The 56043-nt window shown below is 66.1% G+C and carries 51 protein-coding genes (2 of these 51 running past the window's edge); 15 read left to right on the top strand and 36 right to left on the bottom strand.

The features are described 5' to 3' along the window. From BAY15_RS01780 to BAY15_RS01750, 7 genes are all read right to left on the bottom strand, one after another. On the bottom strand, positions 1–551 hold the 5' portion of the coding sequence (locus BAY15_RS01780; protein WP_068848431.1) for a LysE family translocator. The gene continues 88 nt to the left of window position 1, outside the view; 551 of the gene's 639 nt are visible here — the first part of the coding sequence; its start codon is at positions 549–551; the stop codon falls past the left edge of the window. Between the two features lie 2 nt (positions 552–553). Beyond that, complete coding sequence (locus tag BAY15_RS01775; RefSeq protein WP_068848429.1) at positions 554–1324, bottom strand: 2OG-Fe(II) oxygenase; 771 nt, start codon at positions 1322–1324, stop codon at positions 554–556. Positions 1325–1953: 629 nt separating this feature from the next. Next, complete coding sequence (locus BAY15_RS01770) at positions 1954–2340, bottom strand: VOC family protein (RefSeq protein ID WP_068848427.1); 387 nt, start codon at positions 2338–2340, stop codon at positions 1954–1956. A 106-nt stretch (positions 2341–2446) separates the two neighbouring features. Then, positions 2447–3298 carry a formyltetrahydrofolate deformylase gene (purU, locus tag BAY15_RS01765; RefSeq protein WP_068848425.1) on the bottom strand — a complete coding sequence of 284 codons (852 nt, stop codon included), beginning with the start codon at positions 3296–3298 and terminating at the stop codon, positions 2447–2449. Positions 3299–3351: 53 nt separating this feature from the next. Continuing rightward, the gene (locus BAY15_RS19060) at positions 3352–4215 is read right to left on the bottom strand and encodes a hypothetical protein (protein WP_157771663.1); all 864 of its coding nucleotides are present in this window, start codon (positions 4213–4215) and stop codon (positions 3352–3354) included. Positions 4216–4237: 22 nt separating this feature from the next. Next, positions 4238–4729 carry a hypothetical protein gene (locus BAY15_RS01755; RefSeq protein WP_068848421.1) on the bottom strand — a complete coding sequence of 164 codons (492 nt, stop codon included), beginning with the start codon at positions 4727–4729 and terminating at the stop codon, positions 4238–4240. Between the two features lie 134 nt (positions 4730–4863). After that, on the bottom strand, positions 4864–5133 hold the full coding sequence (locus tag BAY15_RS01750) for a DUF2798 domain-containing protein (RefSeq protein WP_068848419.1): 270 nt from the start codon (positions 5131–5133) through the stop codon (positions 4864–4866). Positions 5134–5268: 135 nt separating this feature from the next. Here BAY15_RS01750 and BAY15_RS01745 point away from each other — a divergent pair, with 135 nt between their 5' ends. Then, the gene (locus tag BAY15_RS01745) at positions 5269–6195 is read left to right on the top strand and encodes a LysR family transcriptional regulator (RefSeq protein WP_068848417.1); all 927 of its coding nucleotides are present in this window, start codon (positions 5269–5271) and stop codon (positions 6193–6195) included. A 43-nt stretch (positions 6196–6238) separates the two neighbouring features. On the opposite strand, the gene BAY15_RS01740 is transcribed toward BAY15_RS01745, so the two are convergent. The 7 genes from BAY15_RS01740 to BAY15_RS01710 form a co-directional block, all read right to left on the bottom strand. After that, positions 6239–7348, bottom strand: coding sequence for an NADH:flavin oxidoreductase/NADH oxidase (locus tag BAY15_RS01740; RefSeq protein WP_068848413.1), 1110 nt, complete (start codon positions 7346–7348; stop codon positions 6239–6241). 214 nt (positions 7349–7562) lie between these two features. Further along, entirely contained in the window at positions 7563–8384 is an 822-nt protein-coding gene (locus tag BAY15_RS01735; protein ID WP_068848410.1) for an NAD-dependent protein deacetylase, read from the bottom strand. A gap of 48 nt (positions 8385–8432) precedes the next feature. Further along, a complete protein-coding gene (locus BAY15_RS01730; protein WP_068848408.1) occupies positions 8433–8846 on the bottom strand; it encodes an acyl-CoA thioesterase in 414 nt (137 codons plus the stop codon). A gap of 104 nt (positions 8847–8950) precedes the next feature. Then, positions 8951–9970 (bottom strand): ribonucleotide-diphosphate reductase subunit beta, encoded by a 1020-nt coding sequence (locus BAY15_RS01725; protein ID WP_068848406.1) that lies wholly within the window; start codon positions 9968–9970, stop codon positions 8951–8953. A gap of 194 nt (positions 9971–10164) precedes the next feature. Further along, positions 10165–12576 carry a ribonucleoside-diphosphate reductase subunit alpha gene (locus tag BAY15_RS01720; protein ID WP_068848405.1) on the bottom strand — a complete coding sequence of 804 codons (2412 nt, stop codon included), beginning with the start codon at positions 12574–12576 and terminating at the stop codon, positions 10165–10167. Between the two features lie 575 nt (positions 12577–13151). Continuing rightward, positions 13152–14252 (bottom strand): cell division protein ZapE, encoded by a 1101-nt coding sequence (gene zapE, locus BAY15_RS01715; RefSeq protein ID WP_068848403.1) that lies wholly within the window; start codon positions 14250–14252, stop codon positions 13152–13154. Continuing rightward, entirely contained in the window at positions 14249–14923 is a 675-nt protein-coding gene (locus BAY15_RS01710) for an alpha/beta hydrolase (RefSeq protein WP_068848401.1), read from the bottom strand. The genes zapE and BAY15_RS01710 overlap by 4 nt, the downstream gene beginning before the upstream one ends. Before the next feature lie 55 nt (positions 14924–14978). Here BAY15_RS01710 and BAY15_RS01705 point away from each other — a divergent pair, with 55 nt between their 5' ends. Continuing rightward, a complete protein-coding gene (locus BAY15_RS01705) occupies positions 14979–15836 on the top strand; it encodes a hypothetical protein (RefSeq protein ID WP_068848400.1) in 858 nt (285 codons plus the stop codon). Between the two features lie 87 nt (positions 15837–15923). Here BAY15_RS01705 and BAY15_RS01700 read toward each other — a convergent pair whose 3' ends face one another. The 3 genes from BAY15_RS01700 to BAY15_RS01690 form a co-directional block, all read right to left on the bottom strand. Beyond that, positions 15924–17363, bottom strand: a complete 1440-nt coding sequence (locus BAY15_RS01700; RefSeq protein WP_068848398.1) for an ExeM/NucH family extracellular endonuclease — start codon at positions 17361–17363, stop codon at positions 15924–15926. Between the two features lie 281 nt (positions 17364–17644). Further along, positions 17645–18163, bottom strand: coding sequence for a c-type cytochrome (locus BAY15_RS01695; RefSeq protein WP_068848396.1), 519 nt, complete (start codon positions 18161–18163; stop codon positions 17645–17647). 105 nt (positions 18164–18268) lie between these two features. Then, positions 18269–18883 (bottom strand): TetR/AcrR family transcriptional regulator, encoded by a 615-nt coding sequence (locus tag BAY15_RS01690; RefSeq protein ID WP_068848394.1) that lies wholly within the window; start codon positions 18881–18883, stop codon positions 18269–18271. Positions 18884–18985: 102 nt separating this feature from the next. Between BAY15_RS01690 and BAY15_RS01685 the strand changes: the two genes are divergently transcribed. Genes BAY15_RS01685 through BAY15_RS01675 form a run of 3 tightly spaced genes read left to right on the top strand, consistent with a single transcriptional unit; the run spans position 18986 to position 23785 of the window. Beyond that, positions 18986–20149: an isovaleryl-CoA dehydrogenase gene (locus tag BAY15_RS01685; protein WP_068848392.1), complete on the top strand. Its 1164-nt coding sequence runs from the start codon at positions 18986–18988 to the stop codon at positions 20147–20149. A 10-nt stretch (positions 20150–20159) separates the two neighbouring features. Further along, the gene (locus BAY15_RS01680) at positions 20160–21770 is read left to right on the top strand and encodes a carboxyl transferase domain-containing protein (protein ID WP_068848390.1); all 1611 of its coding nucleotides are present in this window, start codon (positions 20160–20162) and stop codon (positions 21768–21770) included. Between the two features lie 32 nt (positions 21771–21802). After that, complete coding sequence (locus BAY15_RS01675; protein ID WP_068854499.1) at positions 21803–23785, top strand: acetyl-CoA carboxylase biotin carboxylase subunit; 1983 nt, start codon at positions 21803–21805, stop codon at positions 23783–23785. A gap of 43 nt (positions 23786–23828) precedes the next feature. Here the strand turns inward: BAY15_RS01675 and BAY15_RS01670 are convergent, their stop codons facing one another. After that, positions 23829–25676 carry a putative peptide modification system cyclase gene (locus tag BAY15_RS01670; RefSeq protein ID WP_068848388.1) on the bottom strand — a complete coding sequence of 616 codons (1848 nt, stop codon included), beginning with the start codon at positions 25674–25676 and terminating at the stop codon, positions 23829–23831. After that, on the bottom strand, positions 25673–26836 hold the full coding sequence (locus BAY15_RS01665; protein WP_068848386.1) for a putative peptide maturation dehydrogenase: 1164 nt from the start codon (positions 26834–26836) through the stop codon (positions 25673–25675). The genes BAY15_RS01670 and BAY15_RS01665 overlap by 4 nt, the downstream gene beginning before the upstream one ends. 140 nt (positions 26837–26976) lie before the next feature. On the opposite strand from BAY15_RS01665, the gene BAY15_RS01660 reads away from it, so the two are divergent. Then, positions 26977–27279: an NHLP-related RiPP peptide gene (locus tag BAY15_RS01660; protein WP_068848384.1), complete on the top strand. Its 303-nt coding sequence runs from the start codon at positions 26977–26979 to the stop codon at positions 27277–27279. Positions 27280–27285: 6 nt separating this feature from the next. Here BAY15_RS01660 and BAY15_RS01655 read toward each other — a convergent pair whose 3' ends face one another. The 4 genes from BAY15_RS01655 to aceB all read right to left on the bottom strand — a co-directional run bounded on the left by BAY15_RS01655 (position 27286) and on the right by aceB (position 34166). Continuing rightward, entirely contained in the window at positions 27286–29781 is a 2496-nt protein-coding gene (locus BAY15_RS01655) for a putative peptide modification system cyclase (protein WP_068848382.1), read from the bottom strand. Between the two features lie 12 nt (positions 29782–29793). Continuing rightward, the gene (locus BAY15_RS01650; RefSeq protein ID WP_068848380.1) at positions 29794–30837 is read right to left on the bottom strand and encodes a GGDEF domain-containing protein; all 1044 of its coding nucleotides are present in this window, start codon (positions 30835–30837) and stop codon (positions 29794–29796) included. Between the two features lie 333 nt (positions 30838–31170). Then, positions 31171–32454: an isocitrate lyase gene (gene aceA / locus BAY15_RS01645; protein WP_068848379.1), complete on the bottom strand. Its 1284-nt coding sequence runs from the start codon at positions 32452–32454 to the stop codon at positions 31171–31173. Positions 32455–32516: 62 nt separating this feature from the next. Further along, entirely contained in the window at positions 32517–34166 is a 1650-nt protein-coding gene (gene aceB, locus BAY15_RS01640) for a malate synthase A (protein WP_068848377.1), read from the bottom strand. Positions 34167–34272: 106 nt separating this feature from the next. Here aceB and BAY15_RS01635 point away from each other — a divergent pair, with 106 nt between their 5' ends. The 4 genes from BAY15_RS01635 (at position 34273) to BAY15_RS01620 (ending at position 39480) form a co-directional block, all read left to right on the top strand. After that, the gene (locus BAY15_RS01635; protein WP_068848374.1) at positions 34273–35241 is read left to right on the top strand and encodes a LysR family transcriptional regulator; all 969 of its coding nucleotides are present in this window, start codon (positions 34273–34275) and stop codon (positions 35239–35241) included. 142 nt (positions 35242–35383) lie between these two features. Next, entirely contained in the window at positions 35384–36826 is a 1443-nt protein-coding gene (locus BAY15_RS01630; protein ID WP_068848372.1) for a hypothetical protein, read from the top strand. Next, a complete protein-coding gene (locus tag BAY15_RS01625; RefSeq protein WP_157771662.1) occupies positions 36823–38565 on the top strand; it encodes a hypothetical protein in 1743 nt (580 codons plus the stop codon). The genes BAY15_RS01630 and BAY15_RS01625 overlap by 4 nt, the downstream gene beginning before the upstream one ends. 9 nt (positions 38566–38574) lie before the next feature. Beyond that, complete coding sequence (locus BAY15_RS01620) at positions 38575–39480, top strand: LysR substrate-binding domain-containing protein (RefSeq protein WP_068848370.1); 906 nt, start codon at positions 38575–38577, stop codon at positions 39478–39480. Here the strand turns inward: BAY15_RS01620 and BAY15_RS01615 are convergent. Together BAY15_RS01615 and lepB are read right to left on the bottom strand one after the other, a co-directional pair. Beyond that, positions 39470–40741: an MFS transporter gene (locus tag BAY15_RS01615; protein ID WP_068848369.1), complete on the bottom strand. Its 1272-nt coding sequence runs from the start codon at positions 40739–40741 to the stop codon at positions 39470–39472. The genes BAY15_RS01620 and BAY15_RS01615 overlap by 11 nt on opposite strands. A 242-nt stretch (positions 40742–40983) precedes the next feature. Then, positions 40984–41610 carry a signal peptidase I gene (lepB, locus tag BAY15_RS01610; RefSeq protein WP_068848367.1) on the bottom strand — a complete coding sequence of 209 codons (627 nt, stop codon included), beginning with the start codon at positions 41608–41610 and terminating at the stop codon, positions 40984–40986. A gap of 199 nt (positions 41611–41809) precedes the next feature. On the opposite strand from lepB, the gene BAY15_RS01605 reads away from it, so the two are divergent. Both BAY15_RS01605 and BAY15_RS01600 read left to right on the top strand, forming a co-directional pair. Then, on the top strand, positions 41810–42214 hold the full coding sequence (locus tag BAY15_RS01605; protein ID WP_068848365.1) for a hypothetical protein: 405 nt from the start codon (positions 41810–41812) through the stop codon (positions 42212–42214). Between the two features lie 3 nt (positions 42215–42217). Beyond that, positions 42218–42661: a 3-dehydroquinate dehydratase gene (locus BAY15_RS01600; RefSeq protein ID WP_068848362.1), complete on the top strand. Its 444-nt coding sequence runs from the start codon at positions 42218–42220 to the stop codon at positions 42659–42661. A 175-nt stretch (positions 42662–42836) separates the two neighbouring features. Here BAY15_RS01600 and dcp read toward each other — a convergent pair whose 3' ends face one another. The 3 genes from dcp to arfB all read right to left on the bottom strand — a co-directional run bounded on the left by dcp (position 42837) and on the right by arfB (position 46137). Next, a complete protein-coding gene (gene dcp / locus BAY15_RS01595; protein WP_068848360.1) occupies positions 42837–44993 on the bottom strand; it encodes a peptidyl-dipeptidase Dcp in 2157 nt (718 codons plus the stop codon). 105 nt (positions 44994–45098) lie between these two features. Beyond that, complete coding sequence (locus BAY15_RS01590) at positions 45099–45701, bottom strand: lysophospholipid acyltransferase family protein (protein ID WP_068848358.1); 603 nt, start codon at positions 45699–45701, stop codon at positions 45099–45101. A gap of 4 nt (positions 45702–45705) precedes the next feature. Further along, on the bottom strand, positions 45706–46137 hold the full coding sequence (gene arfB, locus BAY15_RS01585) for an alternative ribosome rescue aminoacyl-tRNA hydrolase ArfB (RefSeq protein WP_068848350.1): 432 nt from the start codon (positions 46135–46137) through the stop codon (positions 45706–45708). 189 nt (positions 46138–46326) lie between these two features. Here arfB and BAY15_RS01580 point away from each other — a divergent pair, with 189 nt between their 5' ends. Further along, positions 46327–46884 (top strand): DUF2059 domain-containing protein, encoded by a 558-nt coding sequence (locus BAY15_RS01580; RefSeq protein WP_068848348.1) that lies wholly within the window; start codon positions 46327–46329, stop codon positions 46882–46884. 43 nt (positions 46885–46927) lie between these two features. Here the strand turns inward: BAY15_RS01580 and BAY15_RS01575 are convergent, their stop codons facing one another. From BAY15_RS01575 to BAY15_RS01565, 3 genes are read right to left on the bottom strand one after another with little or no spacing between them, the layout of a single operon-like run. Next, positions 46928–47650, bottom strand: a complete 723-nt coding sequence (locus BAY15_RS01575; RefSeq protein WP_068854497.1) for a pseudouridine synthase — start codon at positions 47648–47650, stop codon at positions 46928–46930. Positions 47651–47661: 11 nt separating this feature from the next. Then, positions 47662–49320 carry a ubiquinone biosynthesis regulatory protein kinase UbiB gene (gene ubiB / locus BAY15_RS01570; protein WP_068848346.1) on the bottom strand — a complete coding sequence of 553 codons (1659 nt, stop codon included), beginning with the start codon at positions 49318–49320 and terminating at the stop codon, positions 47662–47664. After that, positions 49317–49958, bottom strand: coding sequence for a ubiquinone biosynthesis accessory factor UbiJ (locus tag BAY15_RS01565; protein WP_068848343.1), 642 nt, complete (start codon positions 49956–49958; stop codon positions 49317–49319). The genes ubiB and BAY15_RS01565 overlap by 4 nt, the downstream gene beginning before the upstream one ends. A gap of 130 nt (positions 49959–50088) precedes the next feature. On the opposite strand from BAY15_RS01565, the gene ddlA reads away from it, so the two are divergent. Continuing rightward, positions 50089–51192, top strand: coding sequence for a D-alanine--D-alanine ligase (gene ddlA / locus BAY15_RS01560; protein ID WP_068848341.1), 1104 nt, complete (start codon positions 50089–50091; stop codon positions 51190–51192). Between the two features lie 98 nt (positions 51193–51290). Here ddlA and BAY15_RS01555 read toward each other — a convergent pair whose 3' ends face one another. From BAY15_RS01555 to oleC, 3 genes are all read right to left on the bottom strand, one after another. Next, positions 51291–51446: a DUF1328 domain-containing protein gene (locus tag BAY15_RS01555; RefSeq protein ID WP_068854496.1), complete on the bottom strand. Its 156-nt coding sequence runs from the start codon at positions 51444–51446 to the stop codon at positions 51291–51293. Between the two features lie 61 nt (positions 51447–51507). Then, positions 51508–52518, bottom strand: coding sequence for a 2-alkyl-3-oxoalkanoate reductase (oleD, locus tag BAY15_RS01550; RefSeq protein ID WP_068848338.1), 1011 nt, complete (start codon positions 52516–52518; stop codon positions 51508–51510). Continuing rightward, on the bottom strand, positions 52515–54170 hold the full coding sequence (gene oleC, locus BAY15_RS01545) for an olefin beta-lactone synthetase (RefSeq protein WP_068848337.1): 1656 nt from the start codon (positions 54168–54170) through the stop codon (positions 52515–52517). Before oleC ends, oleD begins: the two co-directional genes overlap by 4 nt. A 105-nt stretch (positions 54171–54275) precedes the next feature. Between oleC and BAY15_RS01540 the strand changes: the two genes are divergently transcribed. Further along, the gene (locus BAY15_RS01540) at positions 54276–54653 is read left to right on the top strand and encodes a YkgJ family cysteine cluster protein (protein WP_068848335.1); all 378 of its coding nucleotides are present in this window, start codon (positions 54276–54278) and stop codon (positions 54651–54653) included. A 32-nt stretch (positions 54654–54685) separates the two neighbouring features. Here BAY15_RS01540 and BAY15_RS01535 read toward each other — a convergent pair whose 3' ends face one another. After that, positions 54686–55573, bottom strand: coding sequence for an alpha/beta fold hydrolase (locus BAY15_RS01535; RefSeq protein ID WP_068848334.1), 888 nt, complete (start codon positions 55571–55573; stop codon positions 54686–54688). A gap of 215 nt (positions 55574–55788) precedes the next feature. Next, positions 55789–56043, bottom strand: partial view of a 3-oxoacyl-ACP synthase III gene (locus BAY15_RS01530; protein WP_068848332.1) — the 3' end only. 762 nt of this gene lie beyond the right edge of the window; the window shows 255 of its 1017 coding nt (coding positions 763–1017); its start codon lies off the right edge, out of view — the gene reads right to left on this strand; the stop codon is at positions 55789–55791.

The following is a 56043-nucleotide window of genomic DNA, read 5'->3' as shown; positions in this document are numbered from 1 at the left end:
TGGCGTACGGCTGCCGTGGAGAGCGCTACGCTGACCAGGACGAACCATGCCGCGTTGATCAGGCACATCCACAGGCCGTAGAGCATCTGTACGGGGAGCGGTGTCTTTGCGCTGACCAGTGTTGTGAACACCGCCAGGAAGAACAGGGTCGCCTTGGGGTTGGTGGCGTTGGTCATGAAGCCGATGGCGAAGGCTTGTCTGGGGGTTTGCTGCACGGCGTCGCTCGTCGCATCGGTGGTCGGCTCGCCGCCCGTGCTGGGCTTGCTGCGGAGGAACTTGATGCCGAGGTAGAAGATGTAGGCGGCGCCGAGCCACTTGGCTGCTGTCATCAGCCAGGGGGTTGTGTGCAGGAGTGCGCCTACGCCGATGAGGGTGTAGAGGACATGGACCGAGATGCCTGCGCCTATTCCTAGCGAGGTATAGATGCCTGCTTTTCGGCCGAAGCGGACGCTTTGGCGGACAGCTACCGCGAAGTCAGGGCCTGGGGCGACTACTGCGAGAAGGTGGACAACCGCGAGGCTGAGGAACTCTCCCCAGTAGGGTGCAAACACAATCAGCTCCAGAACGAGAGGGGGCTGGCCGACCCACGATAGCCAACGAAACAAGACAGACTAAGACGCGTGGCATCCATACTAGGCGAAACAGCGTGCATACAGGTTGAGTTAAACAATAGAAGATCACCCGCCTCGGGCCTTACTTCCACTGTTGGCTTCCCAAGCAGGACTGGATCGACTCCGTAACTTCCGCCTCGCATGGCATCGAACTCTTCCACTGAGATCTCGGTGTCCCATATCTGCAACGCTCCGCCTTCGAGCGGCATCGAAAGGTAAACATTGGCCGCGAGTTGGGCGCGGAGGCTTTGTGCCTCGAAGCTATCCGGGGCATCCTTAGAGAAGATGTCGTGATGCGCCAGCATTGGAACTCCTGGTTCGACCACTCTCGAAAGCCCAACGTACATCTTTCTGCCGTAAAGCGTCTCGATCTTTGCGCCCGCAGGCCATATCTCGTCTAACGTACACCGCAGCAGGTCAATGGGAGAGAGGTAAGGTGTGCAACGACCTCTGAGCTCCCTGATGTTCTTGGCGGCATCGTCGAAGTACTCATGGATGCGCACCGGATCGTTTTCCGTCTCATAGAACGCGAGCCCTACCTTTCCTATGCTGGAAGCGTTTATGTACTTGTCGAACCCCTTGGTAAGAATTCCGTACTTGAGGGTTTCGGCCAGCTCCTCTGTAATGAACTTTTTCCAGCGAACAGCAAGCAACTCCCCACGTGCCAGCTTCTCGATACAGGATGCGTCCAAGGCGTCAATTTCTTCGATCACTATTCTCTTCCATGCAGTTCGTGGGCAGTAGCGAAGATCGAGCACTGGCGCTAAGCGCTTCGCTTGGCATCGCGCGTACGCACCTAAGCTAGATCCTCATTTCGAGATCACATCGTCATGGACGTGATTGCTCTTCGGTCGGCACTGCTTCACACTTTTACCGAACTGTTCGGCGGTCACCTTGTAGTGGGATGCGCGTCGCGCAAGATCAGTGCGTCCGCGCCCACTTTCCGCGATCTTGGCGCCAGTATTGAGAGCTCAGAGGGCACCGGCAGCAAGACGAGCTGTCGCCTTCGGGCTCCGTCCTAGCAGCCAGTAGATGGTCCAGGGCTAGGCTCAGGTATTTGGCACAATAGGGTGCCAGCACTTGTGACTTCGTGGCGGCGCGCTGGCGCTCTAGTCTCTCGTGCGGTGCCGCCTGGGGGCCGGCACTACCGGGCGGCTGCCGGCATTTTTGGAGGATGGCCAAACTGCGGGCATCGAGAAGGCCGGCCAACGGCCGGCGCTACCGCGTCTCTTGCGACTGTGGGGGTCGCTATCAGAAGACTGCGGCGCGGTGTCCGTCGAGCATGCCTGCGTACGGCGCGGCCCAGTACCTGGGACCTGTAGTCTGGCTCAGAACCGCTCGGCTAGTTTGCAGAAAGGTACTCTGAGACTTCTATCAGGTTGAGTTCGGGGTCCCGGACATAGACAGATCGGATCTTGCCCAGTGCACCGGTGCGCTCGACGGGGCCCTGTTCGATCTTCACGGAGTTGCTGCCTAGCTTCTGGATGACCTGATCCAACGGTACTGCGGCAATGAAGCAGAGGTCCAGGGCGCCCGGCACAGGTAGGTGAGCCTTGGGTTCAACCTCATGTCCCTTGATGTGCAGATTGATCTTCTGGTTGCCAAACCGGAATGCCTTTCTGCCCGCCCCGAACGTTTCCAGGGTCATCCCCAAGACGTTGACGTAGAAGTGGGTAGTGGCCTCCTCTGCAGATGTGGTCAGCACGAGGTGATCCAGGTGGTCGATCATGGGGGCGGTCGCAGTTGGGCGGTGGCTTTATCGTAGCCGTATGCACATTGCACGTTGTGGCGCCTTGCAGCCTAAAGGCGCCCAGCAGGAGGAGCCGCCCCATCGGTTACCTGAATACAACGGTGCGGTGCCCGTTGAGGATGATGCGGTGCTCTACGTGCCTGCGTACGGCACGCGCCAGTACCTGCGATTCGGTGTCGCTGCCGAGGCGGACCAGGTCGCGGGGGGTCATGGCGTGGTCTACCCGCGCGACGTCCTGTTCGATGATCGGGCCTTCGTCGAGATCGGAGGTGACGTAGTGGGCCGTTGCGCCGATGATCTTTACACCGCGTGCGTGGGCCTGGTGGTACGGCTGCGCGCCCTTGAAGCTGGGCAGGAAGCTGTGGTGGATGTTGATCGCGCGGCCGGCCAGCGCCTGGCACAGGCGCGGTGAGAGGATCTGCATGTAGCGCGCCAGTACCACCAGGTCGATCTGCTCGCGTTCGACCAGATCGATGATCTGTTGTTCCTGCACTTCCCGGTTGTCTGCATTCACCGGCAGGTGGTGGAACGGAATGCCGTACGAACCCGCCAGCGGGCCGAAGTCTTCGTGGTTGGACGCCACTGCGGCGATATCCACCTGCAGCTGACGGCTGTGCGCGCGGAACAGCAGGTCGTTGAGGCAGTGCCCCTGCTTGCTCACCAGCACCAGCAGGCGCGCACGGCGCCGGGCGTCGTGCAGCTGCCAGTCCATCTTGAAGTCAGTGGCCAGCCCGGCCATGCGGGTCTGGATGGTGTCGATGGGCTGGCGCGGGTCGCGGTCGAAATGCACGCGCAGGAAGAACCGGCCGCTCTCGTCATCGCCGAACTGCTGTGCATCCAGGATGTTGCAGCCCTGCTCGAACAGCAGGCCGGAAACGCGGTAGACGATCCCGGTACGGTCCGGGCATGAGAGGGTGAGGATGGAATCAGGGCGCATGGATGAAGTCTATGCCAGCGGCTTCCGAGGCGAAATGGTGTTATCAGATGTAACTATGGAGATCGTCGTCGCTCCATCGGCTCTTCAACCACTCGGCTCCGCCAAGCCTCCAGGACTTCACCGTCCTCCGGCATCCCGCGAAGGGTATCAATGACCCGGCCATTCTGTAGTAGATGAAACACCGGCGTCTCGTTGGTTGCCACACCCTTCGGCGTACGTCCAGGCACCTCTGCTGCCATCGGGTGGGTTGGGTGGTGCGCGTTCCATTTGCGCATCTCGCCCTCCTCCCATGCAGAGCCTGCTGGGACCAGCAATGTCAGCATGGGTAGCATCCACGACCACGTGCTGCCGTCCATCACTTTCGACATAGCCCGGTGGGAAGGCGCGCAGTGCGGATGTACTACCGCCACGATCTGCCACCCTTCCTGGTTGGGCCAAGGTACGTCCGTGACGCCATCTTCGCTGAGAAGCAGGCGGCGTGGTCCGGTACCACCTGCCAGCTCCAGGGCGGGAAGCTCGGATACCGAGATACCAAACTTGCGGCGGAGCTCATTGGCCGCGCTGAAACGCCTGGATGCCACCAACACCCCATGCACCCTGTGGTGATGGTATGGACGCGCGTTGTTCGTCGCCACGATTGCGTCATGGAGGCAGATGAGGCGATCGACAAGTACAGCATCCGGCCTGTGGACTACGACCAGATGCGTCGCAAGGAACAGATCCTCCCGCCTATCGATGGGTATGGAGTCGCATTCCAAGCTTCTCAGTGCGGGAGGTATGCCTTCGTCATAGGCATGACGCATGATCCGTAGGCGGTCATCTTCTGTTTCCGGCCTACTCTCGATGTCCCGCACCGTCTCGTAAAGCGTAGAAGTGCTGCTATCGGGCTTTGGCAAGGCCGACAGCAGCACTGTCATCAATAGAAGAGCCTGCACGCGGTCAGCACTTTGGGGTGCAGATGGAACTGGCCGACGTTTTGCAGGTGCCAGTACCTACGCACTGGTAGCTGTAATGATGGTCCTCACAGCGAGGACTCAGCATCTTCATGATTTCCGAGTCCCGCTCTCCCTGAATCGGGATGGGGAGGCGGCGGGCTGAGCGTTGCGCGCCCAGCAGGGATAGCACGTCGTAGGCTTGGCCCAACGTCAGTTCGCGCTCCATTTCGATGGTTGAGAAGCTGGTCAGGCCCCTCTCGTTGAATCGGAGAGATGCGACGAAGCTTGCCATCGCCTCATCACTGAACGCCCGGAGCGGGGAGTTCTGCGGCATGGCGTTGAGGTAGTCCAGTAGACCGGTTTCGCTTTGGATGGAAGCCGCCGACTCTTCCGCAAGGCTCAGCTGCCTGTCTATCGGGGACGTACCCGTGCAGTCTGCGTATGCGTTTGCACTAAAGAGAGTAAGACACAGGAAGGCTACGTTCTTGTAGTTCATATCAACATTCTTCAGGTCTGCGGCGTTGTTGCCGCAGACCGAATGTGCGGCCAACGCAAACGCAAATCTGTGTCCGACGTACTGGTGTGTGAAGAATCAATCGAAACCTGGATTTCGAATGTTTTCATCAACCGTCAGCGCGGCGGGTGCACGGTCAGCGCGACGAGGCGCATCACCACCGGACGCACCAGCAGCACGCAGCAGAACGCGGTGGGCATGGCGAGCTGGTAGGCGCCGAGTACGCGCATGGGGAAGTCGGCGTTGATGCCGGCGTTGGCGGCGGTGATTACCAGGCACATCAGCATGGCCATGATGGAGGCCATGAAGAAGGCAAAGACGTACGGGGTGGCGCGGGCGCCGAGCTTCCAGCGGGCAGTGGCCAGGGTTTGAGCTTGTTGCGACATCAGGGGTCCAGTGGGCGGCAACCAGCGGTTGCGGGACCGGCACGATAGTCAGCGGGGCCAGGTGCCGGTAGACCGCCGGGCGTTGGCTCTTTATAAAGTAATTCTTTGCAATGACCGGCCAGAATTGGCGCAAGCATGAACATTTTGCAGTCAATCCGCAGTTTCATCCGTACCGCCGATGCAGGCAGCCTGGCGGCGGCCGCGCGCACGCTGGGGATCAGCCCGGCGGCGGTGGGCCAGAACATCGCGCGGCTGGAAACGCATCTGGGCGTGCGCCTGTTCAACCGCACCACGCGCACGCTGGCGCTGACCGAGCGCGGCGCGTTGTATCTGGCCGAGGTGCGGCATATCGAGCGCGACCTGCAACGGGCGCAGGCGGCGGTGACCGATCCCGAAGCCACACCGCATGGTCGCCTGCGCATTGCCAGCACCTCCGCGTTTGGCCGGCATGTGCTGGCGCCGATGCTGCCGGCGCTGCAGGCGCGCTATCCACGGTTGTCGATCGAGCTGCTGCTGGCCGACCGCAGCGTGGACCACGCGCATGAAGATGTGGATGTGAGTTTCCGGATCGAGCCGCAGCTGGTGGAAGGTTTGGTGGCGCGGGCGATTGCGCAGGTGCCGTTCCAGGTGTGTGCGGCGCCTTCGTACCTGGCGCAGGCGGGAGTACCGGCCACGCCGGAGGATCTGCGTGAGCACCGTTGCCTGGTGTTCCGGTATCCGGTCGATGGGCGGTTGCTGCCGTGGGGATTCGTGCGCGATGGGATCCGCTTCGAGGCGGAGATGCGGCCGGCGCTGGTGTCGGATGACATTGATGCGTTGGCGGCGATGGCGGCCGCTGGCGGTGGCATTGCGCGGTTGGCGGCGTTCGTGGCGGCGCCTTGGTTGGCGCGGGGCGAGCTGCAGGTGTTGTTTGCGTCGGGCGATGGGGCGCGGACGTCGCCGGAGCCGATGCGGTTGTTTCTGTGTGTGAGTGATCGAAGGGATTTGACGCCCAAGGTGCGGGCGTTGATGCAGCACGTGGTGGAGGGGTTGCCGGCCGCGTGGCGGGTGGATGTTGCGTGAGATCAGGCGGCGCACGACCAACGGTCGTGCGCTACCGGTTCAATCAAGCAGACGGGGCGGTGAATACGCCGCGGGCTTCGCGCGGTTCGCAGCGCAGGTATTGCGGGGCGGGGGTGATGGAGTCGCCGAGGGCGGCGGCGGCGTGCCACGGCCAGCGCGGTTCGTAGAGGATGCCGCGGGCCAGTGCGACGGCGTCGGCGTGGTTGTGGCGCAGGATCGATTCGGCTTGGGCCGGGTCGGTGATCAGGCCGACGGCGATGACCGGCATGCGCACCTTGGCTGCCTTGATCGCGGCGGCGAACGGCACCTGGTAGCCGGGCTCGAGGGCGATCTTCTGGCGTGCGTCGAGACCGCCGCTGGAGACGTGCAGGAACTGGCAGCCGCACAGGTCGAGGATCTGCGCGAGGGTAGTGCTCTGTTCGATGTCCCAGCCGCCGTCGACCCAGTCGCTGGCGGAAATGCGCACGCCCACGCTGATGCGGTCGGAGACCGCCGCGCGCACGGCGTCGAACACGCGGATCAGCAGGCGCATGCGGTTTTCCAGCGAGCCGCCGTACTCGTCCTGGCGCTTGTTGCTGAGCGGGGAGAGGAACTGGTGCAGCAGGTAGCCGTGCGCTGCGTGCAGTTCGATCAGGTCCAGGCCGGCGCGCTCGGCGCGCTTGGCGGCCGCGGCGAAGGCCTCCACCACGGCGTCGATGCCGGCTTCATCCAGCGCTTCGGGCGTGGGGCCATTGGCGGTGAACGGCAGCGCCGAGGGGGCTTTCACGGTCCAGCCGTTCGGGTCGGTCGGCGGCAGCGGGCCACCGCCGTCCCACGGGCGTGCGGAGGAGGCCTTGCGACCAGCATGCGCGAGCTGCACGCCCACCGGCATCGGCGACCAGCGCTTCACCGAGGCGATCACGTCGGTGAGGGCGGCTTCGGTGGCGTCGTCCCAGAGGCCCAGGTCGGCGTAGCTGATGCGCCCTTCCGGCAGCACGGCGGTGGCTTCGAGGATCAGCAGGCCGGCGCCGGACTGGGCCAGCATGCCCAGGTGCTGGCGGTGCCAGTCGTTGGCCAGGCCATCGGTGGAGGAGTACTGGCACATCGGGGCGATGACGATGCGGTTGGACAGCGTCAGCGGTCCGAAGGTTACGGGGGAGAAAAGCTGGCTCACGGGCGGGCGACTCGGGGGAGATGAAACAGGAGTGGTATTGCACCGCGAAGCGGGTTTGCGGGCAACCGTATGTGTGGAACGGTGAGGCTAGCGAGGCATGGCCTCGCTCTACGAGTGGCGCATATAGGGGAATCTTTGGGTGGAACGGTGGGGCCGGCGCGGCAGGCCACGCCAGGCGTTCAGGCAGTTTGCGCGTGCGGGTTTCGTTCGCGGGTCAGGCCGATGCGGTGGCTGGCAGGAGGAATGACAGGGCTTCTGCGCAGGACTGCTCTACCTTGAGGGTGAGGAGATCGTCTGCTCGGGTGCGGCCAATGTTGAGGGCGGCTACGGGTAGGCCGGCCTTGGCGGCGGCCTGGACGAAGCGGTAGCCGGAATAGACCATCAGGGAGGAGCCGACCACGAGGACGGCGTCTGCCTGTTGCAGGTGGGCGTGTACGGCATCGACGCGGGCGCGCGGTACGTTTTCGCCGAAGAACACGACGTCCGGCTTGAGGATGCCGCCGCAGGTGGGGCACGCGGGCACGTTGAAGGTGCTGAAATCCACGCCTTCAAGGTCGGCATCGCCATCGGGGGCCTGGGCGGCGTCGAGGCGGTCCCAGCCGGGGTTGGCGGCGAGCAGCGCCTGCTGGAAGGCTTCGCGGTTGCTGCGGGTTTCGCAGCCCATGCAGCGCACCTGGTCGAGGCGGCCGTGCAGGTCGATCACGGCGGCACTGCCGGCACGCTGGTGCAGGCAGTCCACGTTCTGGGTGAGCAGCACTTCAACCTTTCCACGCGCTTCCAGCGCGGCCAAGGCGGCGTGGGTGGCGTTGGGCTGGGCCTGGCCGAAGCGCGGCCAGCCGAGCAGGCTGCGCGCCCAGTAGCGTTGGCGGGTGGCCGCTTCGCCCATGAAATCCTGGTAGTTCACCGGTGGGGTGCGCTTCCACTGGCCGTCGGCATCGCGGTAATCGGGAATGCCCGAGTCGGTGCTGCAGCCGGCGCCGGTGAGGACGAACAGGCGGCGGGCGCGGTCGATGAAGTCAGCCAGAGGGGTAGACATGCCAGCTAGATGGGGGCGATTGGAGGGTTCGCAATCGCCCCTGCCCGTTCAGGGTCCGGCGATATCGGCCGGCAACGCAGGCACGGCGGTGGGCTTGTGGTTTTCGTCCAGCGCGATCATCACGAAGTGGCCGCGGGTGCACAGTTTGCGCTCGCCGGTGTGCAGGTCTTCGGCGATGAGCTCTACTTCGACCTTCATCGAGCTGCGGCCCACTTCGACGATGCGCCCCACGGTTTCCACCATCTGGCCGATGCTGATCGGCAGCTTGAAGTCCACCTGGTCGGAGCGGGCGGTGACCACGGTGCGGCGCGAGTAGCGCGCGGCGGCCAGGAACGCGGCCTTGTCCATCCACGCCAATGCCTGGCCACCGAACAGGGTACCCATGTGGTTGGTGTGGTTGGGGAAGACGATTTCGGCCATGCGCACTTCAGTGGGCGGGACGACGTCAGGGGTGGCGGTCATGGCGGTGGGCCGTGCGATGGGGTCGACGAGGATGATACGGCAGCGCCCGCAAACAAAAAGCCCCGGCAGTGCCGGGGCTTTCTGGTACGCATGGTGCGCTTGGATCAGAACGACATGTCGAAGGACACTTCGCCCTGCACGCCCACCTGGTAGGCCGAGGGGCGGCGTTCGAAGAAGTTGGTCAGCTCCTGCACGTCCTGCAGTTCCATGAACGGCAGCGGGTTGCGCACGTTGTACTTCTTTTCCATGCCGAGGCGGTGGAAGTGGTTGTCGGCGCAGTGCTGCAGGTACTGGCGCATGTCGCGGGTGGAAATGCCGGCTACGCCGCCGGACAGCACGTCTTCGGCGAACTGCACTTCGCATTCGATGGCTTCGGCCAGCATGTCGTAGACCTGCCGCTTCATTTCATCGTCGAACAGGTCCGGCTCTTCCTCGCGGATGACGTCCACGCATTCGAAGGCGAAGTCCATGTGCGCGCTTTCATCGCGGAACACCCAGTTGGTGCCCGAAGCCAGGCCGTTGAGCAGGCCACGCGAACGGAAGTAGTACACGTAGGCGAACGCGGCGAAGAAGAACAGGCCTTCGATGCAGGCGGCGAAGCAGATCTGGTTGAGCAGGAACTGGCGACGCTGGTCGCGGGTTTCGATGCGGGTGAGGCCCTGGATGGAGTCGATCCACTTGAAGCAGAAGTCGGCCTTCTTCTTGATGGAGTCGATGTTCTCCACTGCCGAGAATGCCTTGGCGCGTTCTTCCGGATCCGGCAGGTAGTTGTCCAGCAGGGTCAGGTAGAACTGCACGTGCAGCGCTTCTTCGTACAGCTGGCGCGACAGGTACATGCGTGCTTCGGGCGCGTTCAAGTGCTGGTACAGGTTCAGCACCAGGTTGTTGGACACGATCGAGTCGCCGGTGGCGAAGAAGGCAACCAGGCGGTGGATCAGGTGGCGCTCGCCCGGCGACATCTTGGTGTGCAGGTCGCTGATGTCGATCTGGAAGTTGATTTCTTCCACGGTCCAGGTGTTCTTGATCGCGTTGCGATACATGTCATAGAACTGCGGGTAGCGCATCGGGCGCAGGGTCAGTTCAAAACCGGGATCGAGCAGCATCTGCTTGCGGGTGTCGGCCATGGTGGGTCTTTCCTTCTGAGGTGTACCGACCAACGGTCGGTACCTACCGGGTGTGTGTGCCGACCAACGGTCGGCACCTGCCGGGTGTTTGTTCCGGCGGTTGGGCCGGTGGAGCGGCCGGGCAGAGCCCGGCGCTGCGGTTGGTCGAGGCCGGCCAACGGCCGGCGCTACCGGGGCGGTGGGCGCCCCGCGGATTACTGGCAGGCTTCGCAGGCTTCCGGGTTTTCCAGCGAGCAGGCGATGGCTTCTTCCGGGCTGAACACCTTTTCCGGGGCAGCCGCTGCGGTGTGGCTGATGGTGGTCTTGGCGATCTTGGTGGCCGGACGCGAACGCAGGTAGTAGGTGGTCTTGATGCCCTGCTTCCAGGCGTACATGTACATGGAGGACATCGCGCCGATGTTCGGGCTTTCCATGAACAGGTTGAGCGAGGCGGACTGGTCGATGAACGCGCCACGGTCGGCGGCCATGTCGATCAGCGAACGCATCGGCAGTTCCCACGCGGTGCGGTAGATCTGGCGCAGGCTTTCCGGGATCTGGGCGATACCCTGGATGGAGCCTTCGGCCATCTTGATGGTGTCACGCATTTCCGGGGTCCAGTGGCCGAGCTTCTTCAGCTCGTTCACCAGGTAGCGGTTCACCTGCAGGAAGTCGCCCGACAGCGTTTCGCGCTTGAACAGGTTGGACACCTGCGGCTCGACGCACTCATAGCAGCCGGCGATGGAGGCGATGGTCGCGGTCGGGGCAATGGCGATGATCAGCGAGTTGCGCAGGCCGTGTTCCTTGATGCGGGCACGCAGGGCGTCCCAGCGCGCGCCGTCTTCCGGCACCACGTTCCAGGCGTCGAACTGCAGTTCGCCGCTGGCCGCACGGGTGTCGTTGAACGACGGGTGCTTGCCACGTTCCTGGGCCAGTTCGACCGAGGTTTCCAGGGCGTGGAAGTAGATGGTCTCGGCAATCTTCTTCGACAGCGCGCGGGCTTCGGCGCTGTCGAACGGCAGGCGCTTGCGGAAGAACACGTCCTGCAGGCCCATGCAGCCCAGGCCGACCGGGCGCCAGCGCATGTTGGCGCGGCGGGCGGTTTCGATCGGGTAGAAGTTCAGGTCGATCACGCGGTCGAGCTGGCGCACGGCCAGGCGAACGGTTTCGGCCAGCTTTTCGTAGTTGAACTCGTTGTGCTCGTCGAAGTGGTTGCCCAGGTTGATCGAACCCAGGTTGCACACGGCGGTTTCATCGTTGGAGGTGACCTCCAGGATTTCGGTGCACAGGTTGGACAGGTGGATCACGTTGCCCGGACGCAGGGTCTGGTTGCTGGCGCGGTTGCACTTGTCCTTGAAGGTCATCCAGCCGTTACCGGTTTCGGCCAGGGTACGCATCATCCGCGAGTACAGCTTGCGCGCGGAAATGGTGCGGTTGGCCTTGCCCTGTGCTTCGGCCTGCAGGTAGGCGGCCTCGAAGGCTTCGCCGAACAGGTCGGTGAACTCGGGCACCACGCGCGGATCGAACAGCGACCATTCCTGGTCGGCTTCGACGCGCTTCATGAACAGGTCCGGCACCCAGTTGGCCAGGTTGAGGTTGTGCGCACGGCGCGATTCGTCGCCGGTGTTGTCACGCAGCTCGAGGAAGTCTTCGATGTCGGCGTGCCAGGTTTCCAGGTACACGCAGGCCGCGCCCTTGCGCTTGCCACCCTGGTTCACCGCAGCCACGGACGAGTCCATGGTCTTCAGCCACGGCACGATGCCGTTGGAGTGGCCGTTGGTGGACTTGATGAGCGAGCCGCGCGAACGCACGCGGGTGTAGCTCACGCCGATGCCGCCGCTGAACTTGGACAGCTGGGCGATGTCGCCGTACTTGGAGTAGATCGATTCCAGCGAATCCTGCGGCGAATCGAGCAGGAAGCACGAGGACAGCTGCTCGTGGGTGGTGCCGGAGTTGAACAGGGTCGGGCTGGACGGCAGGTAGTCCAGGTTGCCCATGCGCTTGTACAGCGCCAGGGTTTCCGGCACGTCTTCGCTCAGTGCGCTGGCGATGCGCAGGAAGAACTGCTGCGGGGTTTCGATCACCTTGCGGGTGTGTGGATGGCGCAGCAGGTAGCGGTCGTACAGGGTACGCAGGCCGAAGTAGTCGAAGTTCAGGTCGAGGCTGAGGTCGATGGCATCGTTGAGCTTGCGCGCGTTGGTCTGCACGAAGTTCAGCAGGCGGTCGTTGATCAGGCCCACTTCGTGGCCACGGCCGACCGACTGCGAGAAGGCGTGGATTTCCTGGCCCGACACTTCCTTGGCGATGTAGTTGGCCAGCAGGCGCGCGGCCAGGCGGCCGTACTCGGGCTCTTCACCGATCAGCAGGGCGGCGGTGCGGATGGACAGCTCGTCCAGTTCCTGGGTGGTGGCGCCGTTGTACAGGCCGGAAATGGTGCGGGTGGCCACGCGCATCGGGTCCACCGAATGCAGGCCTTCAGCCGAACGCTGCACCGCGCGCACGATCTTGTTCAGATCCACCAGTTCGGTCGTGCCGTTGCGCTTGGTCACGCTCATGGCGGTCGCGGTCGGCGGCGAAGTCAACAGGAATTCGCTTTCCTGGTCGGTGGCTGCGCTGGTTTCGGTGCTCACGGCGTTTTCCTCTTGGCGTGATTTGGGGTGGTGCAGGGTCGCCTGCGGGGCAGGCGTGGGGCCGATGCGCTCAGCGCTCAGGGTGGACTATCGGTGTCGCATGGGACGCGACCGGCGCACTGGCGCTGCGGACGATTCCCCTTGCGTCACCGGTCATCTCCCCCCGGAGACTGGTGCTACCAGCACCGCACCCTGTACGGCATGCGGTTGTCGGTGGGCGTTGGGCCCGTTGGACCCTTCGACTTGTGGTCGAAGAGACCGACGGCCACAAGATAGTGGGGGTATAGGGGGCCGTCAACGCCAAATGTAGGGAATCAGGCCAATCCCTTGCGGCGCAAGGATTCGGTGTTGCAGGCGTCCGACGAACGGTCGCGACCCGTCGAAAGCGAGTGCGCAGTCAAGGGTTGGGGGCGACTTTTCGTGCGATGGAGGGGGTCGAAAAACGGAACAGTTGGGCGTCACGCGGGCGTAACAATTACGCGCGGATCGGGCACCGCGCGGACACGCATGGCGTGTCCCTACGCCTTGTTCCGGCTCGTTGTTCCAGCCCGGGTGACGGCGGCCGGTTGCCCCGGTTACGCCCTGTGGGGCGTGCCGAGGTATTCGGCGCTCTGCATTTCTATCAGGCGCGAGGCGGTGCGCTCGAAGGCGCCCTGCAGGCGGGTGCCGGTGTAGAGGGCTACCGGGGCGTCGGTGGCGGTGCAGACCAGGTTGACGTGGCGGTCGTACAGCTCGTCGATCAGGTTCACGAAGCGGCGCGCGGCATCTTCATTCATGCGGTCGAAATGCGGGATGTCACCCAGCAGCACGGTGTTGAACTCGCGGGCGATCTCGATGTAGTCCGAGGGGCCGCGCGGGCCTTCGCACAGGGCCTTGAAGTCGAACCAGACGATGCTCTTGCCCCGGGCGCGCACCGGAATCTTGCGTGCTTCGATCTCGATGTTGCCCGGCTTGGGCGGCTGGCCGCCGCTCAGCGCGGCCCAGCGGCTGGCCAGCCAGGCATCGCTGTGCTCGTCGCGCGGGGCCTGGTAGACCGGCGAATGGGTCAGCGCGCGCATCCGGTAGTCTTCGGTGCCCTCGGCGTACAGCTCCACGCAGTAGGTCTGCAGCAGGCCGATGGCAGGCAGGAAGCTGTCGCGCTGCAGGCCATTCAGGTACAGGTTCTCCACCGCCGTGTTGGAGGTGGTAACCAGGGTCACCCCTTCGGCGAACAGGCGTTCGAGCAGGCGCGCCAGCAGCATGGCATCGCCGATGTCGGTGACGAAGAACTCGTCCAGCACCAGTACGCGCAGCTTGGCGCGCCATTCCTGGGCGATCCGGGCCAGCGGGTCGCTCTGCCCCTGGTGTTCGCGCAGGCGCTCGTGGATGCCGCGCATGAAGCGGTGGAAGTGGGTGCGGTACTTCTGTTCGATCGGCAGCCCGTCGTAGAACAGGTCCACCAGGAAGGTCTTGCCGCGCCCTACCCCGCCCCAGAAATACAGGCCCTTGACCGGGTCCGGCTTCTTCCAGAAGGCGGACAGGCGATCCAGCCAGCCGTCCTGGGCGCTGTCGACCAGCGCCAGGTGGATGCGGTCCAGCTCGGCCAGGGCGGCGTGCTGGGCCGGGTCGTTCTGCCATTCGCCCCGGGCCACGCCTTCGGCGTAGCGCTGCGACGGGGTCAGTGCGGTATCGCTCATGCGGTGGCGCTTTCCGGGTTCGGCAGCCAGCCCTTGACGCCGTGGAGCACCGCGCCGCGCAGGTCGATCAGCTTGCGGTGGAAGAAGTGGCTGGTTTCGGGCATGCGCACCAGTTCGTGCGGGGCGCCCAGCTGGTCCAGCCAGTCATAGACCGCCTGCGGGTCGACGATTTCGTCGGCCTCGCCCTGGATGACCAGCCAGTTGGCCGGCGGCTGCACGCCGCCGAAGTCCCAGCGCCCGGCGGGCGGGGCGATCGAGATCAGCACCTGCGGCTGCAGCTCGGCGGCCGCGCGCAGGGAGACGAAGGCGCCGAAGCTGAAGCCGGCCAGCCACAGGGTGGCGTCGGGGCGCTGCTGGCGCACCCAGGCCACCACGGCCTTGAGGTCGTCCTGCTCGCCCACGCCATGGTCGAACCCGCCGGCCGAGGTGCCGACGCTGCGGAAGTTGAAGCGCACGGTGGCAATGCCCAGCTCGCGCAGGGTGGTGCCGACCATGGTCACCACCTTGTTGTGCATGCTGCCGCCTTCAGTGGACAGCGGGTGGCAGATGACCGCCACCACCGGCTGCGCGGGCACGTCGGCCTTGGGCGGGTCGACCATCACGTCCAGCGCGCCAACCGGGCCGGCCAGCTGCAGGGTGGTGCTTTCATTGGGGAAAGGGGGATTGTGCATGGCGTCATAATACCGCTCCCCCGCGGGCTGCACTGCCGCGCCTGCCTGGAACCCCATGTTCTATCTGCTTTTCAGCGTGGTCTGCAGCGTGTTGGTGTCGGTGCTGCTGAAGCTGGCCGCACGCCGCCAGCTGGATGTCGCCCAGATGGTGACCTGGAATTACCTGGTGGCCGCCGGGCTTACGGCGGGGGTGCTGCAGCCGCCGCTGGAGGCGCTGCAATCAAGCCATGCGCCGTGGCCGGCGCTGCTGGTGCTGGCGGTGGTACTGCCTTCGCTGTTCCTGGTGCTGGGCCGCACGGTGGCGGTGGCCGGGATCGTGCGCACGGATGTGGCGCAGCGGTTGTCGCTGTTGCTGTCGTTGTTGGCTGCGTTTGTGTTCTTTGGGCAGACCGCGACCGCGCTCAAGCTGCTTGGACTGGGGCTGGGGTTGGTGGCGATGCTGGGCATCAGCCTGCGCCCGCGTGGGCCGGCGGTGGCTGGTGAGGCGGGCAGCTGGCGCTGGCTGCTGGCGGTGTGGGTGGGCTTTGCGCTGGTGGATGTGCTGCTGAAGCAGGTGGCGCTGTCGGGGACGCCGTCGATGGCGGCACTGCTGGCGTGTTTCAGCATTGCGTTTGTGTTGATGCTGGGGCTGCAGCTGTGGCGGCACTTCAGTGGGCGCAGCCGCTTGCGCGCGCGCAACGTGGGTGCGGGGGCGCTGTTGGGGCTGCTCAACGGCGGCAACATCCTGTTTTACGTGCACGCCCACCAGGCGATGCCGGACAGCCCGGCCACGGTGTTTGCCGGGATGAATATCGGCGTGGTGGTGCTGGGAGCGCTGGTGGGGGTGTTGGCGTTCGGCGAGCCGACCACGCGGTGGAACCGCGCGGGCCTGGTGTTGGCGGTGGTGGCGATTGGGTTTATCGCGTGGGGGTGAGACCGCGCGCAGTGCCGACCAACGGTCGGCACCTACCGGTTCGATATCCGTTCGTTTCCGGTTCGATATCCGCCTGTATTCGGGGCGTTACCGGTCGAAACCGAGGATCAACGGGTCGTGGTCGGAACTGCGCCAAGGGCCGGCTTCGTTGCGGTCGCGGTAACCGACGTCGTCGGCTTCGTCTGCATTGATGTGCCATTCGGCCGCGCCGCGCAGGCGCTTGGCCATGCCCGGGCTGAGCAGGGCGTGGTCGAGGCGGCCGGTCATGCCGTTGTAGACGTAGCTGTAGGGGCGCTCGACCTTGGCCACGGCGAAGGCATCGCGCCAGCCGGCGTCGTGCAGGGTGCGGATCGGGGCTTCCATCGCGTAGGCGTTGAAGTCGCCCAGCAGGATCGCGTCGGTGGTGCCGGCGCCGGTCGGGTCCGTGCCCAGCCACTGGTTGAGCAGGCGCGCCGATTCCACGCGGGTGGCGTTCCAGCAGGCCTGGCCGTCGTTCTGGTCGGCATCGGCGCCGGCCGCTTCCGAGCAGCCCTTGGACTTGAAGTGGTTGGCCACCACCACGAACGGCGCGCCCTTGCCGGCGCGGAACGCCTGGGCCAGCGGTACGCGGCTGTGCGGGCCGAACGGGGCCGTATCGAGCACGGCCGGGGCGCCGACCGGGGTCACCCGCGAGCTGCGGTAGATGATGCCCACGCGGATGGGGTTCTCGCCCGGGCCCTTGCCGGCGTCGATGAAGGCCCAGTCCGCACCTTTGCCGCGGTTGGCATTGAGCGCGGCGACCAGTTCGGCAATCGCCGACTGCGGGCCGTAGCCGTCGTTTTCCAGTTCCATCAGCGCGGCCACGTCGGCGCCGAGCGCGTTGACGGTGGCCACCAGCTTGGCGGTCTGGGCCTGGTGTTCGGCCAGGGTGCGGGCGCCGCGCAGGGTCGGGTAACCGCCGCCCTGGCCGTCGCCGTTGAAGAAGTTTTCCAGGTTGAAGGCGGCCACCTTGAGCGCGCCGGGCACCACCGGGGCGGCCGGCCGGTTCAGTGCCGGCAGCGTCAGCGGGGTGGTGACCTGCAGGCGCGGGGTGCCCTTGGCGTCCACGTGGACGATGCCTTCGACGTTGCGCAGCACGGTGCCGGTGCGCAGGGTGGCAGCGGCGGGCAGGTAGGCCACCGGACCCGGGTCGCGCGCGGTGCTGCCGTCATCGAGCAGCAGGCGGCGGCGCTGGTTGTCGGCGATCACTTTGGCGTGGGCGTCGGTGCCGGGAGCGGCCACTTCGCTGGGCTGCCAGAGGCGGCCGTCGAAGGCGACGGTGAGTTCGCCGAAGCGGGCCAGGCCGTCGGTGCCGGCCAGGGTCAGCGGGGCGGCGATGCGCACGTGCTGGCCGTCGAGGGTGCGCCAGTCGGTGGGCGCGGCGGTGAGGGTGATGGTGGCGGAGGTCGCCGGGGTCGATGCGGTCGGGTGTGGCTGCGGCTGGGCCTGGGCGAAGGCGGTGGCCGGGAGGATCAGCGACAGAGCAAGGGCAATGGTGCGACGGCGCATCGGCGGGGAGTCCGGGAACGGGTGCACAGGGTAACCGTGAAATATGAAAGTCGGCTTTGCCGGAGAGGCTGGATGCGCGGACCGGGCGGGTCGGTTGGACCCGGCCGGTAGAGCCGACTAACAGTCGGCTTGGCTCCGGAGCACGGGAGGTTGCAGGGTCCGCGCGAACGGCAGCCGACTGACAGTCGGCTCTACCCTCAGCCGACTGACAGTCGGCTCTACCCTCAGCCGACTAACAGTCGGCTCTACCTGTCGGCTCTGCCGTTCGTGATGCTCGCCGGTTATTTCAGGTTTGCGAGCATCCAATCGACGGTGGCGTGGATCTGCTCTTCGCTCAGGCCAGGGTTGCCGCCCTTGGGCGGCATGATCCCGCCATCCGGGCCGGTGTAGCCCTCGATGGCGTGCTTGTAGAGGGTGTCCTTGCCCTGGGCCAGGCGCGCATCCCAATGGGCGTGGTCCAGGGTCGGTGCCTGGCCGACGCCGGTGGTGTGGCAGGCGGTGCACAGGTTGTCGAAGATCACCTTGCCGTCGGTGGTGCCGCCGTAAGCCACCTGCGAGGCGGCCTTGGCCATCGCCGCCGCCTTGGCGGCGGCCTGGTCGGCAGCACCGGTGGCGCCGGCATAGACCGCACCGGCCGGGGCAATACGCAGTTCGGTGCGCTTGGCGGCCTGGGGGGAGACTTCAGGGGGAATGCGGGTGTGCAGGTACGCGGCGAACAGGATCAATCCGAGCGTGATGGCCATCAATAAGGCAATGACCATGGAAAAGCGTTTCAGGAACTCGAGGTCGTAATTCCGCACTCTCTGTTACCCCTGGCTGGTAGTCGTTGGACCACGGCTTGTCGGCCGAGTATGACCAGCGTCGGCGGCGCTCTGCAAGCCGCCTCCCACTACCGCAATGCAGCATCAGACCTGGGAGGCGCCTGCAGCACGCAGGCAGAAAACGCAGATGGATTCGACCAGCGCGGTCTGGTCGCCGTGCGCATCGCGGCTGGGCGCGGTCGGGCCGACCAACGCTTCGGTGAACGCACCGACGATGCAGGCGGCCGCCACGTCGGTGTCCTGCGCAGGGAAACTGCCGGCTTCAACGCCATCGGCCACGATGCGGCGGAACACGTCACCGAACAGGCGGCGGCAGCGGATGCGCTCGGCTTCCACTTCCGGATCCACCGGTTCGGCGATGAAGGCGTAGGCCAGCCCGGGACCGGCCAGCGCGCGACGCACGAAGGCGGTGATCGCCCGGCGCAGGCGCTCGGGCGCGGGCAGCGGTTCGGCGGCGATGGCTTCGAAGATGCGCAGTTCGTGCTCGACCGCGTCGGTCAGCACCTCCACGAACAGCTCGGCCTTGGACGGGAAGTGCCGGTAGATCAGCCCGGTGGATACCCCCGCTTCGGCCGCCACGGCGGTGACCGGGGCATTCCGGTAGCCGCCGGCCGCCACCAGGCGCCGGGTGGCCAGCAGGATCCGCTCGCGGGCTCCGGCCAGGCGTTCTTCCATCAAAGCTGAGCGTTTATAGGCCATTTGCTGATTCTATGTTCAATTTTTGAATTTGTGTTCACTTTTACCCCCGGGAGGACTAGGCTGGGAGCATTCGACCCCTTCCAGCCGTTGCGGAGCCGCCTCATGCACGTCCCCACCATGAACTTCGACCTCGGCGAAGAGATCGACATGCTCCGCCAGAGCGTGGCCCATTTTGCCTCGGCCGAGATCGCGCCGCTGGCGGCCAAGGCCGATGAGGAAAACCTGTTCCCGCACCCGCTGTGGCGCAAGCTCGGCGAGCAGGGCCTGCTCGGCCTGACCGTGGAAGAAGAATACGGCGGCAGCGGCATGGGCTACCTGGCCCACGTGGTGGCGATGGAAGAAATTTCGCGCGCCTCCGGCGGCATCGGCCTGTCCTACGGCGCGCATTCGAACCTGTGCGTGAACCAGCTGCGCAAGAACGGCACCGAGGAGCAGAAGCAGCGCTTCCTGCCCGGCCTGTGCAGCGGCGAGAAGGTCGGCGCGCTGGCCATGAGCGAACCGGGCGCCGGTTCGGACGTGGTGTCGATGAAGCTGCGCGCGGACAAGCGCGGCGACCACTACGTGCTCAACGGCAACAAGATGTGGATCACCAACGGCCCGGATGCCGACGTGCTGGTGGTGTACGCCAAGACCGACGTGGAAGCCGGCGCCAAGGGCATCACCGCCTTCCTGGTCGAAAAGGGCATGAAGGGCTTCTCCACCGCGCAGAAGCTGGACAAGCTGGGCATGCGCGGCTCCAACACCTGCGAGCTGGTGTTCGAGGACTGCGAAGTGCCCGAAGCGAACGTGCTGGGCGCGGTCGGCGGTGGCGTGAACGTGCTGATGTCCGGCCTGGATTTCGAGCGCGTGGTGCTGTCCGGCGGCCCGCTGGGCCTGATGTCGGCCGCGATGGACGTGGTGATGCCGTACGTGCATGAGCGCAAGCAGTTCGGCCAGGCGATCGGCACGTTCCAGCTGATGCAGGCCAAGCTGGCCGACATGTACGTGGGCCTCAACGCCTGCCGCGCGTATGTGTATGCGGTGGCGCGCGCCTGCGACCTGGGCCGCACCACCCGCCAGGATGCGGCCGGTGCGATCCTGTATTCGGCCGAGAAGGCCACCTGGCTGACCGGCCAGGCGATCCAGATCCTGGGCGGCAACGGCTACATCAACGAATACCCCACCGGGCGCTTGTGGCGCGATGCCAAGCTGTATGAAATCGGCGCGGGCACCTCGGAAATCCGCCGCATGCTGATCGGCCGCGAACTGTTCCAGCGCACCAAGTAAGGACGAAGCCATGACGGTACTGAGCACCCAACTGCAACCGGGCAGCGAGAGCTTCGAGGCCAACCGCACTGCGTTGCAGGCGGTGGTCGACGACCTGCGCGCCACCCTGGCGCAGACCGCGCTGGGCGGCACGGAAGCGGCGCGGCAGAAACACACCGCGCGCGGCAAGCTGCTGGTGCGCGACCGCATCGATGCCCTGCTCGACCCGGGCAGCGCGTTCCTGGAGATCGCACCATTGGCGGCGCACGGCATGTATGGCGACAGCATCGCCAGCGCAGGCGCGGTGGCCGGCATTGGTCGGGTGTCCGGGGTGGAATGCGTGATCGTGGCCAACGATGCCACGGTCAAGGGCGGCACCTATTACCCGATGACGGTGAAGAAGCACCTGCGCGCGCAGGAGGTGGCCGAACAGAACCGGCTGCCGTGCATCTACCTGGTGGATTCCGGTGGCGCGTTCCTGCCGCTGCAGGACGAGGTGTTCCCGGACCGCGACCATTTCGGCCGGATCTTCTACAACCAGGCCAACCTGTCGGCGCAGGGCATTCCGCAGATCGCCTGCGTGATGGGTTCGTGCACCGCCGGCGGCGCCTACGTGCCGGCGATGAGCGATGAAACGGTGATCGTGCGCGAGCAGGGCACCATCTTCCTGGGCGGCCCGCCGCTGGTGAAGGCCGCCACCGGTGAAGTGGTCACCGCCGAGGAACTAGGCGGTGCCGATGTGCACACGCGCATTTCCGGGGTGGCCGACCACATGGCCGACAACGACCTGCAGGCACTGGCCCGGGTGCGCGCGATCATCGCCCAGCTCAACTGGCGCAAGCCCGAGCCGGCGCTGGCGGTGCAGGCGCCGGTGGAACCGCGCTACCCGGCGCAGGAACTGTACGGGGTGATCCCGGCCGACACGCGCAAGCCCTACGACGTGCGCGAGGTGATCATGCGCCTGGTGGACGATTCGCGCTTCGACGAATTCAAGCCGCGCTACGGCAACACGCTGGTGACCGGCTTCGCGCACCTGCACGGCTACCCGGTGGGGATCATCGCCAACAACGGCATCCTGTTCTCCGAATCGGCACTCAAGGGCGCGCACTTCATCGAGCTGTGCACCCAGCGCGGCATTCCGCTGGTGTTCCTGCAGAACATCACCGGCTTCATGGTCGGGCGCAAGTACGAACACGGCGGCATCGCCAAGGACGGAGCCAAGCTGGTGATGGCGGTGGCCTGCGCCAAGGTGCCCAAGTTCACGGTGGTGATCGGCGGTTCGTTCGGCGCCGGCAACTACGGCATGTGCGGCCGCGCCTACTCGCCCAACTTCCTGTGGATGTGGCCGAACGCGCGCATCGGCGTGATGGGCGGCGAGCAGGCGGCCAGCGTACTGGCCACGGTGAAGCGTGATGGCATTGAAGCCAAGGGCGGGCAGTGGTCGGCGCAGGACGAAGACACCTTCAAGAGCCCGATCCGCGACCAGTTCGAGCAGCAGGGCCACCCCTACTACGCCAGCGCGCGGTTGTGGGATGACGGCGTGATCGACCCGGCCGACACCCGCCGCGTGCTGGGCCTGGCCTTGTCGGCCAGCCTCAACGCCCCGGCCCGCAAGACCGATTTCGGCGTGTTCCGGATGTGATCCGGCCCCCTGGCATGCGCAACGAGACTTCCATGTTCACCAAGATCCTGATCGCCAACCGTGGCGAAATCGCCTGCCGCGTCATCGCCACCTGCCAGCGCCTGGGCATTGCCACGGTGGCGGTGTACTCCGACGCCGACCGCGATGCACGCCATGTGCGCCTGGCCGACGAGGCCGTGGGCATCGGCCCGGCACCGGCGCGCGAAAGCTACCTGCGCGCCGACGCCATCCTGGACGCCGCGCGCCGCACCGGCGCGCAGGCGATCCACCCCGGTTACGGCTTCCTGTCGGAAAACGCGGACTTCGCCCAGGCCTGCGCCGAGGCGGGCATCGTGTTCATCGGCCCGTCTGCGGCGGCGATCCGCGCGATGGGCGACAAGAGCGCGGCCAAGGCGCTGATGGCGCAGGCCGGCGTGCCGCTGACCCCGGGCTACCACGGCGACGCGCAGGAACCGGCGTTCCTGCGCGAACAGGCCGACGGCATCGGCTACCCGGTGCTGATCAAGGCCAGCGCCGGCGGCGGTGGCAAGGGCATGCGCAAGGTGGACGACAGCGCGGCCTTCACGGAGGCGCTGGCCAGCTGCCAGCGCGAGGCGCAGTCCGCCTTCGGCAACGCGCACGTGCTGGTGGAAAAGTACGTGGAGCGCCCGCGCCATATCGAGATCCAGGTGTTTGGCGACAGCCACGGCAACGTGGTGTACCTGTTCGAGCGCGACTGCTCGGTGCAGCGCCGCCACCAGAAGGTGCTGGAAGAAGCACCTGCGCCGGGCATGACGCCCGAGCGCCGCGCCGCCATGGGCAAGGCCGCGGTGGATGCCGCGCGCGCGGTGAATTACGTGGGCGCCGGCACGGTGGAGTTCATCGCCGGGCCCGACGGCGATTTCTATTTCATGGAAATGAACACCCGCCTGCAGGTGGAGCACCCGGTGACCGAGTGCATCACCGGTACCGACCTGGTGGAGTGGCAGCTGCGCGTGGCCAGCGGCGCGCCGCTGCCGCTGCAGCAGGAACAGCTGCAGATCAGCGGCCATGCGCTGGAAGCGCGGCTGTATGCCGAAGATGCCGACAAGGGGTTCCTGCCTTCCACCGGCACCCTGCGCCACCTGCGCCTGCCGTCCGGCAGCGCGCACGTGCGCGTGGATGCGGGTGTGGAACAGGGCGATGCGATCACCCCGTTCTACGACCCGATGATTGCCAAGCTGATCGTGTGGGATGTGGACCGCGATGCCGCGCTACGCCGCATGCAGCAGGCGCTGGCCGAGTGCGAAGTGGTGGGCGTGACCACCAACGCCGCGTTCCTGCGCCGGCTGGTGATGACCGATTCGTTCGCCAACGCGAAGCTGGATACCGCGTTGATCGAACGCGAGCAGGCCGCACTGGCGCCCCATCAGGGCGATACCGACCCTGCCCTGTGGGCGCTGGCGGCCGTAGCTGCGATGGCGACGGACGCAGCGGCGCCTGTGGATGCGCGCGACCCGCACTCGCCGTGGCAGGCGCGCGATGGCTGGCGGCTGGGCCAGCGTGCGGCGCGGCGGCTGACGCTGGAGCATCGTGGCCACCAGCAGGTGCTGGCCGTTGAAGGCCATGGCGAGGCGTGGTCGATCGAGGTGGGCGGCACCACGGTATCGGCGCAGGGCCGGATGGTGGGCGAGCGGCTGGCACTGCAGGTGGGAGAGCGCCTGCACCGCGCCCGCGTGGTGCGCGATGGCAGCGAGCTGTACCTGTTCGGCAACGATGGCGTGCAGCGCTTCACCCTGCATGACCCGGTGAGCGAAGCGGACCACGCTGTAGCGGACGCCGGCAGCCTGGTCGCACCGATGCCGGGCCGCATCGTGGCCACGCTGCTGGCACCGGGCACGCAGGTGGTACGCGGTACCCCGTTGCTGGTGCTGGAGGCGATGAAGATGGAGCACACCCTGCAGGCCCCGGCCGATGGCACGGTGCAGGGGTACCGGGTCAAGGCCGGCGACCAGGTGGCCGATGGCGCGGTGCTGGTGGATTTCGAAGCCACGTAACCGCGTCGCCGAACGAAGAACGGTGCCGGACAACGACGCACACTCACCGCCGCAACGTAGCGTCCGACACCGTGTCATGCACGTTCAATGCCTGCATCAACTGGGTGTTGGCAACCTCCGCGATCGCCCTGCCCCGGTTCTCGAACAGCCATTCGTTCTGCTTCTGGAACTGCTCACCATCGCCCAGCAGGCGGTACGCCTCGCGCAGCGCCACATGCGCCTGCACCGGTTCGCTGCCATCCATCATCGGCTGAAGCAGCGCCACGGCCTGCTGCGGTGCACCCCGGCCGATTTCCTGCATGGCCAGCACCATGGTGCGCCACTTTCCGATCACCGGGTTCTTCTGCTGCACCACCTGCGCGTCGTACTCGGCCAGCAGCCGGTTGGCCAGTACGTGGTCGCCCTGGCGCTGGGCCAGGTAAATCAGCGACAGCAGGCGCAGGATGCGGTCGGGCGTGCTCGGATCGGTGGTCGCGGCCAGCAGCGGGCGCAGCTCGGTGGCGATATCGGCCAGCGCCTTGGCTTCGCCCTGCTCGCACGCGGTATCCACCACGGCCCGCATGAGCGCGGCATGTACGTGGAAATCGGCCGACTCCGGTGCCGCTTCCGATGACAGCGCCGTGCGCATGCCCGTGCAGTCATCCTGGTCAGCCGCCAGCAGCAGCCGCACCCGCACGTTCATCAGCGCCTGCAGTTCGTCGCGCGGCTTGCCCAGCTGGGCAAGTACCGCTTGTGCGTCCCCGTACCGGCGCATGGCGATCAGCACGTCGGCGCGTGGATCGCTGGCCGCCCGCCCGGTCAACGTTTCGGACCATCTGAAACTGCGCAGCGCATCATCAAAGCGGTTGGTACCCAGCTGGATCCACCCCAGCTGCGCGATGGTGTAGGCACGCATCGGGTTCTGCGGTACTGCGGCGCCGACGGCGTAGCGCTCTGCCTCTTCGTAGCGGTTGTCGGTCAGCAGGTACCAGGAGGTGTTGGCCAGGCCGGCAAAGGAATCGGGATAGACATCGGCCAACACGCGCCAGTCGTCCAGCGGCCACGCGTCCGCGCTCAGCTCGTTGCGCCAGGCCTTGAGGTAGAGCCGTTCGCGGTGCGGCAGGCGCTGGCTCACCGCCAGCGCGCGGGCCAGGTGCGGCTGCGCTTCGGCACGCTGGTCCAGACGCACCAGAAGCCTGGCGAGGCCGATATGGGCCATGGCGAAATCCGGGTCGGCATCAATGGCCGCCTCATACAGCTTGGCCGATTCGGAAAAGCGCCGACGGCCGAGGGCGCTTTCTGCCAGCGCGAACGACTTCAGCGCCTGCAGGTTGGCAGTGGAGGCCTGCGGCAGCGGCACCGACTGCTGCACTGACGCCACCGATTCACCGAGCCCGGCACGCAGCTGGCCCACCACGTCGTCCACCGCCGCCATCACCTCGGACGAGGTGCCGGCCTTCGCGCGGTAGCTGCGCACCACGGCGCGGCGGTTCGGATCGATCAGGTCCACGCTCACCAGGTAGTGCCCACGGGACTGGCGGATGGCCGGCGCCACGACCATTCGGGCGCCCTCGCGCGCCGCCACGTCGCTGGCCAGCTCACGGTCCAGCCCGCGCCCGGAGGGGATCCGCAGCAGGCCACGCGATTCGGTCACCCTGCTGGTGGACAGCACGTTGACGTAACGCGACTGCTCCAGGCTCATCAACACCGCGCGCTGCAGCGAGTCGTCGAACAACGCCTTGCCGCTCGCGTTGTCCACGTCGGCCAGCACCACCCAGTCGCGTTCTGCAAACGCGATGGCCGGCTCTGGTCGCAACAGCATCCAGGCGCCTGCGCCGACCATCGCCAGCGCCACCAGGGCGACCAGCGCCGCCGATCGGCGCCAGCGTGGGGATCGGGGAGCCGGCTTCACGGCCCGGTTTTCCAGGTATGCCCGGCGGGATCCATCTCCGGCGTCCGCATCTGCTCCGAGCGCCAGCCAAAGCCGCACACGGCCAACGGGCCTTCCCGCATCGGATCGAGGCCCAGTACCTGCTCCACCTCTTCTTCGTTGATGGCGGCGGTGACGAACGCGCCCAGCCCGTAGGCCGTGGCCTGCGTATAGAAGGCCTGTGAGATGTGGCCGGCGTCGAGGGTCACCGCGCGATAGGCCTTGGCGTGGTTGCGGTACTTCCAGAAGTTGCGTTCAAAGCGGCAGACCAGGATCACCAGCGCATGCGCATCGGCGAACCAGCTCTGGCCAGCCAGCAGCCGATGGGCAAAGGCCGGCAACGCCGGGGGTTGTACAGGCAAGCGGGCAAGCTCGTGCGCGACGGCATGGTAGTGATGGAGACCAGGCTCCAGGCCTTCGACGTTCTGGACCAGCACATACGCTTCAATCGGGTGCAGGCCACCGGCGGACGCCACGTTCTTCTTCAGGAAGCGCACGCCGGGCTCCGGTTCCACATGGGCGCTGGCCAGCAGGACCTCTCCCAGCATGCCTGCGAGCAGCGCCAAGGGCAGCGGCCGGGACGTGTCGAAATTCCTGCATGTGGTGCGGCGCAGGAGCAACCCGTCCAGGAACCGGTCGCCCAATGGCGGCAGCGCGACCGCGCCGGGCAGGCGCGGCGGCGCCTCCGCGGGAGGATTGCCCAGCTTGCGTACCAGGTCCTGCGCCGTGACCATCTGGCTGCGCTCCATCTCCTCCACGCTGTCCACGCCGGTCCAGCGCGACAGCCGGTGGAACAAGGCCGCCACCGACCACCAGTGGGATGCCCTGAGCGTGGTGTCGGCGGCCGCATGCACCGCATGGTCGGCCGAATCGCTCACCAGCACCCCTTCCGCCACCAGCCGCATGACGCGGGCACGCGCCTCGGCCGAGGTCGGCAAGGGCTGCCAGGTTTCGGCACTGCAGGCGAGCAGCAGCGCGGCATCGTCCGGCGTGATCGGAACGGGACCGTCCAGGTGGGGCGCCATGGCCACGACGCGCTGCTCGTAGTGCAAGCCGGTCCCGCCGGCCAGCAGGTCCTGCAGGCGGAACCCGGGGGTTTCCCGAGGCTCGAGGAACAGGGTCTGGCAGCGGCGATACTGCATGGCGAAGGTCTATGATCCACCGGGGCGAGCCGCACTATAGCCGGCCGGTTCGATGGCTTGCACCCAACTTCCGGCAGGCTCAATCCAGCGTCGCGGCTGCCGATAACCTCCTGTCACCCCTCCAACACCGGGCCTTTCAAATGACTTCGACGAACACCCCTCTGCCGGAAGATACCGTCCAGCGTCTGATGGACCTTCTGATCAATGACGATGCGTTCCGCGCGGCTTTCTCCGCCAATCCTTCGAAGGCGCTGGCGACCCTCGGCGTGGATGAGGAAGCCACCAGGGACTGCTGCGATCCGCTCACCACGCTCGCGACGAAAGAAGAGTTCAAGGCGCTGCGCGAAAAGCTGGCCAAGCACCTTCAGGTCAACTCGCCGTTCCGCGTTGTGTTCTGCTTCGAGGCGGGTCGTGCGTCGTCGCAGCTGGGCGACGATGCCTGATGCGGGTCAGAGGGCAGCGACACGTTGCGTGTCGCTGCTCTGCAGGCGTCTTGCATCATCCAGATTCAGGGACTGCAGGACGTAACTGCTGATTTCTTCGGCGTAGGCGCGACCGCGTTGCTGATCCAGCCAGTCACGCTGCTTCTTCTGGCCGGCCTTGTCGCCGAGGGCCTCATAGGCGTCATGCAGCACGACGTGCACCTGGTAAAGCTCATCGCCGTGGACGAACGGCTCGAGTGACTTCACCGCGCTTTCCGGCCGACCATCCTCTACGTCCAGCACGCCCTGCACGAGCGCCCAAAGCTGGCTTGCCCGGGGCTCGTCGTCTTTCTGCACCAGCCCTTTCAGCACGCCGGATCGAGCCCGGACGGCTCCCGAATGACCGGCGCGGACCGCGTGGTACGCCGTGGCCAGAATGAACAGCACGCTTTCCCTTCGCGAGGCTGCGTCCTGCTGCTCGGCCTTCTTCAGCCACAGATCCAGGATTGCCGCATACGATTCCTTGGGCGTCGGGTTCCCGGTCAACCTACGCTGGTGAAGCGCGATGACATCCAGCACGCGGCAGACTTCCACGACTTCGCTGCACTGGGACTGGGCGCGTTCGATCAGCTCGTTTGCTTCCACGAACCGGCCTTGGTCAACGAGCGCGCTGGAGCGTTCGATCTGCTCGCCGGGTCCGCGCAGCGGACGGCGCGCGAAGATTTCCTCGGAGGCTGGATAGTCCTTTGCCGCCGCCAGGCTCAGCGCCCACCATACGTCGCTGGCGCCGCGGTCCATTGCAGCCGTTTCCTTGAACATGCGCTGCGCCTCGCCCACATCGGCAACGGCCAGGTGGATGCGCCCGACGAAGTTCTGCGCGAGGCCTTTCTGGGGATTCTGGGCGAGCAGGAGTGGCCGCGCTGCTGCGAGCGCGGCATCGTACTTGCCCATCACGTACAGGGCACTGGAGTAATTCATGTGCCCGGCGTAATCGTCCGGGTACAGCTCCGTCAACATCCGCCACTGCTCGGCCACCGCGGGCATGGCGGCACCGGCGAACTGCGACCCCCACGCCTGCAGATACAGCCGCTCGCGCGGCGTAAGGCGGTCTGGAAGCCCGTTGGCCGTGTTGAACAGGCTGCGCGCCTCTTCGAGGTGGCCCTGCCCGTAGCGGATGCGCATCATGCCTACGTAGGCGAACGCAAAGCCGGGATCGACAGTGGCGGCCTGCTTGAAGAACATCAGCGCACTATCGAAATCCTGCGTCGACATCGCAGCCAGACCCTTGGCGTAAGCATGCAGCGCATCGATGCTGGGGGTCGCGACCTTGGGCAACGGTGCCGAGTCGCGCGAGATGTCTTCCATCGCCTCGCCAAGGTCATCGCGCAGCGCGGCAACGACCTGGTCGGCAGAGGTCAACACCGATTCCAGCCCGCGCCCGTCGGCAGAGTGGGAGTAGACGGTGTTGCCATTGGCGGGATCGATGACCTCAACGGTCACGCGCAGCTTGCCGTTGATTTCCAGCACCGACGGCATGATCACCGCCCGCGCTCCATCGCGCATCGCCACCTCGATCGCGGTCTGCCGGTCCAGCAGCGACCCGTCGGGTTTGCGCATCAGGGCCAGCGTTTCACGGACCTTGATATCGCTGAGCACGTTGACGTGGCGCGACTGCCCCAGGCTGATCCTGAAGGCCTGGTCCAGGCTGTCATCGAGCAGGCGCTCGTCCGTCAGGTTGCGCACCTCTCCCACCACGACCCAGTCGCGTTCGGCAAACGCGATGGCCGGGGCCGGCCGAAGCAGCAGCCAGCCGCCCACCACCACCGTGGCCAACACCAGTACCTCGGCCGCCAGCGCGGCAGGCTGACGCCAGAGCGGAATGTCACGGCGCGCCTTGGTTGATCCACGCGGCATGCGCAGCGGCGCCGCCCCGATCTCCCCCACCTCGTAGACTTCCTGGGTGGCGGGGATGCCTTTGAAGCGCCAGCGCCCGTGCGACTTCCAGACCAGCCGCTCGGCGCGTTCGCCCAGGGTGGATGTGGCGCGATGGGTGAGTGACTCGGCGACGGCCGACAGCAGGATCTGCCCTGGCCTTGCCAGCATCATCAACCGTGCCGCCATCGGCTTGGCCAGGCCCTCGACTTCGACCGACTTGGCGCCGGCCTTCACCGCTTCGGCGCTGTTTTCCCAGGTAAGGACTTCACCCACGTGCAGGCCGGCGCGGGCGCGCAGCTCGAGCTTCTGCGCCTGGCCCAGCGCCTTCAGTTCCCGCTGGTAGTCCAGCGCGAAACCCAGGCCATCAATGGCGCGTTCGAACAACAGGAACAGGCCATCGGAACGGTCGATCTGCTGGCCATTCCATTGCTGTTGCAGCGTCAGCACCAGCCGGTCGTGCTGCTGGAACAGCTCGGCTGCGGCGCTGTCGCCGATGCGTTCCACCAGGATCAGCGAATCGCACAGATCGGTGAACAGCAGTGCGCGCAGCTGTGGGGCCTGGGTCGACGTTCCGTTGTCACCGTTCATTCGGATTCCCCGTCAGGGAGTGGCGATCGCATCATGCGACCAATACGAGCGGTTGCCGCCTTGCCGCTTGGCTTCGTAGAGCGCATTGTCGGCGCGGGCGTACCACCCGCTCCAGTCACCATCGGCCTCCAGCAGGCTCATTCCGATGCTGACCGGGCAGACATGCGGATGGCCGCCGGCCCGGCTCATCAGGCCATGCACCGCGCCGAGGATGAACTCGGCGGCATGCTGCACGGCTTCTGCGTTGGCGTCGCGCAGCAGCAGGCAGAACTCATCCCCGCCCAACCGGCAGGCACGATCCTGTTCGGTGGCTACCGAGCGAAGGATGTTGGCCACGCTCTGCAGCACACGGTCGCCGGCCTGGTGGCCGTACTCATCGTTGACCTGCTTGAAGTGGTCGCAGTCGATCAGCAGCAGGCCCTGCGGCGCGCCGTTGTCATGGTTGCGGCATTCCTGCAGGTACAAGGCCAGGCCGCGGCGGTTGTGCAGGCCGGTCAACTCGTCGGTACGCACCAGTTCGCGGGTGTGGGTGAGCTGGTGGGTGGTGACGTAGAGGTTGTCCAGCGCGGTTTCGAGGTCGTGGTTGCGCCGGCGCAGCTGCCGGATCAGCACCTGTTCGTTGCTCACCACGCGCATGATCGTGCGGCGCAGGAAGTAGGCCACCAGGCCCGGGTCGCGGTCGACCAGGCGCTGGAAATCGGTGTGGTCCAGTTCCAGCACCAGCGAATCGGTGGTGGCGCGCGCGTCGGCGCTGCGCGGGTGGTCGCCGATCAGCAGGCCCAGTTCGCCGAAGAACTCATGCTGGCCCAGCGTCTTGACCACCAGGTCTTCGCCGAAATCCAGCTCAATGGCACCGGTGACGATGACATACATGGTGCTGCCGGCCTGGTTGCGCAGGAACAGGTGCTCGCCGGCGCGCAGCGCGCGATGCTGGCCGAATTCGGCAAACAGGGCGAATTCGCCGGCGCTCAGGACAGCGTGCACGATCTCAGCCATCGCGGTCTGCGCGATGTCTGACGCTCGTTCGCACACATTCGTCGCAAGCTTGCCGGTCATTCCCGTACACCCGCTTCCCAGCGTTCCCCGGTGAGCGAATGAGGATAGCACCCCTTAAAAGTGTGCGCCTCATCCCATTTCCATGCCCCGGCGCCCGGATTTCTCCGGCGCTCCGGCCCAGTCTTCCCCAACGCAGCGACCGGATTGAACCGGCCATCCCCTACCGCATGGAGCCTTTTGCGGACCGTGGCATCTGGCGGGGGCATATAAAAGAAGGGCCACCCCTACAGGGGCGGCCTTCTTCGGGGTGAGTTCCCGGGGATCCGGCCAACGGCCGGGGTTACCCGGGTGGCGCGGCCACCCGGCGGCGGCCGCAGCCGCCGATTCCGGACGTCACGCCGCCCGGAATTGTTCCTCTTCGGTAGAGCCGGCCAGGGCGGTGGTGGAGGACTGGCCCTGCTGGATGGCCTGGGTGACGGCGTCGAAGTAGCCGGTGCCGACCTCGCGCTGGTGCTTGACCGCGGTGAAGCCACGGTCGGCGGCGGCGAATTCGGCTTCCTGCAGTTCCACGAAGGCGCTCATCTGGCGGCGGGCGTAGCCGTGGGCCAGGTTGAACATGGAGTAGTTCAGGGCGTGGAAGCCGGCCAGGGTGATGAACTGGAACTTGTAACCGTACCTGGCGATTTCCTTCTGGAACGTCGCAATGGTGGCGTCGTCCAGGTTCTTCTTCCAGTTGAAGCTGGGCGAGCAGTTGTAGGCCAGCAGCTTGCCCGGGTACTTCGCGTGGATGGCTTCGGCGAATTTACGCGCGAATTCCAGGTCCGGCTTGCCGGTCTCGCACCAGATCAGGTCGGCATAGGGGGCGTAGGCCAGGCCGCGGCTGATGGCCTGGTCCAGGCCGTTGCGGGTCTTGTAAAAGCCTTCCACGGTGCGCTCGCCGGTGGCGAAGGGCTGGTCGTTGGCGTCGATGTCGCTGGTCAGCAGGTCGGCGGCTTCGGCGTCGGTGCGGGCCACCAGCAGGGTGGGCACGCCCAGTACGTCGGCGGCCAGGCGCGCGGCATTCAACTTCTCGATGGCCTCGCGGGTGGGCACCAGCACCTTGCCGCCCATGTGCCCGCACTTCTTCACCGAGGCCAGCTGGTCTTCAAAGTGCACGCCGGCCGCGCCGGCTTCGATCATCGCCTTCATCAGCTCGAAGGCGTTGAGCACGCCGCCGAAGCCGGCTTCGGCATCGGCCACGATGGGCTGCAGGAAGTCGATGTCGTCCTTGCCTTCGGCGTGGTGCAGCTGGTCGGCGCGCAGCAGAGTGTTGTTGATGCGCTTGACCACGGCCGGCACCGAATCGGCCGGGTACAGCGACTGGTCGGGGTACATCTGGCCGGCCAGGTTGGCATCGGCGGCGACCTGCCAGCCGGACAGGTAGATGGCGTTGAGGCCGGCCTTGACCTGCTGCATGGCCTGGTTGCCGGTCAGCGCGCCGAGCGCGTTGACGAAGTCCTTTTCATGCAGGTACTTCCACAGCTTCTCCGCGCCCAGCCGGGCCAGCGAATGCTCCACGTGCACGGTGCCGCGCAGGCGCACCACGTCGGCGGCGCTGTAGTTGCGCTGGATGCCGGCCCAGCGCGGGTCGGTGTTCCATTCGTGCTGGATCTGTTCGGCGGTCGGCAGCTTGGTCATGGCAATTCTCCAGGGGATGAACATCGAAAGCGGTAGCGCCGGGCCCTGCCCGGCTGAGCGGGTCAATCGATCCTGTCGTAGGCCGGCAAGGTCAGGAAATCGGTCAGTTCATTGCGGCGGCTCAGCTCACCGAGCAGGGCGATGGCCTCCTCGATCCGCGCCCCGCCCGGCAGCGCGCTGCGCTCGCCCAGGCGCGCCGGCAGTGCGGCCAGGGTGGCGTCGAGCAGGGCCAGGTCGATGGCGGTGCCGTCGTCCAGGTGCTGGCCGGGCACGTGCAGCCACTGCCACAGCTGGCTTCGGCTGATCTCGGCGGTGGCCGCGTCTTCCATCAGGTGGTGGATGGGAACGCAGCCGTTGCCGTCCAGCCAGGCGGCCAGGTAGCGCACGCACACTTCCACGTTGCCCTCGAACCCGGCGCGGGTGATGGTGCCGGTGGGCGCGGCGATCAGCTCGTCGCGGCCCACCCGCACGTCGCGGCGCAGCACCGCGTGCTGGTTGGGGCCGGGCATGTGCGCGTCGAAGATGGCCTGCGCCACCGGAATCAGCGCCGGGTGCGCCACCCAGGTGCCGTCGTGGCCGGCGGTGACTTCGCGCAGCTTGTCGGCGCGCACCCGCGCCATGGCCTGTTCGTTGGCGGCGGCATCATGGTTGATCGGGATCTGCGCGGCCATGCCGCCCATCGCGTGGGCGCCACGGCGGTGGCAGGTCTGGATCAGCAGTTCCGAATAGGCCTTCAGGAACGGCTGGGTCATGGTCACCTGGCCGCGTTCGGGCAGCACCTTGTCGGCGTGCTTACGGAAGGTCTTGATGTAGGAAAAGATGTAATCCCAGCGGCCGCAGTTCAGGCCGACGATGCGGTCGCGCAGCGCGTGCAGGATCTCGTCCATTTCGAACACCGCCGGCAGCGTTTCGATCAGCACGGTGACCTTGATCTGGCCATGCGGCAGGCCGAGCATGCCTTCGATGTGCGACAGCGCGGTTTCCCACAGCGCGGCCTCTTCCATCGACTGCAGCTTGGGCAGGTAGAAGTAAGGGCCGCGCTGGCGGCACATGAGGGTGCGGGCGTTGTGGAAGGCGAACACGGCCGCGTCGAACAGGCCGCCGGCCAGCGGCTGGCCATCGATGCGCACGTGCTTTTCATCCAGGTGCCAGCCGCGCGGGCGCACGATCAGCACGGCCTGTTCGTCGAGCGGGCGCAGCGCGTAGTGCTTGCCGGGCTTGCCGTCCGTGCCGGGCGCGGTGTGGGTGAGGTCGCCGCGCACTGCGCCGATCAGCGCCTGCTGGCCGGCCAGCAGGTTGCGCCAGGCCGGGGCGGTGGAATCCTCGAAATCGGCCATGAACACCTTGGCACCGGAGTTCAGCGCGTTGATGACCATCTTCGGGTCGGTCGGGCCGGTGATCTCGACGCGGCGGTCCTGCAGGGCGTCGGGGATGGGCGCCACGCGCCAGTCCTCGCTGCGGATGGCGGCGGTGTCGGTGCGGAAATCCGGCAGGCCGCCGCCGTCGAAGAAGGCCTGGCGCTCACGGCGGGCCTGCAGGCGGCGCTGGCGTTCGGGTTCCACCGCGCGGTGCAGCGACACCAGCAGCGCCAATACCCCCGCCGGCAGCAGGGCCGACTGGCCGGCAAGCTGGGTGGTCAGGGCGATGCCCGGGGTGGGCGGGGCATCGGCCGGGGTGGGCTGGGCGGTGGCGAAGGCGGCGACAGCGGACATGTCCAACTCCTGCGTTGCGGGTGATGCCACCGTGCGCCGGAGTGTGGTATTTGACAAAACAGTTATCGCAATGCTTTACATAAGCTGCGCTTATATTCGTTACGCCATGCCCACACCCAAGCCGCCAAGTCCCCGTTTTTCCTACAAGTCTGACCGGCTCAAGCCGCTGCGGGCGTTCTGCCAGACGGTGCGATTGGGCTCAGTCTCACGTGCGGCTGAGGCGCTGTTCGTCAGCCAGCCGGCGATAAGCCAGCAGTTGCAGGCGCTGGAACGCGAATTGGGGGTGGGCCTGTTCGAGCGCAGCGGGCGGCGGCTGGTGCCCAGCCGCGAGGGCCAGCTGCTGTTTGAAATGGCCCAGCCGCTGGTGGAAAGCCTGGACGGGCTGGAGGCCAGCTTCCGCGACAAGGTCAAAGGGCTGGATGCGGGCGAGCTCAACATTGCCGCCAACAGCTCCACCATCCTGTACCTGCTGCCGCGCATCGTGGAGCGCTTCCGCCAGCGCCATCCGGACGTGCGCCTGACCCTGCACAACGCGATCAGCGCCGATGGCACCGACCTGCTGCGCAGCGATGCGGCCGACCTGGCGGTGGGCTCGATGACCGATGTACCGGCCGACCTGAGCTATGCGCCGGCCTACCGCTTCGAGCAGGTGCTGATCGCCCCGCCCGACCACCCGCTGGCCACCGCGCCGGAGCTGACCCTTCAGGCGATCTCGGCCTACCCGCTGGTGCTGCCGCCCAAGCGGCAGATCACCTACCGGCTGGTGGACCAGGTGTTCCAGCGCCAGCGGGTGCCGTACACGGTGGCGCTGGAGGTGGGCGGCTGGGAGGTGATCAAGCAGTACGTAGCGATGGGCATGGGCATTTCCATCGTGCCGGCGCTGTGCCTCAACGATGCCGACCGCGGCCGCCTGGTAACGCGCTCGATGAGCGCGTGGTTCCCCGAGCGCAGCTATGGGGTGATCGTGCGCCGGGGCCGCTTCCTGTCGCCGCAGGCGCGCGCCTTCATCGAGCTGATCCAGCCGGACCTGTTCAGTCCGCGCAGCTATGATGAAAGCGGTCATTCCGAACGCTGATGCGCTTGACTCAACCATCTATTCAAACGTGCCCATTCTCACTAGATTACCCAGACTGAGCTTGCGGGACTGGAATGAGTTACCTGACAGGTTTAGACAGCAACCAAATATGGCGAATTAGATACAGGGGCAACGATTCATCATGAACAAAGACATGGAAGTAGAGCTAGAGAGCATCGAAGGATCCGATGACCTTCAAGGACTCAATGTGCTGCTCACAGAGTCCATGAAACGCATGCAGATACAACAGTTGATTAGAGGCGACAATCTTTCCAAGATTGTCTCGACTGTTCTTGATCTCGCCGCAAGCTGTCCAGTAGAGGAAGAGCTATTCGCCGCTGCAATCCTTGGCCGCCTCGCGGCGGTCGCTCGAGGCAGGGAGATCGAAGTGTTCTCGCGCGCTCCTGATCTCTTCAGCGGTGAGCCCGGATCACTTGAAACGCTCAGCGATGGCGATGAGAAGGAATATGCAGCCAGAGCCATTGCATACGCAGGCACTAGCTGGCTAGCCCCCTACTGCGCACGGGAAGCACTTGCACTCGACACAGCAAACAATGCACGCAAAGAAGTTCTGAAGACCCTCTTGATAGCGTCTGGCAGCATATCTGACTGCATCGCGCATCTGTCTGATGCACAGACAATTGTCAGGAACATTGAGCAGCCCGATTCCCGTATCAAGCGAGTCAGGAGAATTTTCGACTCTTTGGCCGAGGTCATCCGCAACTACGATGGAGAGGTCGGGGTTGAGCCTGGTAGAGCAATCTCGATGCTCATGGATTCGTTCCTCAAGGTCGCTCATAGTAGTGACACTGACGCCACACACGCAACAATTGACTCTGCGATCTCGATCGTCGTTCGAGTAATCGAACTTCGGTTCTCCCACGCGCTTCATGCCGAAACTTATAGCGTCCTTCAGTCAGGAAAAAGGCTCCTGACAGTCGGGCCTTGGACCCGTTTCCTCGAGTCATCACAGAACATCCGTAAGGTGCAGATGAATCTGCTCGAGACCGCCGTGGTCCTAGCTCGTCAAAACAGGACGGACAAGGAGATACTCCGCGCTATGGAGGCGAGCTGGCCGTCTATGGCATTCATATCATCAGCGATCAAACTCCATTTCAAGGAAGCCGTTGATATCGATCCAGAGATTTCTGACTACTGGATGAAGGTTGGCAGAGTGCCCCAAAGCGAACGGGCGGCAGAGCACAAGCTTGGCAACACTGAAGACCAGCAGATTGGCGAGCTACTGATTCAGCTTGACGCTAACCGCGACAACATGGCGAAGTTACACCGCGCCGTCGTCCCAGTGCTCGAAACATTCGACCCGATTCAGGCCGCGACGGTGCGCCGAGCGGCCAACGGCTATGAGAGCATCGCCCAGGTTGCGGAGCGTCTTGCGAGGATGCGAAAGCTGACCAAGACTGATTTTCTGGGTGACTCGGTTGAGTACAACCCCATCGAACACGACATGGAGGGCGGCCACCGCTCCGGCGTGCGTAACGTAACTGTTGTTCGCGACGGTATTCACAAAGAATTTGGCGGAAAAAAGAAGACGCTAGTCAAACCACGGGTGGAGCCTGAGAAATGAGCATGGACGTAACCAAGGCCAGGATTATCCTCGGCAATCTGAGGGAGCGGATTGAAATTGGCGATGATGGAAAATTCCGTCTCTCAGGGGTGATCACTCAGAACGAACTGAATGCACTTGAGCTGTTTGCATTTGGATCCTTATCTAAGGAATCGTCTCCCGTTGATGCAGCGGGCCTGCCGGTCACTTCGATGGAATCCCCAGAATCGAACGTCATCGCATTCCCTTCTGGCGGGTCCGAGGATTCGGTTGAGACTAGAGACCCTGTTGAGCTCGACCTGACAACACTCCTCCTGCCGGATGTCGACTCCGACTATCGCGTGTGCATGGACTTCGGCACCGCCATGTCCAAGGCCACGTTTGTTAAAGATGACACTAGTGGCTTCGAACAAGTTCAAGTACTACGCCTGGGTATCCCAGGGGACCAGGAACAGATCGACGAAGTTATGCTCGTGTCTTCGGTCTTCATTGATGCCGAAGGTCTAATCTGGTTTGGCCAGCGCGCAGTGGAACAGGCGCAGCTTGCGCCGGAGGGCCGAAACCTGCGCATGGACAACATCAAGCGCGCGCTCTCCGAAGGCGTTCTGGGCGAGCCGGTCCCAGCCGCATTCAATCCAACCTCCGAAGATTTGACCAACGAAGACGTTGTACTGGCTTACTTGGCGTTCTTCACGTGGGCCGTCAACCAGTCCCTGAAGCAAGACGTTGACGACATACAAGTTTCGCGCAATTTTGCACGAAGATTTGCCATGCCCTGCTTCCCTAGAGCAAATGCAAAGATTGTTGAGTCAAAGCTTAAAGTTTTACTAGGGGAGGCGCAGATTTTGTCTGACACGTTTGAGCACGAAATGAACAGCGGGTTGCACCTTAAGGATTTCCTGAGCGCTTGCGAGCAGCTCAGAAGTCAGTCTCGCAACTACGCGTTCATTGAGTGTAGCGTCACCGAACCGTTGGGTGTTGCTGGCTCCCTGCTCAGCTGGAACTCCTCCCAGGATTCTCTCGCACTGGTCGTGGATATCGGTGCGGGAACCAGCGACTTCAGCTTGTACCGCCTCAATGTCGTTGTCGATGAGGATGGCGAGATCACCAACGCAACTGCCGGCGAGGTTGATAAGACGGCCCGAGGTATTACCGAGGCAGGTAACCACTTGGACAAGCTCCTTCTTGGCCACATCTTGAAGAAGGCTGGAGTGTCGTCAAGCGATCCGAAGTTCAAGGTCATAACACATGATCTTGAACGCAGCATTCGTGACTATAAGGAGTCCCTGTTCAATGGCGGCGTGGCTGCCGTGACACTGAAGAACGGTGAGAGCGTTGAGGTCACACTTGAAGAGTTTCTATCGTTGGACACGGTGGGCGCATTTGAACAGTCTCTTCGAACGACACTGATTGAGACACTTGAGTCATCTCATCCTGACTGGATTCAATGGGTGAGGGCTAACGCCAGCAGATACCTTACTGTTGTTCTAACCGGGGGAGGCGCCATGTTGCCCATGGCCAGGAAGCTGACGGAGGGCTTTGTAACCGCTCACGGGGTTAGCATTCCCGTGATCGCCGCCAAACCTTTCCCGGAGTGGCTAAGCAAGGACTATCCAGATCTTGAGCATCACTATTCTCGAATTGCAGTCTCGCTGGGTGGTGCCCGTCGGAAAACGATTTCTTCCATGGGGGTCCTCAGATCCACAGGAATTGGAATTGGCGGATACAAGCTGGACCGCTTCCAATCGAGAGGGAGTTGAGTTTCTTCCATGTCGATTGAACTGCGCCACCTGCGCTACTTCCTGGCGGTGGCCGATACCCTGCATTTCGGGCGTGCCGCCGAGCGGCTCGGCATGTCGCAGCCGCCGCTCAGCCAGCAGATCCGGCAGCTGGAAACGCTGCTGGGCGCGCGCCTGTTCCTGCGCAGCAACCGCCGGGTGGAACTGACCGAGGCCGGGCGCGTGCTGCAGGCGCAGGCCACCGACGCGTTGGCGCGGGTGGACCAGGCCATCGAACTCACCCAGCGCGCGCAGCGCGGTGAAACCGGCGAGCTGCGGATCGGGCTGACCCGCGCCACGCCGTTGTCCACGCAGATTCCGCGGGCGATCTTCGCCTACCGCCAGCAGTTCCCGCAGGTGCAGTTGAAGCTGCGCGAAATGAACACGTTGCAGCAGATCGATGCGCTGGTAGCCAACGAGCTGGATGTGGGGTTGATCCGCAAGCGCGCGTTGCCCACGCCGCTGATGTCACGCAAGTTGTTCAGCGATCCGCTGGCGCTGGTGGTGCATGACCAGCATCCCCTGATCCGCGACCTGCCGGCCGGTTCGCCGGTGGCGCTGCGCCAGTTCGCGCATGAGCCGTTCGTGGGCTTCCTGCGCGAGGTGGGCGCCGGCATCCATGATCACTTCATTGCGCTGTGCCGCAGTGCCGGCTTCACGCCGCGCATCATCCAGGAAGCCGGCGAGGCGTCCACGCTGATCAGCCTGGCCGCGTCCGGGTTGGGGGTGACCGTGCTGCCTGCTTCATGCAGCCACATCCACGTGGAAGGCGCGCGCTTCGTGCCGCTGAGTGATCGCGCGGCGAGTTCGGAAGTGCATGTGGCCTACCGGCGCGGTGCACCCTCGCCCCTGATTACCCATTTCACCCGGCTGCTGCAGGGCGGCTTCAGCGGCTGAGTGCGAGCGCGGCCGGCAGCGCCTGTGCGCGGCGGCCCAGCCGCCAGGCGATGGTGGCGCCGATCGCAGTGAGCACGGCGGTGAAGGCGCACACGCCCCACCAGTGCCAGCGGGTGTAGAACACGCCGCCGGCGGCACCGGCCAGGCTGGAACCGAGGTAATAGGCGAACAGGTACAGCGCCGAGGCTTCGGCGCGCATCACGCCCGCGCGGCTGCCGACCCAGCTGCTGGCCACCGAATGGCCGCCGAAGAAGCCGAACGTGACCAGCGCGATGCCCAGCGCCATGCAGCCCAGCCACGGCAGGGACAGCAGCACGATGCCGAGTGCGATCAGGCCGTAGCAGATGCCGAGCACGCGGCCCCGGCCGTGCCGGTTGGCCTGCTGGCCCATCCATGCCGAGCTGAAGGTGCCGACCAGGTACACGCTGAAGATCAGGCCGACCACGGTCTGGCTGAGCCGGTACGGCGGCGCCAGCAGGTGGTAGCCGAGGTAGTTGTAAAGGGTGACGAACACGCCCATCAGCACGAACGCGGTGGCGAACAGCGAGGGCAGGCCGGGATCGGCGAACAGCTGGCGCCAGCGCGCGGGCAGTTCACGCAGGCCGCCGCGACGGCTCTGGAAGTGGCGCGACGGCGGCAGCTGCACCCACAGCAGCACAGTGCTGAGCACGGCGATCAGCGAGACCACGCCGATGCCCCAGCGCCAGCCCCAGTGGTCGGCCACGATGCCGGCGATCAGGCGCCCGCTCATGCCGCCCACTGCATTGCCGCCGATGTACAGGCCCATGGCCAGGCCGAGCGCGCGGCTGTCCATTTCTTCGACCAGGTAGGTCATCGCCACCGCCGGCACGCCGCTGAGTGCGATGCCGAGCAGGGTGCGCAGGATCAGCAGCGTGGTCCAGTCGTCGACCATGGCGCTGGCGGCCGAGAGCACGGTGGAGGCCAGCAGCGCGGTGATCATCACACCACGGCGGCCCACCCGGTCGGAGATCAACCCGGCCACCAGCATCGAAACGGCCAGCAGGCCGGTGCTGAGCGACAGGGCCAGCGCGCTGTTGGCGGCGGAGACGCCGAAGTGGCGGCTGAACTCCGGCAGCAGCGGCTGCACGGTGTAGAGCAGGCCGAAGGTGGAGAAGCCGGCCAGGAACAGCGCCGCCGCCGTGCGCCGGAACGCGGGGGTGCCCTGCTCGATGTGCTGCGAGGGCGCGGGCGGATGGGGGGTGGAACTGCGCTCGGGCAGCGCTGCGGTGTCGCCGTTCATTGCGTCTGGGCCCGTGGGGGCGGGCCGGTGCGTAAGGATCAGCGCTCAGGATAGGCAGCGGGTACGGGTCGATCCATAACCTGACCGGTCTGGATTGAGACGTTGTACGTATCGATCAAGGTTTTGCGAGGGCCGGCCAACGGCCGGCGCTACCCGTGGATCACGGTTTTGGGCGACGACCCCGATCGGGGTTTTGGGCGCCCGACCCCGGTAGCGCCGGCCGTTGGCCGGCCCCCGTGATCTCACAGCGCCTGCCAGGTAAAACCCTCTCCGCGGCGGTAATACACGCGCGCCGCCTTCCCATACAGGGCCTTGGCGTCGACCAGGCCGAAGTAGCGGCCATCGGCGCTGTTGCCACGGTGGTCGCCCAGCATCAGCACCTTGCCGGCGGGTACGGCCAGCCCGGTGATGTCCGGGCCGCCGCCCTGGCCCAGGTCGAGCTGGGCCAGGGTGCGGCCGAAGTCTTCCACGTCATCGGTTCCCACCTGGCCGAGCGGATGGCCGTTGATGCTGAGGTGGCCTTCATGCAGGTCCACGCGGTCGCCGCCCACGGCGGCGATGCGCTTGATCAGGCGGGTGCCGTCCTGCGGGGAATCGAACACCGCCACCTCGCCGCGCTGTGGCACGCCGGTGTGCAGCAGTTCCACCGAGGTGAACGGCAGGCGCAGGCCGTAGGCGCGCATGTCCACCACCACCCGGTCGCCGGGCATCAGGGTGTGCTGCATGGAGCCGCTGGGCACCTGGTAGTGGTTGGCCAGGCTGTCGCGCGCGGCGGCGAGCAGGCCGAGCATGACCAGCAGCGGCAGGGCTTCCTTCTTCAGCCAGTGGAGCAGGCCGTTGGAGCGGGGTTCGGCGGCGGCAGCGGTCATGGTGGCGATCCTTGCGGGCGTTGGTTGGGGTCTGACCATCAGGACGTTCCGGAGTTCCCACCGTGACGACCAACGGTCGTCCCCGATAAAAAATCTACGCGTTGTTTACGCGCCCCGGGCATGCGGGTGATCGCCCCTTTATGGCCCGCGCGCGCATCGTGGCGACACCGCGCCTCCGGGCGCTTTGTCGAGGTGTTCCATGACCATCCTGTTGCTCCGGCAGCCGTCGCCGGACCCGCTGCCGGTGCCGGCCCAGCTGGCCGGCCACGCCGTGCACTGCCAGGACTGCGCCACGCTGCCGGCGCTGCTGCAGTGCCTACGCCAGGCCCGGGAAAGCCAGCCGGCGTGGGTGCTGATCGAGACCGGCGCCGCCGAGCCGGCGCAATGGGCTGCGCATGGCCGCGCGCTGTGCGCAGCGCTGGAGGCGTTGCCGGCGCCGTATATCGAGATGGCGGCCGACGATGACGATGGGTTGGATGCGCACCTGCACCCGCTGCATGCGCCGGTGGCGCGGGTGGTGTGCAGCAGTGGCCGCGAGGATGCATGCCGGTTGTCGCTGGCGATTGCCGCGCGCCGGTTGCAGACCGTTGCCGGGAGTGCCTGAGCCATGTCGATCTTCATCATTCGGGGCCCGGAAGCGAGCGGGCAATTGATCCGCACCGCGCAGCCGCTGCCGGCGCCGGTGCTCAAGGCGTTGGTGCACCGGGCGATCGATGCGGGCACCACGGTGGCGATACGTGCGTGTGGGTCGGAGCAGGAACTGCTGGATGCGTTGCGCGTGGCCGATCACAGCCGCGGTGAGGTCACGCTGCTGGATCCGGGGGCGTGCGTGGGCAGTACGCGCTTGCAGCGGTTGTTGCCGCATCTGCACAACGTGTACGTGGAAGTGCATGACGATGATGCGGGCGCGCCGGAGGATTGCCTGCCGGCGGACGTGGGCCAGCGCATCGGCGTGGCGCACGGGTATTGCGCGCAGAGTTACATGCATGCGTTGGAGATCGCACTCGATCACCTGGGATGCAGCGAGGTCGGGTGTCGCGTGGGAACGTAGGCGGTAGAGCCGACTGTTAGTCGGCTGCCGTTCGCGCGGCGATCGAATGTCCGTGGACCGCGCTTTGCCGACTAACAGTCGGCACTACCGGTTGGGCGACCGGCACCGGCCGGCCCCGGCACCGGATATGCGAACGGCGGGGTTTCCCCCGCCGTTCGTTGTTACATTGGCCGCATTACTTCAGGCCGCGGTTGACCAGCAGCGGTTCGACCGACGGGTCCTTGCCGCGGAATTGGCGGTACAGGTCCGCCAGTTCCACGCTGTTGCCGCGCGAGAGGATCTTGTCGCGGAACACCTGGCCGTTTTCAGCGGTCAGGCCACCGTGTTCCTTGAACCACTCGAACGAGTCGTGGTCCAGCACTTCGGCCCAGAAGTAGGCGTAGTAACCGGCCGAGTAGCCGCCGCCCCAGATGTGGTCGAAGTAGGTGGTGCGGTAACGCGGCGGCACCTGGGCCAGGTCGACCTTGTACTTCTTCAGCGCAGCCGCTTCAAACGGCGCTACGTCCTGCAGCTTGGCGTCGGCCGGCTGGGTGTGCCAGGCCAGGTCGAGCAGCGCGGCCGACAGGTACTCGGTGGTGGCGTAGCCCTGGTTGAAGGTACGCGCCTTGAGGATCTTGTCGACCAGCGCCTGCGGCATCGGCTCGCCGGTCTTGTAGTTCTTGGCGTAGTTGGCGAACACCTTCGGGTCCAGCGCCCAGTGCTCGTTGAACTGCGAGGGGAACTCGACGAAATCGCGCGAGGTGCTGGTGCCGGCGATGGACGGGTACTTCACGTTCGAGAATATGCCGTGCAGCGCATGGCCGAACTCATGGAACATGGTGGTGACGTCGTCGAAGCTCAGCAGGGCCGGCTGGCCGGCGGCGGGCTTGGTGAAGTTGCAGACGTTGTAGACCACCGGCTTGGCGCCGGTCAGGCCGTTCTGCTCGACGAACACGTCCATCCAGGCGCCACCGGACTTGCTGTCGCGCTTGAAGTAGTCGGTGTAGAACAGCGCCAGCGAGGTGCCGTCCTTGTCGAACACTTCATACACCTTCATGTCCGGGTGGTAGGTCGGAATGTCGGTACGCGGCTTGAAGGTGATGCCGTACAGCTGGGTGGCGGCGTAGAAGACGCCGTTCTGCAGCACGTTGTCCAGTTCGAAGTACGGCTTGATCTGCGATTCGTCCAGGTCGTACTGCGCCTTGCGCACCTGTTCGGCGTAGAAGTCCCAGTCCGATGCGGCCAGCTGGAAGCCACCCTTCTGCGCGTCGATCACCTTCTGCATCTCGGTGATTTCGCCGCGTGCCTTGTTGGTGGCGGCCGGCACGGTGTCGGTGAGCAACTTGAGCGCGGCGGCCGGGGTCTTGGCCATCTGGTCGGCCAGGCTGTAGGCGGCGTAGTTCTCGAAGCCGAGCAGCTTGGCCTTCTGCGCACGCAGCTGGGCCAGGCGCTGCACCGTTTCTCGGGTGTCGTTGCCATCGCCGCGCTCGGCGCGGGTTTCCGAGGCCTTGAGCACGGCGGCGCGCTGCTCGCGGTTGCTCAGCGAGGCCAGCACCGGCTGCTGGGTGGTGTTCTGCAGCGGCAGCAGGAACTTGCCTTCCAGGTTGCGGGCCTTGGCGTCGGCAGCGGCGGTGTTGATCTCATCCTCGCCCAGGCCGGCCAGGTTGGCCTTGTCATCCACCACCACGGCAGCGGCGGCGGTCGCGGCGACCAGACGGGTATGGAACTGGGTGGCCAGCGTGGTTTCTTCCACGTTGAGCTTGCGCAGGGCGGCCTTGTCGGCGTCGTTCAGCTGCGCACCGGCGCGGACGAACTCCTGGTAATCGCGTTCGACCAGGCGGGTCTGCACCGGGTCCAGGCCCAGCGAGGCGCGCTGGTCGTAGATGGTCTTGATGCGCGCGAACAGCTTCGGGTCCAGGCTGATTTCATCCTGGTGCTCGGCCAGCTTCGGGGCGACCTCTTCCTGGATCTTCTGGCGCGCTTCGTTGGTATCGGCCTGCACCAGGCCGAAGAACACGCGCGACACGCGGTCCAGCGTTTCGCCGCTGCGCTCAAGCGCTTCGATGGTGTTGTCGAAGGTGGCCGGTTCGGCGTTGTCGGCGATCTTGCGCACTTCGGCCAGGTGCTGCTTCATGCCTTCGTTGAAGGCCGGCAGGTAGTCACTGTCCTTGATGCGGTCGAACGGCGGGGCCTGGAACGGCAGCGTGCTTGCGCTCAACAGGGGGTTGGTGGAGGCGTCGGCCGGCTGCTGCGCGGCGGGGGTCTGGGCGTCGGACACGGGGGTGGACTCCTTGCCGGAACAGGCCGCCAGCGCCAGGCTGATGGCGGCGGCCAAGATAACGGTACGCGACATGAAACGGGCTCCTGGAATGAGGTGAAGCGGCACACAACCGCAGCCGGTCACCCTACTCCCATTGCCCGCGCCCGGCATGTGCCGGACGTGGCGCCTGGGCTTGCTTCAAACGGTGCCGCGGTTCTTGCCCTGCCAGGGGCGGTAATACTCACGGATGGCGGCCATGTCGGCCACGTCATCGCCGGTGGAGTAGAACAGCGGGCCAATGCCGATGGTCTTTTCCGGGTAGTGGAAATAGCACGCCAGCACCGGCACGTCGGCCATGCGGGCGATCTTCAGGAACCCGGCCTTCCAGTGGGTCACCGCTTTGCGGGTGCCCTCGGGGGTGATCGCGTACCAGAGGCGGTCGGACTTGCGCAGCAGGCTCACCGCTTGCTCCACGGTGCCCTGAGGCGAGCTGCGGTCCAGCGGGATCACCCCGAGGGTACGCAGCAGCGGCGACAGCGGCCACCAGAACAGCGAGGCCTTGCCCAGCACCTTGACCTGCATGCCCAGCGCGATCTTGGCGGCCATGCCCCAGAAGCCGTCCCAGTTGGAGGAGTGCGGGGCGACGATGAAGACCAGCTTGGGCACGTCCGGGAAGGTGCCGGTGACTTTCCAGCCGCCCAGGCGCAGCGTGCAGCGTGCCAGCCAGCGCAGGAAGCGGTTCGGTTTGACCTGCGGCATGTTGGGCGGCACGGCCGGCAGCAGCGGACTTCGGTTGTTCAAGCAATCACTCCCAATTGCGTGTGGTGCGGCCGCGCTTGATCTGCGCGCGGCCCTTCTTTTCATCCAGCCGGCGCAGCTTGGAGCCATGCGAGGGCTTGGTGGCCACGCGCGGCTTGGGCACGCTGAGGCTGGCCTGGATGAAGGCGGCCAGGCGCTCGCGTGCATCGTCGCGGTTGCGGTCCTGGGTGCGGAAACGCTGGGCATCGATGACCAGCACGCCGTCGCCGGTCATGCGCCGGTCGCGCCGGGCCAGCAGGCGGGTGCGCAGCGGCTCGGGCAGCGAGGGCGAACCGGCCACGTCGAACCGCAGTTCAACGGCACTGGAAACCTTGTTCACGTTCTGCCCGCCCGCCCCGCTGGCGCGCACGAAACGTTCGACGATCTCCGTGTCCGGAATCGCCAGGTGCGCGTTGATGGTGACAGGCCCGTTTCCCATGGGCGGCATTGTAAGGGCAGGATCGCCGCCTGAGGTGACCGTAATGTTCACCAATACCGCCGATAAGGGGCATAAAAGCCGGGTACGGGCCGGAACCGTCGCACCGGACGCGGCAATGCGACGCGCGCACGGCTGCTTGACCGGATCGCAGGTATGCTCGGGCTTCCACGCAACGCAGGATGCACTTACATGATGTCGACCCGTTCGCCGGCCCGCCGTGGCCTGACCCGCCTGGCCCTGACCCTTGCGCTGGGCCTGGCCGCCATTGCCCCGGCGCTGGCCGCGCCGCCGTCGGATGCGGACATCAACCGCCTGCTGGCGGCGTCGCGCGCGCAGAGCATGCTGGACACCATGCTGCCGCAGATCGAGGCGATGCAGCGCCAGCAGTTCCAGCAGGTGGCCGAACAGCGCCAGCTGGATGAGGCCAAGAAGGCGCAGCTGCAGCGCATTGAACAGCGCACCAACCAGACCATCCGCCAGGCGCTGTCGTGGCAGCAGCTGCGGCCGATGTACGTGGACCTCTACAAGAAGACCTTCAGCAAGGAAGACGTGCTGGCCATGGCCGAGTTCTACGAGAGCTCGGCCGGGCAGAGCCTGCTGGACAAGACCCCGGCGCTGATGCAGAACGTGATGGTGGCCATCCAGGACAAGATGCAGCCGCTGTTCGTGGACCTGCAGAAGGACCTGGAGGCGATCGTGAACGAAGGAAACGCACCGGCGGCAGCCCCGGCTCCGGCCAAGAAATAACGCCCCATCGGTAGCGCACGACCGTTGGTCGTGCGCCTCACCGCTACCACCCAAACAGATCCATTGCCTTGCGGAACTCGCCATCCACCGGCGCGCTGACATCCATCAGCGTGCCGTCCGGGTGCGGGAAACGCAGGCGTTCGGCGTGCAGCAGCATGCGGTGGATGCCCTGCATGCGGAAGCTGCGGTTGTGGCGGCCATCGCCGTGGCTGGTGTCGCCGATCAGGTGATGTGAGAGGTGCTTGAGGTGCCGGCGGATCTGGCGGAAGCGCCCGGTCTGCGGCTGGCAGCGCAGCAGCGCGTAGCGCGAGGTGGCGAACTCGCCGACCGGCACCGCGATTTCACCCACGGCCACGCGCTGGAAATGGGTGATGGCGGGCTTCTTCACCGGCTTGCCGGGGCCGCCATCCAGGTCGTGGTTGACCGTGAACGCTTCTTCGGCCGGCCAGCCACGGCAGATGGCCAGGTAATCCTTGGTGACATCGCCGCCCATCAGCGACTTGCCCAGCAAGCTGGCGCTTTCGCGGTCGAAGGCCAGCAGCAGGCAGCCGCTGGTGGCGCGGTCGAGGCGGTGGACCAGGAAGATCGGCTTGCCCAGCTGCTCGCGCAGGCGGTCGGCGAGGAAATCATCTTCGCCGCGGGCCAGCTTGCTGTCATGGACCATCAGCCCGGCCGGCTTGTTGACCACGGCCAGGCGCTCGTCCACGTGCAGCAGCTGCAGCGGCGGCAGCGCCACCGGCGCCTCGACCGTGGCGTCGGCGGACATCCCGATATCGGTCACCGGCGCCACCAGGCGCTGGCCAGCGAGAACAATCCCGCTGCCCCGCTCACCCAGCTCCACACCGGCGCATCGCCGAAGTACCAGCCGCCCGGCTGCATGCCGTACAGCACCGCCGCCACGATCAGCAGGCCGACGCCGGCAATGGCGGCCACGGCGCGCTTCTGCAGCTTCTGCAGGTTGCTGTTGAGTGCCACCAGATCCTGCGAGCGCATCGACAGCTCATGCCCGCCTTCCACCTGCTGGCGCAGCCAAGCGTGCACCAGGCGCGGCATGTCGGGGGTGTGGGTCATGATTTCCGGCAGGCGCTTGCGCAGTTCCTTGAACACGCGGCGCGGGCTGTAGCGTTCGCGCAGGATGCGTTCCAGCACCGGCCGTGCCACCGCCCAGATATCCAGTTCCGGATCCAGCTGGCGGCCCACGCCTTCGATGTTGAGCAGCGTCTTCTGCAGCAGGATCAGCTGCGGCTGCAGGGTAAGTTCGTAACGCTGGGCCACGCGGAACAGCTTGATCAGCACTTCGGCCAGCGAGATCTGCGACAACGGGCGGGTGAAGTACGGTTCGCATACCGAACGCGCGGCGGCTTCGAGTTCATCGATGCGCACGTTGTTGGGCATCCAGCCGGCTTCGACATGGAGCTCGGCCATGCGCCGGTAGTCCTTGTTGAAGATGGCCATGAAGTTTTCGGCCAGGTAGTACTGATCTTCCTCGGACAGCTGGCCCATGATGCCGAAATCCAGCGCGATGAAGCGCGGGTTGTCGCGGCGCGCCGGATCGACATCGACCCAGATGTTGCCGGCGTGCGCGTCGGCGTGGAAGAAGTTGTCGCGGAACACCTGCGTGTAGAACACGCGCACGCCCTTGGCCGCGAGCGCCTTGCGGTCGATCCCGGCCTTGTCCAGCGCGGCGATGTCATCCGACGGGATGCCCCACACCCGTTCCAGGGTGAGCGCGCGTTCGGCGGTGTGGCTCCAGACCACCTCGGGCACGTACAGGTCGTCCGAGTCCACCCAGTTGCGGCGCAGGACGCTGGCGTTGGCGCCTTCGCGCTGCAGGTCCAGCTCGGCGGCCAAGGTGTTTTCGACTTCGGCCACCACTTCGCGCGGGCGGATCTTGTCGGCGCGCGGGTGGGTGCGTTCGACCAGCGCGGCGGCCGATTTGAGCAGCGCGATGTCGGCGTCGATCTGCTTTTCGATATCCGGGCGCAGCACCTTGACCACCACCTGGCGGCCATCGGCCAGCGTGGCCGCATGCACCTGGGCGATCGAGGCCGAGGCCAGTGGTTCCAGCTCGAAACTGGCAAAGGCCTCACTGACCGGGCGGCCAAGCGCGGCTTCCACGATGCGCTGCGCGGTGGCGCCATCGAACGGTTTGACCCGGTCCTGCAGCAGCGTAAGTTCGTTGGCGATGTCGGCCGGGATCAGGTCGCGGCGGGTGGACAGGATCTGCCCGAACTTGACGAAGATCGGGCCGAGATCCTGCAGCGCCAGGCGCAGGCGCGCGCCCCGCGACTGCACGGCGATGTCGGCCGAGGCGCGCGGCACGAACGGCTTGGCCAGGCGCAGCCAGCCTTCCAGCGGGGTGCCTTCGAGCAGGTCGTCGAGGCGGTAGCGCAGGATCACCCGACCAATGCGGCTTGCCCGGAACACCGCCTTCATGCGCGCACCTGGGCAAGGCGCTGCACGCGGGCGGCGATGCGTTCGACGTCGTCGCGCATCACATCCACATCGTCATGGAAGGCATCCAGTTCGGCTCGGGCTACCACGTCGCGCGACTCCTCGGTGACAAAATCGGCGGCGCTGTGCGCCAGGTCGGACGCGCCACGGCGCGCATGCTGCAGGGCCGAACGCAGGGCATTGGCGATCTGCACACCCAGCACTTCGCCGAACACCCGCACGAACGGCTGCTGCCAGTCCGGATCGAAGCGGCTGGCCAGCTGCTGCAGGCGGCGCGCCAGTTCGGCGTCGCCGGACACTTTGACCCGCCCGGCCGGGGCGTCGCCGCCACGCCGTGCATTGGCCAGGAACGGCAGCTGTGCCAGTACCCCGCCCAACGTGCTGCGCACGGCAAGGTCCGGTTCCTGCTGCGGGTCCACCGGGCCCACCGTGAGGCGCTCGCCCTCGACACCGATCCGCATCGCCAGCGCGGGCGATTCCAGGGTCAGGGCGATGTGGCGGCCATCCAGCGCGACCAGCGCGCGGCGGGTATCGGGGTCCAGCGCCAGGGTGCGGTTGAGCGCGAGCTGCAGCGCGTTGCCGGCCAGGGGCTTGAGGGAGGAGAGCAGGGAGCGTGCCATTGCGTCATTGTACCCGCCGCCTTGATGGGTAGAGCCACGCCCTGCGTGGCTGAACCATCGTCGGCCGCTCCAGCCACGCAGGGCGTGGCTCTACAATATCCCTCACACGCATGGCAGGAGCGGCAGCAGCATGGGCAGGATCCGGGTTGGCATCATTTTCGGCGGCCGTTCGGCCGAACACGAGGTCTCGCTGCAGTCGGCGAAAAACATCCTGGACGCGCTGGACAAGGAGCGTTTCGAGGTCACCCTGATCGGCATCGACAAGCAGGGACAGTGGCATGTGAGCGACCCGGACGGCTTCCTGCTGCACGCCGACGACCCGGCGCGGATCGCGCTGAACCGTTCCGGCCAGGGCGTGGCGGTGCTGCCCGGCGCCGAACGCCAGCAGCTGGTGCCGGCCACGCCGGCGGCCGCGCTGGCCCAGATCGACGTGGTATTCCCGATCGTGCACGGCACGCTGGGCGAGGACGGCTCGCTGCAGGGGCTGCTGCGCATGGCCAACCTGCCCTTCGTGGGCTCGGGCGTGCTGGGCTCGGCGGTGGCGATGGACAAGGATGTGGCCAAGCGCCTGCTGCGCGATGCCGGGCTGGCCGTGGCACCGTTCGCCTGCTTCACCCGGGCCACCGCAGGCGCAGCCGACTACGCCGCGCTGACCGCCCGGCTGGGCAGCCCCCTGTTCGTCAAACCCGCCAACCAGGGCTCGTCGGTGGGCGTGAGCAAGGTGCGCACGGCGCAGGAATTCCAGGACGCGCTGGCATTGGCACTGGATTACGACCACAAGGCACTGGTGGAAGCGGCCATCGACGGCCGCGAGATCGAATGCGCGGTGCTGGGCAACGCGTCGCCCGAGGCGAGCGTGTGCGGCGAGGTGGTGGTGCACGACGAGTTCTATTCGTACGACACCAAATACATCAGCGAAAACGGCGCCGATGTGGTGGTGCCGGCCGACATCAGCGAGGGCGATCAGCAGCGCATCCGCGAGATCGCGGTGCGCGCCTACCAGGCGTTGGACTGCGCGGGGCTGGCGCGGGTGGATGTGTTCCTCACCCGCGATGGCGAGGTGGTCATCAACGAGATCAACACCCTGCCCGGTTTCACCCGGATCAGCATGTATCCCAAGCTGTGGGCGGCCAGCGGGCTGGATTACACCGCGCTGATCACCCGGCTGCTGGAGCTGGCGCTGGAACGGCACGCCAGCGAGCGCGCGCTGCGCAGTTCGATTACCGTCACCTGAAGCAACGACGGCCCGGCGCTCTTGCGAGCGCCAGGCCGTCGGAGACTGCGCTGGATCCTGGTTGCCCGGAGAGAGGGGGCGTGCAGGATCCTGCGCTACTACCCTCGCTTACGGAACATCGAGATGATGGCCAGGATCAGGAACACCACAAACAGGATCCAGGCAATGTTGCTGGCAGCGCCGGCGATGCCGGAGAAGCCGAGCACCGCCGCAATGATGGCGATGACAAAAAAGATTACGGCGTAGTGCAGCATGTCGATCCTCGCGTCGTGCGTGCCGGATTGGCGTGCTGCCATCTTCACCAACCCCCGGTGTTCAGGAAGTGATGGATTCCTCGCCGCGCGATGAAGCCTTCAGCCTCGTGAGCCCTTCGTCAATGCTTACCTGCGGCACGTAGCCGAAGTCGCGCCGCGCCGGTTCCATGCTGTACCAGTGCGGCGTGCACAGCTGCTCGGCGAGGAAGCGGGTCATCGGCGGTTCGCCGCGCAGGCGCAGCAGCGGCCACAGCCGTTCGGCCACCGCGCCGATGCGGTACGCGGTCTTGAAGCTGATCGATTTCTCCACCGGCGGCGCGCCTACCGCGGCCATCAGCTTGTTGAGCAGCTCGCGCATCGGCAGCGGTTCGCCGTTGGAGATGAAGTACGCCCTGCCGGCGCACGCCGCGCCCGGGGCCAGGTGTTCGAAGGCCAGGAAGTGGGCCAGCGCGGCATTGTCGATGTAGGTGGTGTCGACCAGATTGCTGCCATCGCCAACGAAGCGCAGGCGGCCAGCGCGCGCGCGTTCGGCCAGGCGCGGCACCAGCTGCTGGTCGCCCGGGCCCCAGATCAGGCGCGGGCGCAGTGCGACGGTGGCCAGGGTGGCGTCGTTGGCGGCCAGCACGTGCTGCTCGGCGATGGTCTTGGTCGCCGCGTACGGGGCCTGGAAGTTCTCGCCATAGGGCACTTCATCGGCGCCCAGGCCTTCCACCGGGTGGGTGGCGCGGTGGGTGACGCTGGGCGTGGAGGTGTACACCAGCGTGCGCACGCCGTGGCTGCGGCAGGCGGCGATGACGTTGTCGGTGCCGACCACGTTGGCCCGGTGGTAGCTCTCGTAGCTGCCCCACGCACCGGCCTTGGCGCCGTTGTGGAACACCGCATCCACCCCGGCCACCGCGTGACGCACGGCGTCGGCGTCGGCCAGGTCGCCGCGGATCTGGCCCACGCCCATCGCGGCCAGCGGCGGGTAATCGCCGCGGTTGAAACTGAGGACCTCGTGGCCGCGCGCGACCAGGCCACGGCACAGCGCCTGGCCGAGGAAACCACCACCACCGGTGACAAGGATCTTCATGCGGGTTGTTCCATTCGGGTTGCCGCCCAGGCCGCGAGCTTCTCGCGGCCGATCTTGGCGTTGTGGCGGATATCGACCGGGAAGCCGGGGTGCAGCAGGAAGCGTTCGATGCGCAGCGTGCCGGCATGCGCGGCCGCTTCATCGCGCAACCGCTGCTGCAGGGCCGGCGAATCGGCGCTGCCCGGCTGCAGTTCATAGCAGAGCACCGGCAGCTGCCTGCCAGCGGGGCCCACGCCGACCAGCGCGGTGCGCGCGATGCCGTCGAGTGCGTTGAACACCGGCTCCACCTGTTCGGTGTACAGCGGGCCGTGCGCGGTTTCCAGGCGCTGGGTCTTGCGCCCGCAGAACCACAAGCGGCCGTCGGCATCGAAGTAGCCGACATCGCCCATGCGGTGCACCACGCGGGTGCTGCCGTCGGCGCGCGTTTCGGTGATCTTGGCCGCGGCGGTGGCCTGCGGGCGGTTGAAGTAGCTGTCGGTGGCGGTCGGGCCGGCCACGGTGATTTCGCCCAGCACGCCCTGGGCCACTTCGCGCGCCTGCGACCAATGCGGCAGCGGGGCGTCGTCGATGGCGATGATGCGCACCTCGTTGGGCGCCACCACGCGGCCCACGCAGGTGCCGGCGCCGGCTTCGGTAGCCTGGCGGGTGCTTTCCAGCTCGCGGCCTTCGATCACCGCCACCGGCAGGCACTCGGTGGCGCCATAGGGGGTCCAGAACTGGGCATCGTCGGGCAGCAGGCGGCGGATGCGGGCCACCACATCCGGCGGCACCGGCGCGCCTGCCGAGGTCACCCGGCGCACGCCGGGCAGCGGCTGGCCATGATCGGCCAGCACCCGGATCAGTGCGGGCGAGCCGAACAGCTGGGTCACGCCGAAGCGGGCGATGGCGTCGTGCAGCCTGCGCGGGTCGGCCTTGGCCGGGCGGGTCGGGTCCATGTCCGGAATGACCGAGGTCAGCCCCAGCGCCGGGTCGAACAGCGCGAATGGCGGGAAGGTGGGCAGGTCGACCCCGCCGGCCTCCATGCCGAATGCCGAGCGCAGCAGGTCCACCTGGCCGACGAAATGGCGGTGGCGGTAGACCACGCCCTTGGGCACGCCGGTGGAGCCGCTGGTGAACAGGATGGCGGCGACATCCTCGCCATCGGTGGCGGCCATCGGCTGCGGCTGGCGTGCGCCCTGCGCTTCCAGCTGGTCCAGGGTGGTGCCGCCCCAGCCCCAGCGGCGGCCGACCGTGACCAGGCGCGTGGCGGACGGGCACCAGCGCAGCACCAGCCGCGCCACGTGGGCCAGGCCGATGCCGATGAAGGCTTCCGGCTGGGCCTCGTCCAGACACTGCTTCAGCGCGCGCTTGTCGATGCCCGGGTCAACCAGCACCGGCACTGCGCCGTTCTTGAACAGCGCGAACATCAACAGGAAGAACTCCGGCGAGGGCCGCACCATCACCACCGCACGCACGCCGCGGCCGATGCCGTAGGCGGCCAGGCCAGCGGCCATGGCGTCGCTGCGGGCGTCCAGGGTGCGGTAATCGAGGGTCACGTCGTAGCGCGCCATGCCCCCGGGGCCGGGCCGGCCGGGGCAGCGGATGGCGATCTGGTCGGGGCGTTCGCGGGCCAGTTCGGGCAGGCGCGCGGCGATGTTGATCGGGCTGTTCATCCGTTCATTGTCGCCGCTGCAGAAAATTCTTGCGCGGCGGCCGCAGGCGTGGAAAATTCGCCCCCTTCGCCTTTCCATCCCCCTGCCGCCCGGGGCGGCACGCCCATGTCCCATCCCTGCATGACGTGCGGCGCCTGCTGCACCCAGTACCGCGTGGCCTTCCACTGGATGGAATCGGACGAGGTCACCCCCGGCGGCGTGCCGCACCAGCTGACCGAGCCGCTCGACCCGCACCGCCTGTGCATGCGCGGCACCCATTCCAAGCCGGTGCGCTGCGTGGCGCTGGATGCGGAGATCGGGGTGTATTCACGCTGCAGCATCCACCCCAACCGCCCCAGCGTGTGCCGCGAGGTGGATGCGTCGTGGGAGTTCGGCAAGGCCAGCCCGCAGTGCGACAAGGCGCGGGCGATCCATGGGTTGCCGGCGCTGAGCCTGGAAAGCTGGGCCTGGCGCGATGGCGCGGACCACCCCGACGCGGCGTGACCGGTAGGTACCGACCGTTGGTCGGTACTCCGTCAAATCGGGTTCTGGTCCAGGAACGCGCGGATCTCCGGCACAAGCACCTCGTGCTTGTCTTCCAGCACGTAGTGCCCGGCGTCCTCGAACGCGTGCACCTGCGCCTGCGGCAGCGCCGCCTGGAAGCCTGCCAGGAAGTGGTGGTCGAACACGAAATCGCGCAGGCCCCAGCCGATGAAGGCCGGGCGGTCGGCGAACGACGGCAGCGCCCTGCCGGCGCGTTCCAGCAGCGACCAGGCCTTGTCGGCCGGGCTCAGCGGAATGTCCTGCATGAAGCGGATGGTGCTGATCCGGTTGGCGTAGCTGTTGTACGGCGACACATAGGCACGGCGCACGTCCGCCGGCATCTTCCGCTCCACGCCCAGCCACGACGCGCCGGACGAGAACGCGTTGAAGGTGCGGATGATCCACTCGCCGATCTTCCAGTGCCGGCCCAGCGCGATCTGCCACGGCATCTGCTTGGCCGCCGGCATCGGGAAGGCGGCGGTGTTGAGCACCACCAGGCGCTTGACCTGCGCATGGTGCGACAGCGCCCAGCCAAAGCCGATCATGCCGCCCCAGTCGTGCACGGCCAGGGTCACCGGGCCGGTGATGCCCAGGTGCGCCAGCAGCGCGTCCAGGTCGTCCACGCGCGACTGCAGGGTGTACTCGTAGTGCGCGTCATCGGGCTTGTCCGACAGGCCCATGCCGATGTGGTCGGGCACGATGCAGCGGTAGCGGTCCGACAGCCCGGCCACCAGCGTGCGCCAGTAGTAGCTCCACGACGGGTTGCCGTGGACCATCACCACCACCTCGCCATCGCGCGGGCCTTCGTCGAGGTAGCCCATCGTCAGGCCGGGGCGGACTTCGAAGCGCTGCGGATGGGTGGGGTAACCGGGAAATTTCATTGGATTTGACCGTATAGATGGCATCGCATCCCAGTGCGGGGGCGCGGCCAGAGGTCGTTGTCGCAGATAACCGACCTAAGGGTGTCGTGGATACGACTCATGTCGATCTCATCCACGTGATGCCCATTACATGTCGACATTCGGCAAGAGATCGACATGAATGGGCAATGTTGGGATCAGCAATGGCCGGGGCAAAAACTACCGGGGAGTGCGGTTTACCAGACCACTTCGGCCATCGAGCAGTTCAGGCCCGAACCGATGCCGAGCAGCGCGATGCGGTCGCCCTTCTTCAGGCGGCCCAGCTCCTTGAGCTTGCTCAGCACGATCGGCACCGAGGCCGGGCCGATGTTGCCGTGCTCACCGAAGATGGTCATCACCTTCTTCGGGTCGATGCCGAAGTTCTTGATGAAGGCGGCGGTGTGCGGCTGGCTGACCTGGTGGATGACGAACTGGTCCAGTTCCTCCACCGC

This window comes from Stenotrophomonas rhizophila (genome assembly GCF_001704155.1).
GTDB classification, from domain to species: Bacteria; Pseudomonadota; Gammaproteobacteria; order Xanthomonadales; family Xanthomonadaceae; genus Stenotrophomonas; species Stenotrophomonas rhizophila_A.
Note: the sequence above shows the minus strand (reverse complement) of the source record. Positions and strands in the feature narration are given on the sequence as shown.

Bases quoted from the DNA above. Each gene is read 5' to 3' on its own strand.
- BAY15_RS19060 (WP_157771663.1), bottom strand. From the start codon at position 4,215: ATGACAGTGCTGCTGTCGGCCTTGCCAAAGCCCGATAGCAGCACTTCT.
- BAY15_RS01655 (WP_068848382.1), bottom strand. From the start codon at position 29,781: ATGAACGGTGACAACGGAACGTCGACCCAGGCCCCACAGCTGCGCGCA.
- BAY15_RS01625 (WP_157771662.1), top strand. From the start codon at position 36,823: ATGAGCATGGACGTAACCAAGGCCAGGATTATCCTCGGCAATCTGAGG.
- purU (WP_068848425.1), bottom strand. From the start codon at position 3,298: ATGCGCCCTGATTCCATCCTCACCCTCTCATGCCCGGACCGTACCGGG.
- BAY15_RS01635 (WP_068848374.1), top strand. From the start codon at position 34,273: ATGCCCACACCCAAGCCGCCAAGTCCCCGTTTTTCCTACAAGTCTGAC.
- BAY15_RS01725 (WP_068848406.1), bottom strand. From the start codon at position 9,970: ATGGCCGACACCCGCAAGCAGATGCTGCTCGATCCCGGTTTTGAACTG.
- oleD (WP_068848338.1), bottom strand. From the start codon at position 52,518: ATGAAGATCCTTGTCACCGGTGGTGGTGGTTTCCTCGGCCAGGCGCTG.
- BAY15_RS01600 (WP_068848362.1), top strand. From the start codon at position 42,218: ATGTCGATCTTCATCATTCGGGGCCCGGAAGCGAGCGGGCAATTGATC.
- BAY15_RS01565 (WP_068848343.1), bottom strand. From the start codon at position 49,958: ATGGCACGCTCCCTGCTCTCCTCCCTCAAGCCCCTGGCCGGCAACGCG.
- BAY15_RS01710 (WP_068848401.1), bottom strand. From the start codon at position 14,923: ATGCACAATCCCCCTTTCCCCAATGAAAGCACCACCCTGCAGCTGGCC.
- BAY15_RS01680 (WP_068848390.1), top strand. From the start codon at position 20,160: ATGACGGTACTGAGCACCCAACTGCAACCGGGCAGCGAGAGCTTCGAG.
- BAY15_RS01745 (WP_068848417.1), top strand. From the start codon at position 5,269: ATGAACATTTTGCAGTCAATCCGCAGTTTCATCCGTACCGCCGATGCA.
- BAY15_RS01735 (WP_068848410.1), bottom strand. From the start codon at position 8,384: ATGTCTACCCCTCTGGCTGACTTCATCGACCGCGCCCGCCGCCTGTTC.
- BAY15_RS01660 (WP_068848384.1), top strand. From the start codon at position 26,977: ATGACTTCGACGAACACCCCTCTGCCGGAAGATACCGTCCAGCGTCTG.
- ddlA (WP_068848341.1), top strand. From the start codon at position 50,089: ATGGGCAGGATCCGGGTTGGCATCATTTTCGGCGGCCGTTCGGCCGAA.
- ubiB (WP_068848346.1), bottom strand. From the start codon at position 49,320: ATGAAGGCGGTGTTCCGGGCAAGCCGCATTGGTCGGGTGATCCTGCGC.
- BAY15_RS01770 (WP_068848427.1), bottom strand. From the start codon at position 2,340: ATGATCGACCACCTGGATCACCTCGTGCTGACCACATCTGCAGAGGAG.
- BAY15_RS01605 (WP_068848365.1), top strand. From the start codon at position 41,810: ATGACCATCCTGTTGCTCCGGCAGCCGTCGCCGGACCCGCTGCCGGTG.
- BAY15_RS01700 (WP_068848398.1), bottom strand. From the start codon at position 17,363: ATGCGCCGTCGCACCATTGCCCTTGCTCTGTCGCTGATCCTCCCGGCC.
- lepB (WP_068848367.1), bottom strand. From the start codon at position 41,610: ATGACCGCTGCCGCCGCCGAACCCCGCTCCAACGGCCTGCTCCACTGG.
- BAY15_RS01675 (WP_068854499.1), top strand. From the start codon at position 21,803: ATGTTCACCAAGATCCTGATCGCCAACCGTGGCGAAATCGCCTGCCGC.
- BAY15_RS01535 (WP_068848334.1), bottom strand. From the start codon at position 55,573: ATGAAATTTCCCGGTTACCCCACCCATCCGCAGCGCTTCGAAGTCCGC.
- oleC (WP_068848337.1), bottom strand. From the start codon at position 54,170: ATGAACAGCCCGATCAACATCGCCGCGCGCCTGCCCGAACTGGCCCGC.
- zapE (WP_068848403.1), bottom strand. From the start codon at position 14,252: ATGAGCGATACCGCACTGACCCCGTCGCAGCGCTACGCCGAAGGCGTG.
- BAY15_RS01575 (WP_068854497.1), bottom strand. From the start codon at position 47,650: ATGTCCGCCGACGCCACGGTCGAGGCGCCGGTGGCGCTGCCGCCGCTG.
- aceA (WP_068848379.1), bottom strand. From the start codon at position 32,454: ATGACCAAGCTGCCGACCGCCGAACAGATCCAGCACGAATGGAACACC.
- BAY15_RS01650 (WP_068848380.1), bottom strand. From the start codon at position 30,837: ATGACCGGCAAGCTTGCGACGAATGTGTGCGAACGAGCGTCAGACATC.
- BAY15_RS01690 (WP_068848394.1), bottom strand. From the start codon at position 18,883: ATGGCCTATAAACGCTCAGCTTTGATGGAAGAACGCCTGGCCGGAGCC.
- BAY15_RS01615 (WP_068848369.1), bottom strand. From the start codon at position 40,741: ATGAACGGCGACACCGCAGCGCTGCCCGAGCGCAGTTCCACCCCCCAT.
- arfB (WP_068848350.1), bottom strand. From the start codon at position 46,137: ATGGGAAACGGGCCTGTCACCATCAACGCGCACCTGGCGATTCCGGAC.
- BAY15_RS01705 (WP_068848400.1), top strand. From the start codon at position 14,979: ATGTTCTATCTGCTTTTCAGCGTGGTCTGCAGCGTGTTGGTGTCGGTG.
- BAY15_RS01620 (WP_068848370.1), top strand. From the start codon at position 38,575: ATGTCGATTGAACTGCGCCACCTGCGCTACTTCCTGGCGGTGGCCGAT.
- BAY15_RS01750 (WP_068848419.1), bottom strand. From the start codon at position 5,133: ATGTCGCAACAAGCTCAAACCCTGGCCACTGCCCGCTGGAAGCTCGGC.
- dcp (WP_068848360.1), bottom strand. From the start codon at position 44,993: ATGTCGCGTACCGTTATCTTGGCCGCCGCCATCAGCCTGGCGCTGGCG.
- aceB (WP_068848377.1), bottom strand. From the start codon at position 34,166: ATGTCCGCTGTCGCCGCCTTCGCCACCGCCCAGCCCACCCCGGCCGAT.
- BAY15_RS01755 (WP_068848421.1), bottom strand. From the start codon at position 4,729: ATGAACTACAAGAACGTAGCCTTCCTGTGTCTTACTCTCTTTAGTGCA.
- BAY15_RS01685 (WP_068848392.1), top strand. From the start codon at position 18,986: ATGCACGTCCCCACCATGAACTTCGACCTCGGCGAAGAGATCGACATG.
- BAY15_RS01580 (WP_068848348.1), top strand. From the start codon at position 46,327: ATGATGTCGACCCGTTCGCCGGCCCGCCGTGGCCTGACCCGCCTGGCC.
- BAY15_RS01665 (WP_068848386.1), bottom strand. From the start codon at position 26,836: ATGCAGTATCGCCGCTGCCAGACCCTGTTCCTCGAGCCTCGGGAAACC.
- BAY15_RS01630 (WP_068848372.1), top strand. From the start codon at position 35,384: ATGAACAAAGACATGGAAGTAGAGCTAGAGAGCATCGAAGGATCCGAT.
- BAY15_RS01730 (WP_068848408.1), bottom strand. From the start codon at position 8,846: ATGACCGCCACCCCTGACGTCGTCCCGCCCACTGAAGTGCGCATGGCC.
- BAY15_RS01555 (WP_068854496.1), bottom strand. From the start codon at position 51,446: ATGCTGCACTACGCCGTAATCTTTTTTGTCATCGCCATCATTGCGGCG.
- BAY15_RS01540 (WP_068848335.1), top strand. From the start codon at position 54,276: ATGTCCCATCCCTGCATGACGTGCGGCGCCTGCTGCACCCAGTACCGC.